The sequence below is a fragment of the Aquirufa antheringensis genome (assembly GCF_004307425.1).
Classification (GTDB): Bacteria; Bacteroidota; Bacteroidia; order Cytophagales; family Spirosomataceae; genus Aquirufa; species Aquirufa antheringensis.
Window position 1 is genome coordinate 230687 of sequence record NZ_SEWZ01000003.1, and the last position, 57671, is coordinate 288357.

Consider the following 57671-nt stretch of genomic DNA (forward strand, 5'->3'; position numbering starts at 1 on the left):
ACGAACTGAACGGAACTTTAATAACATGGGAATTTCTAACCAAGTAGATTCTCTCGAAATCAACTCTTCGTTTGCGAATTGAATTTGACGATCGTACAAGGCGATGTTTAGGCCTGATTTCACTTCTACGTGCTTACTAAGTGCATAATTAACGATTCCTCCGATCTGAAATCCGAAGCTACGAGGTGAGCTAAGCGATAGCGGTTCCCCCGTTACGTCATTGACAAGAACACTTGGGAAGCCATTCGCATAATAATTACTGGAGGTTAAGCCGAACATGAAACCAAAATGCAGCGGTTTTTCGTCGTAAAACTCATCGTGCAACTGAATGTATTTCTTTCCTTGTCCTAAGGCAGTGAAGCCTAGCAAGAATGCGATAGCAAAACCAATTAAGTGACCTTTTTTCACGCGTTTTTCGCTTTTTTATGTCCTAAATAAATAGAGCAAATACCTCCCGTCATAGGGATCCATTGCGTATTAATAAAACCACATTCCCCATAAATTTTCAAGAAATCTTCTCCATCTGGAAAAGCTTGAACAGATTCAGGAAGGTAGGTGTAAGCTGCGGGGTCTTTGGAAATTAATTTTCCTAGAACGGGCAGGCAAAATTTCGAATAGAAGCTATAAAGCTGCTTCATGGGAAAGCTTTTCGGATTCGAAAACTCTAAAATCAAGCAATGTCCGCCCGGTTTTAACACGCGGTACATTTCTTTCAAGCCTTTGTCTAACGTTTCATAGTTTCTCACACCAAAACTAACGGTGATTGCATCGAAACTATTATCCGAAAAAGGAATTTTTTCTGAATCCCCTTTTTGTAAAGTTATGATATTGTCTAAGCCTAATTTCATTATTTTCTCTACACCGAAGGCTAACATTCCTTCTGATATGTCGATTCCTACAATCTTCTCTGGCTTGATTTTTAAGGCTTCAATGGCAAAATCTCCCGTTCCGGTTGCAATGTCTAAAACGGACTTGATACCCTTATTTTGTAATAATTTGATGGCTTTTTTACGCCAAATAATATCAATCCCCCCACTTAATAAATGATTGAGGAAATCATATTTGTGGGAGATGGAGTTGAACATGTCTGCGACTTGTTCTTTTTTTCCTTTAGACTGATTTTTGTAAGGGACTACCATAATTTGAGCGAATTGGTTACGAACTAAACCAGTTCAGTAAGCCAATGTTTCATAAAATTACCAAAAAAAATCGTTTAAATCGCGCTCATGTGGAAAACACTCACCATGATCCACATAATCGCAAAGCTGATGACTAAGGAAATGTTTACAAGCGAGGCAGCAAGGGGCGTATTTAAGTTTAATTCATCTGAATACGTGATGACAGTCATTCCCACGGGTAAAATGAGGCAGAGCATTAATAGGTTGCGAAAACCGAGGTCAAAGGGCAGCCAATAAAAACAGATACCCCCCACTAAAAATCCCATTGCATAACGTAAACTTAACACTTGAAATACGCGGTAATATGATTTTTTAGATAGGCGCACACTGAAATAAATACCCATTAGAAGCAACACAATAGGCTTATTTCCGGAGGCTATCGTAGAAATGATATCTAGCGCAAAAACGGGAAATTTTATCTGAAGCACGTTTACCACCACACCTAATACCATCGCCTGCAAGGGAGGCAGGGAAATAATCCGTTTGAAAATATGAGCAGCAATGTTGTCTTTCTTTGGCCCTCGACTAAAATAATTGCCCATCCCGTAATTCACGAAGAAGTTCACCACTGAATTGCCTAGGTCAAACATAATAGCATAGGTCAACCCTTGAATTCCAAAAATCCCCTCAATTAAGGGATAAGCAAAGATGCCCAGGTTAAATCCGGCACTCCCCAGGGTCATCACACCCCGGTTTTCAGGCTCGGTGTTTTTAAACAGATGAAAGGCAGAGAAGGATAAAAACATCCCGAAAAACATCGCAATCAAGGGTAGGTAGATGAGGTCCCAGGTTATGTTTACCCGAATCATGGTCGAAAATACCAAGGCAGGGAAAGTCGTATGCATAAGGAATTTCGACAAGGATTTTCCGTCGTGTTCCTGAATAAATCCCGCACTTTTCAGGGCATAGCCGATCGCAATAACACATAAGGCAGAACCAAAAACGATATTAGGATCAGTCATCTAGGCAGGTTTAGGAAGGGTAATGCGGAAGGTAGAACCTTTGTTAATTTCGGTAGCCTTCAAGATCAGTTTACCTTGGTGGTAATTTTCGATGATCCGTTTTGCCAAAGTTAAGCCTAATCCCCAACCGCGCTTTTTAGTAGAAAAGCCTGGGGAGAAGATTTTGGAGGTATTACTCGGTAAAATACCTTTTCCCGTATCTGAGATGTCAATATGGATGACATTATTCTTTCCTTCTTTTAACTCTATCCGTAATTGTCCGTGACCTCCCATCGCATCCACTCCATTCTTACAGATATTCTCAATGACCCATTCAAATAGGTATTTATTGAGATTAGCGGTTTGATTCGCTGCTAAGGAGGAATGTATTTCGATGGTTACTTTGGACGAAATACGAATTTTTAGGTAGCTGATAAAGCTTTGAATGACCGCTTCAATGTCTTCTAGCTTTAGCACTGGAGTGGATCCAATATTCGAAAAACGTGTCGTAATCGTTTCTAAGCGTTGAATATCTTTCGATAATTCGACTACGATATCGGGATTGATATGAGGCTCATTGCGCAATAATTCGACCCAGGCTGTCAACGAAGAAAGCGGGGTGCCTAACTGATGAGCCGTTTCTTTCGCTAAACCCACCCAAACCCGGTTCTGCTCCGCCCTCCGCGAATACGAAAGAAATATGTAGCCGAGGAAACCAATAATCAAAACCACTAATAATTGCGATAAAGGATAATAACGCAATAATTTCAACAATTTAGAATTCCCATAATAGATGTACTCTTTCTGGAAACCCATATCCATTTCGATGGGTTTGTTGTTCTCTGCCACAATTTCTAACAGTTTTTGCTGTAAGATTTCTTGTTTTTGTTCGGTAGGTAAACTTTCTTGAATGGGAATATTAATCGAATTCAAATGGCCAGAACCATCTTTCCAAATCACGGGAATCGTATTATTCTCATTGATTTTCTTAATTCGCTCGAAAAAGAAATTGATATCTGCGTTATTATCACTCGTCAGCGCATAGCGAATCGTTTCCGCATATAATTCAATTTGCTGTTTTTCCCGCTCCTCTAGCTTCGTCACTAATCCATCGGTAAAGTAGAGGGAGAATCCTGCCATCACCACGCTGACCGCGAAAAAGGCGACTTTCAACCAAGTATCTCGGTTGTAAAAGGCTAAGGGCAAGGAAAAATCTTTAAACATCATTCGTTTCTTACCCTCAAAAGGGTACGTTTATCACAAATTACCTACCGTTTATCCAAATTCACAAATAAATTTTCTAAGGTACTTTGTATTGCATAGTACCTTGTCTATATTTGCATCATCAAATTAAACAAACAACCGATGGATATTGAAAATGCCAAGGTGCAAATGAGAAAAGGAATACTGGAATTCTGTATTCTAAAAATTATCTCAAAGGGCGAGGTTTATGCTTCGACCATGTTATCTGAATTAACTTCCGCTAAAATTATGGTAGTGGAGGGAACTTTGTACCCTTTATTAACCCGCCTGAAAAATGCGGGTTTTTTAGACTATCGCTGGGTAGAATCAGTGTCAGGGCCGCCTAGAAAATATTATTTATTAACAGAAAAAGGACAAGAGTTCTTAACAGAAATGTCCTTGACTTGGGATGAATTACAAGCATCCGTTAATCAAATCTCTAACGCTTCTCCGCAGGCTTAACCCATACCCCATATGAAAAAGACTTTATCAATTAATATCGCAGGATTTGTCTTCCACATCGAAGAGGATGCCTATGCTACTTTAGATACCTATTTAAAATCCATTCACGCTTATTTCGCGTCTTTCGAAGGTTCGAAAGAGATTATTGCGGATATCGAATCGAGTATTGCAGAGAAATTTTGGAACATCAGAGAAACGGAAAAAACGGAAGCTATTTCGCAGGAGCACGTGGATGCTTTAATCGCTTCTTTAGGAACCATTGCTGATTTCAAGCAAGTGGAAGAGGAGGAAGATAAGAAGGAGGGATATACCGCTCCTAAAACAGAAGGTGCTCCTAAAATTTTCCGTCGTGACATCACTCGTAAGAAATTAGGTGGGGTAGCGGCTGGTATCGCTCGTTATTTTGAAGTAGATGTGACTTGGGTTCGATTGATCTTATTAGCCTTATTGAGCGCGAGTTTCCCTTTATTCCATGTAGGAAATATTGTTTTCTGGGCCTACATTATTATTTGGGCGGCCATTCCGGGTGAAATGAATCCAGATGATGATAAATCATATCGCAAATTTTACCGCGATCCAGAGAAAAAAGTGATCGGAGGAGTGATGGCTGGTATTGCCGCTTACACGGGTTGGGACGTAGGATTATTGCGTGTATTAGCGGTTTTGTCTGTGGGGCTATTTGGCTCAGGTGTCATTGCTTATATCGTAATCTTAGCGATTACGCCAGAGGCTAAGACGATGAAGGATAAGATGGAAATGACAGGTGAGCCTATCACCTTGGAAAATATTGAGAACAATATTAAGAATAGCATTCAGCCAGATGAGACGGAGGAAAAGACCATTACTAAAGTATTATTGTTCCCTTTCCGCATTTTTGCCACGGTTTTCTCTGCTTTAAAAGGGCCTCTAAACGTCATTCGCTGGTTCGTTCAGATAGTATTAGGGGTCATCTTATTGATCTTGGGTATTGCGTTTATTATCGTCATAGGAGCTTTGTGTACGCTTGGATTTACCGGAATTGATCAAGGGCAGCTTGTTCATATGGGTCCTTTACCACTTTATTTAATCGCGAAAGACTTCCCATTCTGGACGGTGCCGGCTTTGGTTTTGGCCTTCTTACCGATGTTTGTTTCGATTGTCATCGCAGGTATTTCCTTGTTAGCGAATCGTAAATTCTATAATAAGACCTATAAGATTGTTTCCACAACCATGGTCATCGTGGGATGGATCGGATTATTTGCTGCGGTTCCCTTTGTAGGACGTAATTTCCAACGTTCAGCCTCTTACAATCAGATGAAAGAAATTGCGGTTTCCGATTCGACGACTTATGTGTTAGATATCGACAAAAAAGACAACGAGACAATCTGGCAAATGATGCTGGGGGAAAAAGTCGAAGAATTTACCTTTGATTTTGAGGAGGATGAGGATAACCACGATTACAACGAGGAGCGTTTTAATCGTACGAATATTGAAGTTGAAGGCTATGATGGGAAGACCATTCAGGTAATTACCTATGCAAAATCGCAGGGTTTGACGCGGAAAGAGGCGGAGACGAATGCCAAAATGATTCAGTACAATTACCTTCAAAAGGGCAAAGATCTTCGTTTTGATACCCATTTTGGTCTACGAAATTCCAAATTTCGTGCGCAACGTCTAAAGGTGAAGATTATGATTCCCTATGGCAAATCGTTTAGCATGACACGTGATTTCGCTTACTACATGGACAATGTATTAGAATCAGGCTACTTTCACGAAGAGGGTCAGGATTTGTTCATTGGGTCGCTTTGGACCTTCTCTGCAGACAAGGGTTTGATCTGTTTAAATAGAACCCCTCACAACGACGAAGAATCGAATAATGAGGATTTTTCAGACGAAAAGATTGGATTTACGATCACAAAAGACTTAGTTAATTTCAGCTCTATTTCGGGTTTAAACACCGAATCTTCTCAGATCAAAATCACCAGAGGAGATCTTCCTAAAATTACTTACCGAGGTAATCAAGCTTTAGAGAGCTCCGCTCACGTAGAGAACAATGTGTTAGTATTGGATAAAATTCAGCCAGGGATTCAGGTGGAAATTGTCGTACCTGAATTGACTAAAGTGGAATTAGGTGGCAATGCGAGCACTGAAATGGAAGGTTTTACTTCGGCTAAAATGGATGTGATTTTACGAGGCTTTCACTCCCTTTCCTTGAAAGGTGGTGGAGATCAATTGAACGCGAGTGTATTTGATTCTGCGGAATTAAATGCGGGAGATTTTTCGGTAGAGAAAGCCTTTGTTGCCATTGATAAGTATGCTTCAATAGAGGTAAATGTCTCTAAAATGGTACAAGGTAAGAAATATGAGAGTTCGAAATTCTCAAACAAAATGAGCAGTGGAGTGAGTTATAAATGGAATGTGATAAAATAACATGCAACCTTTTTTAAAACGTCAGCATCTAGCAACAAATTAAAAAATCTATGAAAAAAATCTTGTCTTTATTCGCCGCCTTTTTAGTCGTTTTTAGTTCCTTCGCAGATCCTGCGGTAGTTACCAAAAAATTCAAAGTAGCTAATTTCAAATCCATCGAGTTAGGGAGTGCCTTCGAAGTACATGTTCACAAAGGGAATACGTATGCTGTTTCCATTACAGGACGAGAAAAAGATATCGAAGACGTAGAGGTAAATACCTCTGCTGGAAAATTAGAAATAGGGTATGAGGAGGGTTGGAATTGGAGTTGGAATAATAGCCGTGCTAGAGTTATCGTAAACATCACCCTGCCACGCCTAGAAAGCGGTGAATTCACCGGTGCTTGCAAGGTTGACTTGCAAGGCTTTACTAACGAAGAGGAAATGCGCTTGTTGTTTTCTGGAGCTGCTAAAGGATTCGCTGAAGGTCTAAGAACAGATAAATTACGGATTGAATTAAGTGGTGCATCTGATTGTAGAATCACTGGGCAATCCGATTATTTAAAGGTAGATGCTTCGGGTGCAAGCCACTTGAAGGCTTTGGAATTCTTATCACGTCATGCAGATATAGAAGCCTCTGGAGCCAGTAGCGCTTCCGTACAAGTACAGAAGTCTTTGAAAGTAGACGCCTCTGGTGCTTCTCACGTAAAATACAAGGGCCGTCCGATTATTTCGAAAGATTTGTCTGGTGCAGCTTCGCTACACGAAGTTAATTAAAACGTTTTTCACCTGCCTCGATGCGAATCGGGAGGGTGTTTTCAGCGGGAGGAATGGGACAAGCGAAGTCTTCGTTGTATGCACAATAAGGATTGTATGCTAGATTAAAGTCCACCCGCAATCGATTGTTTTTTACATTTGTTAGGGGTAAATCTAAAAAACGCCCGCCTCCATAGGTTTCTGTGGGGGCGGTTTTGTCTTTAAAGGGTAGGAAGAATTCCCCATTATCATGTTGATACAAGGTTAAAGAAATACTGAATCCTCCGATTTCCCCTTTTATCTTTCCGAATAAAATTAATTTCTCCGTCGTCCCATCCGTCATTTTTAATTCTACAGTTTTCGCTTTCTCCGCTTTTTCTAAGACGAAATCGACGATATAATCTTTGTTGAAAGAGTAGTACTTCAGACCCTTGAAGGTCGCTTTATTTTTAATGGGGGATTCCTCGTCGTCCTGTAAGGCAGAGTCTTTATCGCGGCGAATTTTCAGCACATCTGCTCCCGTTTCTTCGACTGGTTTCGCCGTAGGAATGCTAAAATAGGCGAGAATTGCGATGATGGGAATCAGAAAGAGGAACCATTTGTTGAATTTCATGGGAATGGGTGTAATTTTGGGTACGTAAAATTAGCAAATAAATCAGATGTTTACAGGTATTGTGGAGGCGATGGGATCGCTGGTAAAGACAGAAGCAAAAGGGACGAATGTGGAATTTTGGTTCACGTGTCCATTTACGCAAGAGTTAAAGGTGGATCAATCACTCGCACACAACGGGGTTTGTCTGACTGTCGTGGAGATTCAAGGAGAGCAATACCGCGTAACGGCGATAGATGAGACCTTGCAGAAGACGAATTTGGGTGATTTAAAGATAGGCCAAAAAGTAAACTTAGAACGTTGCATGGCCGCGAACGCCCGTTTTGATGGGCATATCGTGCAAGGTCACGTCGATTTAACCGGAATTTGTACGGAAATAACGGATCAGAATGGAAGTTGGGAATACCGCTTTAGCTATCCAAAAAGTAGTGGTCACGTGACGGTGGAAAAAGGATCTATCTGTGTCAATGGTACCAGCTTAACGGTCGTGGATTCGCAGGACGATTCCTTTACCGTCTGCATCATTCCGTATACCTATGAACACACCGTTTTTCATCAACTAAGTGTAGGTGATCGGGTGAATTTAGAATTCGATATTCTAGGAAAGTATATTAAGAAATTAATGCAGCGATAGCTTTGTTCACTTTTTCAAAACCGAAACGTTTCCAAGCGATCTCTTTTTGGTCTTGAATTTCTGCCAAACCTAAATTGCCAATACTACCTAAGTGGGAGTGATTAATTTCGCGCGTGCTGCCATCGAAAGCGCCGTCCTCGATCTTTTTCCCCACTATTTGATAGGCTTCTCTGAAGGGAACCCCTTGCACGACTAATTTATTCACCTCTTCTACCGAGAACAATAAATCGTATTTCGAGTCCACTAACAGGTCTTTCTTCACTTTCAGATGGCTCACCATATAGTGTGTGATCTCTAATCCGTCCAAAATTTCCTCAATCGCCGGCATCAACAATTCCTTTGTTAATTGGAATTCCCGGTGGTATCCTGACGGTAAGTTGCTCGTTAATAACTGTAATTGATTCGGTAATGCCTTCAGTTTGTTGGCTTTTCCACGCAATAATTCCGCGACGTCTGGATTCTTTTTGTGCGGCATGATAGAGCTTCCGGTCGTTAAAGAGCTAGGGAGTTCGATGAAGCCGAAGTTTTGGGAATTGTACAAGCACACATCCATCGCTAATTTGCTCAGCGTCGTAGCGATCTGTGCGATGGCCGTTAAGACAAATAATTCGGTCTTTCCACGTGATAATTGTGCGTTCACGACGTTCACGTGCGGCGATTCGAAGCCTAATAATTCAGTCGTGTACTTTCTGTCCAAAGGAAAGGAAGATCCGTATCCCGCACCAGACCCCAGCGGGTTCTTGTTTGCCAGGCGAAAGGCTGCTTCTAATAACTCAATATCTTCTACCAGGCTTTCTGCATAAGCTCCGAACCAAAGTCCGAAAGACGAAGGCATCGCAATCTGCAAGTGCGTGTAACCAGGTAATAAATCGTTTTTATGGGCTTCGCTTTTGGCAATCAATAAATCAAATAAACGCTCCACTGCATCAGCGATGTGCTGGATTTCAGCGCGCATAAACAATTTCAAATCCACTAGAACTTGGTCATTTCTAGAACGTCCCGCATGTATTTTCTTGCCCTGATCGCCTAATTTCTGCGTTAACAAATACTCGATTTGGGAATGCACATCCTCCATTCCGTCTTCGATAGTGAAATCGCCGGCTTCGATTTGGGCATAAATAGCTTTCAATTCAGCACATAAAGGGGCTAATTCGTCCGCACCTAGCAAACCGACTTTCTCTAACATCGTGATGTGAGCCAGGGAACCCAGCACATCATAGCGCGCTAATTGCAAGTCATACACGGGGTCATTCCCAATCGTGAATTTCTCGATCTTAGCGTCTGTTGTCTGATTTTCTTTTTGCCAAAGTTTTGCCACAATCTTAAATGCTTAGGTTGATTAAGAGATTTTGATAGGTTTGGATGCCCTGTTTCAGTTCATCCAAGAAAATATATTCATCTGCCGTGTGCGATCTGCCGGAGTGTCCGGGACCGATTTTGACAGAGGGTATCGTCAATAAAGCTTGATCAGAAAGGGTAGGAGAGCCGAATAAGTTGATGCCTAAACCTTTTGCCGCTTGCACTAGTGGATGTGATTCCTCCATTCTGCTGGAGTTTAAACGCATCGATCTGGGTGTTAATTCAGCCTGAACGATGGTTTTTAATTCTGCCAGAACTTCTTCTAGAGAATAACATTCATTCACCCGGCAATCGATCACGTAATCGCAAGTATCTGGAACCACGTTATGTTGTTTACCTGCGTTGATGACGGTTACTGTTGTTTTTACCGGTCCTAATAAATCAGAGACCTTCTGGAAAGAATGATTTTGGATGTGTTGGATATCTTCCAAAGCCAAGTAAATGGCATTCACTCCCTCATTTCTCGCCGCGTGGCCCGCAATGCCTTTTACTTTCGCATCTACGACCATCAGGCCTTTTTCCGCAATCGCCATCGCGCAATCCGTGGGTTCGCCCACGATCGCAAAATCGATGCGAGGTAAATCCCCTGATTTCAAAAGGGCTTCAATTCCACCCGTTCCCGATATTTCTTCCTCAGCGGTGGCGGCAACAACTAAGTTAAAGCCCAAATTTTCAGCAGCGTAAAAAGAGACAAAGGTCGCCATCAAACAAACCAAACTAGCGCCTGCATCATTCGAACCTAAACCGATCAATTTCCCCTCTTGTTCTGTCGCTTTGAAGGGATCAAAGGTCCAGGAAGCATTCGCCTTTACGGTGTCGTGGTGGGAATTCAGTAGAATGGTAGGCTTAGACGCATCGAAATGCAAATTAGTTGCCCACACATTATTTCCTAAGCGATTTGGTTGAATGCCCTGCGCCATGAAAAAGTCCACCAAAATCTGCGCCGTCCCTTGCTCCTCCTTACTCATGGATGGGCAAGCTATTAGCTGAGCTAATAGGTCTTTCGCGGCTAGAAATTGACTTTCTTGGTACATGTTAGGCACTAATTTTCGTTCCTATTTCGGTTTTCTGCAAGTTATCCGCGTGGCATAATCTGACCACGGAAACGCCTGCTGAGATGGCCTTTAGGGCATTCTCTAATTTCGGGATCATCCCCGCAGAGACAATTCCTTTCTCTTTTAATTCTATGAAGGAGGCTGGATGGATGGAGCTAATGACTGAATCATCGTCATTGGGGTCCAATAAGACGCCATTCTTTTCAAAGCAATACGTTAAGGTAACGTCGTATGACGAGCTGAGGGCTATGGCCAAAGCCTGTGCCATCGTATCCGCATTCGTATTCAATAGTTGACCTGCAGCATCTGCCGTAATAGGCGCAAATACAGGAGAAAAACCGGCTTGCACTAATCCGGAAAGCGATTCAGCATTCACTTTTACGATATCTCCTACAAAACCATAATCGATGGGTGTCGCGGCTCTTTTCTTCGATAGTACGATCCTACCATCTGGCCCTGTTAATCCCAAAGCATTACAAGATAATCCTTGCAATTCGGCCACAATCGATTTATTAATCCAACCCGCATAGACCATGGTCACAATGCGAAGGCTTTCTTCGTCTGTTACACGTCTACCCTCAATCATTTGACTTTCGATTCCCATCGAAGCTGCCATTTGAGTGGCAATCTTACCACCTCCGTGCACCAGCAATTTAGGGCCAGTCAGAGAAGCAAAGTCCTGCAAAAAGCTAGCGAGGGCGGTTGGATTGTCGATGACATTTCCGCCTATTTTAACTACTTGAAGGGTGGGTTTAGAAGACATTAGAATAAATACGGGCTTTCCGTTCTCATGAGGGTTAAAATCATTTCTTTTAATACGGCCTGCGCCGCCCAAACCCGGTTTCCCGCTTGTTGAATCACAATCGAATTAGGGGAATCAATGACCTCGTCTGCAACCACTAGATTCCGTCTAACGGGAAGGCAGTGCATAAATTTCGCATTGTTTGTTAGGCTCATTTTCGCAGCATCCACCATCCAAGCTGGATCGGAAGAAAGTATTTTTCCGTAGTCTTGGTAGGATGACCAGTTTTTAGCATAAATAAAATCTGCACCCTCATACGCCTCTTTAGGATCGTAGCAAATCTTCGCATTTCCAGCGAATTCAGGGGCTAATTCATAGCCTTTAGGATGTGCAATCGTAAAATCCACGTCTGCTCGATTCATCCATTCGGAGAAAGAATTTGGCACACATTGGGGTAAAGCCTTGACGTGCGGAGCCCAGGTTAACACCACTTTAGGGCGCTCTACGGTCTTGAATTCGTTAATCGTAATTAAGTCAGTCAAGGACTGTAAGGGATGGCGGGTAGCCGATTCCAAACTAAGGAATGGACGTCCGGTATATTTTAAAAATTGGTTTAATACTTGTTCGCTGTAATCGAGCTCCCGGTCCACTAAACCAGGAAAACTTCGAACACCCACGATATCGCAATACGAACCTACCACAGCGGCAGCCTCTGAGATGTGTTCTGCCTTATCGCCATTCATGATGACGCCTTCGTTCATTTCTAATTGCCATGAATCTGCCCCCACATTCATAATCATTACCTCCATTCCGAGGTTTTGGGCTGCTTTTTGGGTGGAAAGGCGCGTCCGAAGACTGGAGTTGAAGAATAATAAACCGAGCGTCCGGTTTTTCCCAATGTGCTTGTCCGCATACGGGGTTTTCTTCATTAACAAAGCCTCATTGACTAAGTTTTGAATATTGTAAGCGTCTTTAACCGAAGTGAAATTTTGCATGCGTTTAGCTGTCTAACATTGGCAATTCAGTAAAATTACTGAAAAAGATCAGTATCGAAGGCGTTCCCAGGTGAAAACTTGCATGGGGTTTTCGAGCGCCAGTGTTTTCTCCCCTGTTTTTTGGAAGCGGTTTTTCTCCAAAACCCGTTGCGATGCCGCGTTGTCCACCGGTGTTTCTGCGCGTATGATCTGTAAGCCAGTGTCTTGAAAAGCCCATTCACTCAAGGCCTTGACCGCTTCGGTGGCAATTCCTTGTCCTCTGTATTTCTGATCTAGCGCATAACCAATCTCTGTGCTTCCCTGATCATCTGGCAACCCCGCAAAACCAATTCCCCCCACAGAGCAGGACGTGGCGCTAAGAATTATTTCCCAATTTGTGTACCAATAGTAGTCCAAAGGAAATTTACTTGTCTGAGGAATCCAATAATCGCGTAAAGCCTGCTGGGTTTCTTGTTCGTAGAACAATTCCATTTCCCAGCGGTTAGGCTGTAGATCTAGTGTTTTTTCCAGATCTTTGCGCCCTAATTGATGCCAAACTTGCAAATGCTGGTTCGTTAGCGGGATTAAAGTAAGCCGAGAAGTCTGGATCGAGAATGTCATATTGGACTACAAATTACCCTTTTTGGTCGCAAAAAAGAAGACCTTTAGATAGAATGTACAAATTTTGCATTCGTTAAATGAAGATGTTTAAACAACAAACAATGAAAAAATTAATTACGCTATTCGCCCTAATGAGTTTATCATTTGCCGGTATTTCCCAGATTCCTGGTGGAATGGGCGGTTTTGGTGCAACGCCTAAGAAAGAAGCAGTGATTCCTGGAACGGCTCAAGCCGCGCCTAAAGGAAGTGCAAAAATTATCGGATTCTTATTAGATTCAACCGATTCCAAGCCAGTGGAATTCGCCACTTTGGCCCTCATCAATACAAAAACAAATAAACCAGTAGATGGTACCGTGGCAGACGGCGTCGGTAAATTTACGTTGAACAAAGTCGCGGTGGGATCTTATAAAATCGTAGCTTCCTTCATCGGTTATGAAAGTAAAACGGTTTTAGTAACCGTTTCGGATAAGAATGATGACCACGATTTAGGGGTTATTAAATTACAACCAAGTTCTAAAATGCTTTCTGAAGTGACGGTGGAAGGTCAACGGGCACTCATTGAGGAGCGCGTAGATCGTACCGTTTACAATGCAGAAAAAGATGCCTCTAATAGAGGGGGCGATGCAACGGATGTCTTGAAAAAGGTTCCGATGTTATCAGTGGATTTAGATGGAAATCCCTCGTTACGTGGTTCTACGAGTGTGAGGGTCTTGATTAACAACAAGCCATCTACGATTATGGCCTCTAATATTGCGGATGCCTTACGTCAAATTCCAGCAGATATGATCAAAACAGTGGAGGTAATTACTTCTCCATCTGCTAAGTACGATGCGGAAGGATCAGCGGGTATCATTAACATTGTGACGAAGAAAAACACCCTGCAAGGTTTGACCTTGTCTTTTGACTCTTCAGCTGGAGTTCGTGGATCTAATTTATCTTTGAACGGAAATTTTAGAAACAAGAATTGGGGCTTATCTTTAGGTGGTTTTGGTCGTTCAGAATACAATGTGAACGGAAAGTTTGAGAGTACACAAATCACTACCAATAATGGCTTGCAGACCACTAACGTTCAAACCGCAGAATCACGTCGGGAGGGTTTATTTGGTAACTACCAATTAGGTTTTGATTGGGATATAAACAAGTTTAATTCGATTACTTCTAGTGTACGTTTCGGTCTTCGCAACGGTAACAACTGGCAAGATGGGTTGCAACAAATCAGAAATGGAGTGGTTTCCTCTCTACGTAATACGAATTCCTTAGATGAATCAGCTAACGTGGACGTGAATATTGACTACACGCATACGTTCGAAAAAGCACAGCGCGAGTTCTCCATTTTATCGATGTACAGCCGCAATAACCGCGCGAATGACTTCTATAATTTGATTTTAAATCCTAAGTCGACGATGAGCGAAATTATGAGCTCGATTAAGAATGAGAATACGTCGTATAACGAGGAGGCTACGTTCCAAATGGATTACCAAACACCCCTAGGCAAGAATCAATTATTGGAGTTTGGAGGTAAAGGAATTCTTCGTAATGTGACATCGGATTACAAGTCATTTACAGGCACTTCAGGAGGAATTTATACGCAAGTGAACTCGGCTATCTTGCCATCTAACGTGTTTGATTACAATCAGAATATCTATAGCACGTATGGTTCTTACACATTAACCACTAAGAATAAATGGAGTATTAAGACGGGTGCGAGATATGAATACACGGATATTTCGGCTAGTTTCTTAAAGAAAGAAGGTCAAAATACGGTAATCCCAGCGTATGGTGTGTTAGTTCCGAGTTTCAATATGTCTAAAACATTTAAGTCAGGTACTTGGAGATTTAGTTATAATCGCCGTATTCAACGTCCAGGAATTCAAAATTTGAATCCAAACGTGAATGCAACGAACCCTTTAAATATCTCGACGGGTAACCCGAACTTAGCGCCGGAATACACGAATAACTACGAGGTTTCGTACAGTAAATTTGTGAAACAAACCTATATTTCTACTTCCTTCTTTGTTCGCAATACGACGGGTGCGATTAATCAAATTAGAGAGGTGTTTGGCGATACGGTAAAAACAACGTCTAGAAATATCGGTAATGAAGATGCTTATGGAATGAATGTGAACTTGAATGTGAACCTTTCTAACAAGTTGATGATTGGTGGTGGCGGTGATCTTTCTTACTTGGTATTAGCGAACAATGTAGCTGATCCATTATTGAATGCGAAGAATGAAGGCTTGCAAAAGAACTTCCGTGTTTTTGGTAACTATAACATCGGAAATGGCTGGGGAGCGCAAATTTTCTCCTTTTACCGGGTGAATCAAATTCAATTACAGGGATCTCAAGGAGGCTTTGGAATTTATAGTTTAAGCTTTAAGAAAGACTTTAAGAATAAAAAGGGAAGTATTGGATTCGGTGCGGAGAATTTCTTCACTCCAAATGGTTTTGTTATTCGCAGCGAAACGAAAACTCCTACCATTAATCAGGTGAGTGAGAATACCTTACGCAACATGAACTTTAAGATCAACTTCTCTTACCGCATCGGTAAAATGAGCTTTGGTCCTACGAAGAAAAAGAAATCAGTGAATAACGACGATACGAAAGGCGAAGGCGATGCGGCTCCAGCTGCTCCACAACAACCAATGGGTATGCCAGGCATGCGTATGGGTGGTGGCGGCGGAGGCTTCGGTGGCCCACGTTAATCTGAAAATTGAAAAGAGAAAGGGAATCAGAAATGGTTCCCTTTTTTTATTTATTGCGTTCTATCGTGTAGCTGATTAGGTCGCCTAACGAGTTGCGGTATTCTGAGGCGGGAAAAGTCGCTAGGATCGCACGAGCTTCCTCTGCGATTTCATTCATTTTTTGGTTTGCGTAAGCCAAGCCTCCGGTCGATTTAACGAAATCAATCACCTCGCGCACTTTATTAGCATCCTCTGACTCTTTTTTGATCATCTGAATGATACGCTTTTTAGTCGAAGTGTCTGTGTTTTGCAGGGCAAAAATCAGCGGCAAGGTCATCTTTTTCTCTTTGATGTCGATTCCCAAAGGTTTCCCAATTTCGGCATCCCCGTAATCAAACAAGTCATCTTTGATTTGGAAAGCGATACCTACTTTCTCGCCAAACAAACGCGCCTTCTCCACCATCTCCGCATCAGCGCCGGCAGATTGAAATCCGACTGCACAGCAAGCAGCGATTAGCGTCGCCGTTTTCTTCGTAATAATATCAAAATAGACATCCTCTGTGATGTCTAGTTTTCGTGCTTTTTCGATTTGCAATAATTCACCTTCTGACATTTCGCGAACGGCCGTAGACACCGATTTTAAAAGATCGAAATCCTCGTTTTCCACGGAAAGCAAAAGTCCTTTAGAAAGTAAGTAATCACCCACTAAAACGGCAATCTTATTCTTCCAAATCGCATTAATGGAAAAGAAACCGCGTCTATAATTCGAATCATCAACGACGTCGTCGTGGACTAGAGTGGCGGTGTGCAATAGCTCAATGAGAGCTGCTCCCCTAAATGTTTTCTCCGTGATCTCTCCCATACATCCTGCCGTCAAGAAGACGAACATGGGTCGCATCTGTTTTCCCTTTCTTTGGACAATATAATGCATGATGGTGTCGAGCAACATCACTTTTGTCTTCATAAAAGTTTTGAACTTCCCTTCGAATGCCTTCATCGAATCATCGATGGGGGCTTGAATAGAAGAGATAGAGTAGGGCATGGGGATTGTTTGAATCAGTAAATTGCGTAAATTTAATCAGAATTGTGGATAAAAAGGTATTATGAGTCAGATTTTAGTCTTGGCGGGCGGTTCCGTCAAAGGGGCGTTTCAAGCGGGTGTTATCAAGGCGCTTTTTGAGAAAGGTTACCAGCCAGATGCGATTTATGGGGTATCTGCTGGAAGCTTAAATGCAGCCTATTTAGTGAACCAGTTTGGCCAACAAGCGAATAGCGGAACTCCTATTTCCTATCCACAGGCAGCGCAGGATTTATGGGATTTCTGGGAACTGCGAATTACTTGCCCAGACTGCCTATCTAAACCATTCAACATTTTTCAATTAGGGTGGACAGCTCTGACGAAGAAGTTCAAAGGTTTAGTGGATACGAGTCCTTTGCGCAATCTGTTGAGTGAAGTGTTGGAGGATCGGAATTTACAGGCAAGTCCCGTCGGTTTAAAAGTAGGTGCAGTGAATATTATGGAGGGATCGATGCATTACGTGGATCCTAGTTTTGAAAATTTCCAGGACTACCTGATGGCGTCCTCTGCTGTGCCCATTTTGATGCCCGTGGTGCAGATTCAATCGGAGAAACGTAAATCCTACTTAGATGGCGGTTTACGTGATGTAGCGCCTTTACAGAAGGCTATTAATGATGGGGCCAAAGAAATTGTGGTCATTGCCTGTCACACCGAGATGATTGAGGGAGGGGACTTTGATTCCGGAGATTTATTAGCCTTAGTCGATCGGGTGATGGATATCGCGGTAAATGAGATTTTGAATGCGGACCTTCGAATGCAGCGTTCGGAAGTGAAATTAACGATTATTCGACCGAAGCAACCTCTCAGCATCGATATCCAACGTTTTACGAAAATGGACATTCGCAGAATGCTTGAAACGGGTTATGCCTTGGGTTTAGAACTATAAAAAAAGCCTCGAATTTCGAGGCTTTCTATTTATACTGACATGATGTCTTTCTCCTTTTCGTTAAAGACCTGGTCGATCTTCGCGATGTAGGCATCCGTTTTCTTTTGGATCTTATCTTCTGCCTCTTTGATCGCATCTTCTGATACGCCATCACCCTTTAATTTCTTGATGCTATTGTTTCCGTCTTGACGGGCATTGCGAATGTTGATCTTAGCGACCTCAATTTCTTGCTTGCAACGCTTCACTAAATCACGGCGACGCTCTTCAGTCAACGGAGGAATCGATAAACGAATGATTTCCCCATCATTCATTGGATTTAAACCTAAGCTGGAGTTACGGATAGACTTCTCTATCTCCGCGAAAATACCTTTCTCAAAAGGCTTGATCGCAATCGTACGCGCATCTGGAGTGGTCACTGAAGCAGCACCTGAAATAGCTGTTTGCATACCATAATAATCGATGGTCAAACCATCTAACATGGATGGGCTCGCTTTACCAGCTCTAATCTTCGATAACTCAATGTTTAAGTGCTTGATCGCACCGTCCATGGTTTCGACAGTGGCGTCAATATAGAATTCGATTTCTTCCATTTTATCAATTAACTAATTAATGTTCCTACATCCTCACCCGATACTAAGGCGGCTAAGTTACCCTCCTTGTTCATGTCGAACACGATGATGGGTACGTTATTTTCTTGGCATAAAGTGAATGCCGTGGTATCCATAATTTTCAAGCCTTTAGAGATAGCCTCTGAAAAGCTCAAATGCGTATAACGAGTTGCTGTCGCATCTTTCTCTGGATCAGCGGTGTAGACTCCATCCACGCGAGTTCCTTTTAATACCACATCGGCTTCGATTTCGATTGCTCGAAGAGAGGCAGTAGAATCTGTTGTGAAATACGGGTTACCTGTTCCTGCACCAAAAATCACGATACGGCCTTTTTCTAAGTGACGCATCGCACGGCGGCGGATGAAGGGCTCGCAAACGGCTTCTACTTTGATGGCTGTCATCATGCGGGTGTACAATCCTTGTTTTTCCAAAGAAGCCTGAACCGCCATTCCGTTAATTACAGTCGCTAACATGCCCATGTAATCGCCTTGCACGCGGTCAATGCCTGCTTTCGCAGCACTCGCACCGCGGAATATATTGCCACCACCAATCACGATAGCTACTTCAACTCCTAAATCATGCACCTTTTTGATTTCAGCGGCATATTGACCAAGAATGGTTGGGTCAATCACTTCTCCATCTGTCGAAAGAGATTCGCCTGAAAGTTTCAATAAAATGCGTTTGTATTTAGGTTCTTTCATGAGGAGCTCGTTTATGTCGATTTTGTGCGATGCAAATTTAGGAAAAATCTAGGTCTAGGCAAGGCTTTCGTCCTTGGCTTTGGGTAATTTATACCAAGGCAAATAGGGATGCGCATGGTGTTCAAAATGATAGCCAAAAAAGTAGCAGGAAATAAACGCCCAAATATGGTTTTTACTTTGGCTTCTTGATTGCTGTTTGTTGTCCGCTGCGTGTTCACCTCGGTGCGGCAAATAGGTTCCGAAAATAAATAATTGCAGCGTACTCAAGATCGCGGGCACTTCCCAAAACAAGATCAAATTCCACATCGGAAACCAGATCTTCAACACATTATAGGTAATGGCCATCGCCAGCACTTGTTTCCAAGTCACATATTGCCAAATAAATTTGAACCACCAGAACAAAAAGGGACCCTGGTGTACATCTGGATCATTATCCGTATTGACATGAGCGTGGTGCAAATGGTGTTTGGCACGTAAAGTGCTGTAATCGTTAAAAGCGAAAAGGATGGTGCATAAACGTCCGATGGCGTGATTTAGGCGAGGATTTTCTGCATAAACTACTCCATGAATGGCATCATGTGAAGTAATGAATAAGCCCGTGTACATATGCGTTTGAATAAGGATGGCGACGTAAATCCAAGGGTCAGACCAGCTGAAATCTGCGTTGATCCAATAGGCTAAATTCGCGCTCCACAACGTAATCAATACGATCGCCCAAATAATTCCCTGAAATTTATTTAATTTGCTCATCGATTAGGCCGGATTTGACTGGCACCTATATGACCTCAAAACTATGAAAATTGTTCCAGCATTGCTGCTTTTTATTTTGTCTTTTACTTTTTCAGCTAGCGCGCAAACCGTTTCGTCGCCTTCTACTTATTGTAACCCGATGAACTTGGATTATGGTTTTACACCTATCCCTAATTTCTCAGAACAGGGGCGTCACCGAGCTACAGCAGATCCCGTGATTTCGTATTTCAAAGGCAAATACTATTTGTTTTCCACAAATCAATGGGGCTATTGGTGGAGCAAGGATATGTTACAATGGAACTTTGTTTCTCGCCGCTTCTTGCAACCTTACCATAAAGTCTATGATGAATTGTGTGCACCAGCGACGCTTACGCTAGGGGACAGTTTGCTAGTGATCGGTTCCACGTATGCGAAAGATTTTACGCTTTGGTATTCCCAAAAACCGGAAACGGACACTTGGAAAGAAGCTGTTCACGCCTTTACGGCTGGTGCCTGGGATCCCGCTTTCTTTTTAGATGATGACAACAGGCTTTATTTATACCATGGTTCGAGTAATTTTTATCCGATGTATGGACAGGAGTTGGATCGCAAGACCTTGCAGCCGATAGGGGAACGCAAGGACTTGATTAAATTAAATGATGAGGTGCATGGCTGGGAACGTTTTGGGGAATACCAGGACAATACGTTCTTGAAACCCTTTATGGAGGGAGCCTGGATGAATAAATACAAGGGAAAATATTATTTGCAATACGGCGCTCCGGGGACAGAATTTTCTGCCTACGGCGATGGGGTGTATACGGCAGATCATCCGATGGGGCCGTTTACCTACCAAGCACACAACCCGTTTTCGTTCAAACCGGGTGGATTTACACGAGGTGCGGGGCACGGAGCGACATTTGAGGGGCAATACGGCAATTGGTGGCATGTATCTACGATCACGATTGCGGTGAAGAATAGTTTTGAACGTCGTCTGGGACTTTGGCCTACGTATTTTGATGAAGACGGAATTATGTATACGAATACGGCATATGGTGATTATCCCTACTATATGCCCACGAAAAAAGTGGATACTCCGTCGGATTTATTCACGGGTTGGATGCTGTTGAATTACAATAAGCCCGTGCGAGTATCCTCGAGTTTGCCGGGTTATTCCGCGAATTTTGCGGTAGATGAGCAAATGAAAACCTATTGGTCTGCTGCGTCCTCGAAAAAAGGGGAGTGGATTGAGACGGATTTAGGGGAGATTTCTACGTTGAAAGCCTTGCAATTGAATTATGCGGATCAAGATGTTGATTCGAGTTTCTTAGGGAAAATGAATGGTATTTACCATCAATACCAAGTATTAGGTAGCAAGGATGGCCAGAAATGGGAGTTGATTATCGATAAATCTACGAATAAAACAGACATTCCGCACGATTATGTCGAATTAAAGAAGCCTGTGGAAGTGAGGTATTTAAAGTTAGTAAATCACCACATGGCGGCGGGTAAATTCGCGATTTCGGGGATTCGGGCCTTTGGTTTTGGACATGGCCAAAAGCCGGGTGTCATTAAGGATCTATTGGTCTTGCGGGGCGAACATGATTCGCGCAGCGCCTGGTTAAAATGGGGTCACAAGCCGAATGCGACGGGTTATGTCATCTACTCTGGAATTGCACCGGACAAAATGTACACGTCAGTGCAGGTTTTTGGGGCAAATGAATATTATTTCAAATCCATGGACCGCGGCAAGACCTATTATTTCCAAATTGAAGCTTTCAACGAGAATGGCATAGGGGAGCGCGGGCCCATTATTGAATCAAAAATAATCGAGTCAAAATCAGGCCTTTGATCGGTTGATTTCGTATACCCCGATTAATAGCACAATCATCGCGATGAATTGTGATAGATATACCTGCTCGCCATCGAAAACGCCCCAACCCACGGCCACTATTGGAATGATGTAGGTCACAGAACTGGCCACAATCGCGTTCGTCCATTTGATCAATTGATTAAATAACACCATCGCGATGGCTGAGCCGAAAACGCCTAAAGAACAAGCGGCTAAAAACGGCCACCATTCGATGGCCTGAGAGAAGAATCCAGTGGAGGCTAATAGGATCAATGAAAGTGGTCCAATCGCCATAAAGATGCCCGCCGTAGACGTGAAGGGATTTAATCCTGATAATTTGGTCTTCACGATATGTAGGTTAAAACCATACAAGAAGGTAGCTAACACCACCCAAAGTGCGTGGTAATTAAAGTCCACATTAAATCCTTCTCCACCCACTATCAAGCCGAAACAACCGGCGATTCCTAGTATTATTCCTAGCATCTGGCGCCATTGAAAACCCTGCTTGAACAAAAGAATACCTACAATTAACGTAAACAAAGGAGTGAAGGCATTTAGCATCCCTGATAAGGCAGAAGTCAAGTGCTTTCCGGCAATAGAAAATAGGATCGCTGGGATTAAATTTCCCGTTAAACCGGCTAATAAAAAGCTTTTCCAATGCTCTTTTTTTACCTCATGTCTTTGCTTTAAAAACACGGGAATGAAGAATATGAAGGCTGCAAATATGCGCAAAGCACCCACTTGCGGTGAACTGTAATAGACTAAACTTTTCTTCACTAAGATGAAAGAGCTTCCCCAGATTAAGGACAGGGCCGTAAAGGCTAAGATGACGAGTAATACAGGGGATTTTTGCTTGTTTTCCATTAGGCGTGTAAGGGTTCTCCAGCGTAATGCGCTGCGATTTCGTTTAGAATCCCTTTGATTTCTTCGAATTCATAGGTAGTGACTAAACGAGTTCTGAAAGGTTTGAAATGGTCCATGCCACGGAAATAATTCGCGTAATGGCGGCGCATTTCGACGATTCCCCCGTGATTTCCTTTCCAGCGGATCGAAAATTCGAGGTGATCGAGGCAAACTTGTAGACGTTGTTGTAGGGAAGGAGGGGCCAAATGTTCCCCCGTGGCTAAATAATGTTTAATCTCATTAAAAATCCAGGGGTAGCCAATGGACGCCCGTCCAATCATAATGCCATCTACTTCATAACGATCACGGTATTCTTTGGCTTTTTCTGGCGAATCAATATCGCCATTTCCGAAAATAGGAATTTTGATCCGTGGGTTATTCTTCACTTTTGAGATCAATTCCCAGTCCGCAGCGCCTTTGTACATCTGTACGCGCGTTCTGCCGTGAATGGTCAAGGCTTGAATCCCGATGTCCTGAAGTCTTTCGGCCACATCCTCAATATTTTTTGTAGAATCGTCCCAGCCTAATCGTGTTTTAACGGTCACTGGTAAGTGGGTGGCATCGACAACGGCTTTAGTCATCGCCACCATTTTAGGGATATCTTGTAATAAAGCGGCTCCAGCACCTCTGCAGGCCACTTGTTTTACGGGGCAGCCATAATTAATGTCAATTAAATCCGGTCCTGCCTTCGTGGCGATTTCTGCGCAAGAGGCCATCGTTTCGATGGAACTACCAAAAAGTTGAATCCCAATCGGGCGCTCATATTCAAAAATATCGAGTTTTTGAACACTTTTTGCAGCGTCCCGAATCAGTCCTTCGGAGGAAATAAATTCCGTATACATCAAATCAGCGCCATTCGCTTTACAAACCGCACGGAACGGTGGATCTGACACGTCCTCCATGGGCGCTAATAGCAATGGAAATGAGCCAAGCTCGATGTTACCTATCTTTACCATTCTGATTAAAAATTCCGTAAATTTACGAGCATTATGGTAGATAACAATTTTCAAGGCCCCGAACGTTACATCGGTTTGCTGTCTAAAATCTTAATATTATTCGGATTTTTCCTTTTGGGTGGTTTTATCGGTCAATTTATCGGTTTATTTTCTGTTGTGATCATTACAGGAATGCCCATCAATAATGAACTTGTGCTTCAAAAATCCGTGATTGATTTTTTAGTACATCCTCAAAACTATGAAAATGGCTTGCGTGCATTGATGTCGTTTCAATGGTTTTCAGCACTTTTTACCTTTGTGGCAAGTTCTTGGGCCTATTTGCGTTGGTCAGAAAAACGCGATTTAAATTCTCTTTCATTAGGGCCAACACCAGATTATCGCCTGTTTTTGTGGACGATTATTACTCTATTAGTGGGAATGCCCGTGATGGAATTTCTTATCAAATGGAATGAATCTATTGTTTTTCCGGCCGGTTTCGAAGAAACTGAAAAATGGATGCGTGCCTCTGAAACACAAATGGCAGAATTGACGAAATTTTTACTTGATTTCCGGAGTCCTACTGACTTTGCTATGGGTCTAGCGGTCATTGCTGGTTTAGCGGCGCTGGGTGAAGAATTGTTCTTTAGAGGCGTTTTGCAGTCGCTTTTTGAACGTTATACGGGAAATCATCACGTGGCGATTTGGGTGTCCGCTGGCATTTTTAGCTTTATTCACTTTCAGTTTTTTGGCTTCTTTCCGCGCTTATTTTTAGGGGCCTTTTTTGGGTATTTGTATGTGTGGAATCGCAATATCTGGATTCCCATTGTGGCCCATTTGTTCAATAATGGCTGGACACTGACCATGCAGTATATGTATCAGCAGAAACAAATTGCGGTAGATCCGGAGAAATTAGGAGAATTGACGCCTTGGTGGTCAGTGGTGATCTCTTTCGGCTTAGTGGTGTTTTACATACGACGCTTGCATAGCATGCGTTTAGAAAAATAAGATTTATGGGTTTACGTGAGATGTCTAATTTGCAACAACGGGTGATCGCAGCTATCATAGCGGTGCCTTTTTTGCTTTTTTGTGTATTGTTTAGCGACTATACTTTTTTAGGTTTATTCCTGTTAATCGGAGTGGCTGCGCAGCTAGAATTTTATAAATTAGTAGGTAGTATTAGCGATAATTTACCACTTACTTTTTACGGAACTTTTTGCGGTGTAGTGCTCCATCTGTTGACCTTTTTTATTGAGAAAGGAGAGATCGCTTACTCGAATTATTACATTTTATCGCCTCTGTTAGCCTTGATTTTCTTCATTAAACTATACAATGCGAAAGACGAAAAGCCCTTTAAAAACATTGCTTATACCTTTTTAGGGATTATTTATGTGGCCTTGCCATTCGCCTTGTTAACCGTTTTGGCTTTTATTAAAAACGAAACCTATGACCCTCAAATCATCTTAGGCTGTCTCTTCCTTTTATGGGCTAGTGATTCTGGGGCCTATTTTGCGGGCACGAAATTTGGCAAGACGAAACTATTCGAACGTGTTTCCCCTAAAAAATCCTGGGAGGGAAGTATAGGTGGATTAATTGCCGCTATGATTGTCGCTTATGTGTTGTCGATGTATTACACGAATTATGCGTCTTGGCAATGGTTTGGTATCGGAATCATCATTGTAGTAGCTGGTACCTACGGAGATTTAGTGGAATCTTTGTTTAAGCGAAGTATCAAGATCAAAGACTCTGCAGATACCATTCCGGGTCATGGTGGCTTCTTAGATCGTTTTGATGGCTTGTTACTTTCGATTCCGTTCATCATTACGTTCTTGAAATTATTTCCAAACGGAAAGCTTTAACAGGCTTTAACAGTTCCGAATTCAATTTTTGCTTAATTTCGGCCTTATGAAAAAACGATTGGCTGTTCGTGTAATAGGTGCGCTGGCTTTCTGCTTGGTATCGCTTACTGCTTTTTCCCAAGGGCAGGACAAAACAGTCTTATTTCAAGGTCGTGTGGTTGCTTCGAGTAATGCGGAGTTCCTACCTTTGGCCTATATCTTCAATCCCCAAGCCGGTCGTGGTGCCTTAAGTGATAATTTTGGTCAAGTGGATATGTACGTTTTTCCCGGGGATAGTCTGGTGATTTCCTACATTGGTTACAAGAAAAAATACTATATCGTGCCGCGTGATACAGATTTAGTGCACCAAGTGATCATTCCGATGGAAGAGATGACGACGATGTTGCGGGAGGTCAAAGTTTTCCCTCATTCAAGCGAGGAAGAGTTTAAGCAAGCTTTTTTAGCCATGGAATTACGTGATGCAAAAGAGCGAGAGACGGTTAGAAGAAATTTAGAACAGTCTAAATTGAACGTATTCGCCTTGCAAGCCGGTATGGGAGCCTCTTCGAATTTTAGAAATTTCTCAGATCTGATGATTTCTTCTCAGGCTAACAAGAATTTCTTTAATGATCCGATGTTAGCATTCACGAATCCTTTCGCTTGGATCAATTTCATTAAATCGGTGAAGAATGGAGATTTAAAGAAGAAGGATTACAAGAAAGCCTATGAATTTTTGCCAAAGGAGAATTTGAATCGACAAATGTTCCTACGCAACCTGAAATCCAATTAGGGCCAGCATTCTACCTGTCACGCCCTTTTCCATTCGGTGTGAAAAGAAGTCTGCATTATTCTCCACCGTGCAGGAAGGATCTATCTCTATTTGTTGAATACCTAATGCGCGTAATTGGGCTTCATTCGCAGCTTTTAAATCGACGTGCCATTTGGCCCCTTTTCGCGTTTTGAATTCTTCCGAAAATTGCGCTGCCACTTCGTCTCCAACTTCGAAATGAGCGAAACTGATGCAAGGTCCAATGTAGACTAATAGGTCCGCAGGATTAGACCCTCGGTTCTCAATCATGCGTTTGGCAGTTTTCTCAACAATCCTAGCGACTGTTCCTTTCCATCCCGCATGTATGGCCGCACAAACGCGCGTAACGGGGTCTGCTACTAAAATAGGGGTGCAATCAGCGATTCCCACGCCCGCAAAAACTCCCGGTTGAACTGAAATCATCGCATCGAATCCGGATTGATATCCAGTTCTACCTGTTACCCAAATTTTATCGCCGTGCACCTGGTAGGAACGAGCTAAATCGGCTGGCGCAATGCCTACGTCAGCGCAAAGAAGAGAAAGATTCTGTTCAATGACTTCGGGCGCATCATCGGTGTGGACGCCTACGTTTAAAGAGGAATAAGGACCTTCACTCAAGCCGCCGTGGCGAGTGCTAACACCCGCCACGAGGCCTGGTATGGATTGAAAAATAGTAGGTCTAACGAAACGACTAGGCGTCATAACTTAAACCATATTGTTTTAATACATCGTCTGGAACTCCGTTCCATTGATTCGGTGTATTTCCTTTGTATTCGAGGTCTTCGATACCGATTTTAGAGGTATAGAATCCGGTTGCTGTTAAATTGCGCATCAATGTAAAAAATGATTCTCCTTGGGATAAATGTTTAGGCGTTTTGCCCGGGTACGCGATATCATCTACGATGTTAATCCGCTGTTTGGGCGTAATATCGATGAAGTTTTTAGAAAAACGCTTATTCGATTCTACATCTAACCAACGTAATCCACCGCGCATAGGCGTCTTAAATTCCGTTTTGTCTTTGACGATGAACTCAATAAAGGCTGTTACACCTGATTGAGATGCACTGCCAGATTTCTTGTCTGCCGGAATGATGATATCAGATAGCACCGTAATCGTCGCTAACTCGTGTGCGTTCAAGAATACTTCCGCTTTTAGCGCAGCTTCTTGTTCCGCTTCATCTTGCGTACGACCGTTCGGTCTTTTGACCGGAACTTTGCCGAGATTTAAATTCTCAATCGCTTTTTCATCCGGATTGAAAACGGCTAAGCCCAGTGAACTTAAGCCCATATTTTTTAAATAGTCTCTTCTTTTCATCTTACAGGTTGCCTTTTTTGCGTTGATCGATAATGTATTCAGATGTACGTAAGGATAATGCCAAAATCGTCCAAGTCGCGTTTTTATCTCCTTGAGATACGAATGGAGCGGCATCTGCTACGAACAAGTTCTTCACGTCGTGCGCTTGGCAGTTCGAATTGAGCACCGACGTATTCTTATCGTTACCCATACGAGCCGTTCCTACTTCGTGAATAATGCGACCTGGGTCAGCTAAACCGTAGTTGTTTTCTGCGCCTGGTTTCTTGCCCAAAGCCTCGCCACCCATCGAGTGAATAATCTCTTCGAAGGTGTCTTGCATGTGTTTGGCCTGCTTCACTTCGTAATCGCTCCATTTGTAATTAAAACGAAGCACTGAGATACCGAATTTGTCTACGACGTTCGGATCAATTTCACAATAGTTGTCCTCGCGAGGCACAGGTTCTCCACGTCCTGCAAAACCGACGTAAGCACCATAGAATCGGCGGTAATCCTCTTTCAAGGTCGCACCATACCCTCCAGCCGCTTTCTTAATTCCATCGCGGTTGAAATTCTCCCTCCCGTTTAAGCCTTCGATTCCCCAGCCGAAACCGTAGTTAGGCATTCCCATACCACCACCGTATTCGATGTGGTAGCCACGTGGGAAGTCTAATTTTTTGTTATCTAACCACCAAGGCGTATACACGTGCATCCCGCCCACACCATCTTCGTTATAGCGTTTCCGGTCAAATAAAGACGGGATAATCGCGGAACGAGAGGCTCCAGTGGAGTCATTGATGTATTTCCCTACGACGCCGCTGGAATTAGCAATACCATTAGGGAAGCGTGCGCTTTTCGAATTCAATAATAAACGAGCTGTTTCACCAGCAGAGGCAGCTAAAACAACGATTTTTCCTTTGACAGAATACTCCATCATCGTGCCTGTATGCACATAAGAAACGCCCGTTGCTAAGCCTGTCACAGGATCTGTCATGACTTCTCGCGCCATGGCGAAAGGAAGTAAAGTCGTGTTACCTGTTTGGACAGCTGGTTTTACTAATACGGATGAGGACGAGAAATCGGCGTAGGCAGAGCAACCGCGGTTACATTGTCCGCAATAAAAGCAAGAACCACGCTCGTTGTTAATCGGTTTCGTTAACATCGACATGCGCGACGGATAGGTCGGGATGCCTAAGGCTTTGTTCGCCTTTTTGATCATTAATTCGTGTAGACGAGGCTTAGGAGGAGGCAAGAAATAGCCATCTGGATCATTTCTTAGGCCTTCATTTGTGCCAAAAACCCCAATCATTTGATCTACCTTATCGTAATAAGGCTTCATATCATCATATCCGATAGGCCAGTCATCGCCTAGGCCATCGATACTTTTTCTTTTAAAATCATCTGGACCAAATCGCAAGGAAATACGTCCCCAGTGGTTCGTACGACCACCCACCATCCGAGAGCGGAACCAATCAAACTTTGTCCCCTCTTTTCGCGTGTAGGGTTCTCCTTCGATATCCCAGCCACCATAGGCCGCATCAAAATCGCCAAAATTACGTAGCGAAGAACTCGCTCCGCGGCGAAGCGATTCGTAGGGCCATTTCATTTGGGTCATGTCTTTTGGATCCGCCGGGTCAAAAGGCTGTCCAGCCTCCAGAATGCACACTTTTGCTCCGGCTTTTGCCAGCGTGTGCGCGGCCATACCGCCACCCGCACCGGAACCTACGATCACTACATCGAAAACCTCTTGCTGAGATTTAATGTAAATAGAGGAGTTAATCATTTTGTTAATCTGGTTTAGAGAAATCAAAAATAGAAAAATTGGTTTATTTTTGTCATTAATAGAAAAGAAATATTTGGCACGGAAAGCAGACAACGGAGAGGAGCCATTGAAAAAAGGGGAAACCCCACTTTCAAGGCAGTTTAATCAAATCAAGGCGAAATACCCAGGGGCCATTTTATTGTTCCGGGTGGGGGACTTTTACGAGACCTTTGGCCAAGATGCGGTGAAAGCCTCGAAAATTTTAGGGATTGTTTTGACGCGCCGAAATAATGGCAACGCCGATGCTGAATTAGCGGGTTTTCCACACCATTCTTTGGACACCTATTTGCCTAAATTAGTCCGTGCAGGCGAACGCGTAGCCATTTGTGATCAATTAGAAGATCCGGCGACCGTTAAGGGAATTGTGAAACGGGGTGTTACGGAATTAGTGACCCCGGGTGTTTCATTTAACGATCAAGTACTTGATAATAAGCGCAATAACTATGTGGCGGCTATTTCTGTAGAAGAAAAATCTTCGACCTACGGAATTGCCTTACTGGATATCTCGACGGGGGAGTTTATGTGCTCACAGGGGCCTTTGGCCTATATCCAGAAGTTAGTCCAAAGTTTTCTGCCGGCCGAGATCTTGTATCCGAAGAAACACCGTAATGCCTTCATCGATGCCTTTGGAGAGCAATTTCACAGCTTTACGATGGAGGAGTGGATTTTTACCCACGAATTCACGTACCCGCTTTTAACACAACATTTTAAGACCAAAAACCTGAAGGGCTTTGGGATTGAAAATAGTCCGCTAGGTATCATTTCTGCTGGAGTTATCTTACATTATTTAGCCGAAACAGAGCACCGCGCGATCGGTCATATTTCTTCGATTCAACGCATTGAGGAGGATAAATACGTTTGGTTAGATCGTTTTACCATCCGAAACCTAGAATTAATTCATCCGACTCAAGAGGGCGGAGTTCCCTTAATTGCACTCATCGACCAAACCTTGACGGCGATGGGTGGTCGTTTACTGCGTAAATGGCTGGTCTTGCCTTTGAAAGATTTAAAAACGATCGAACAACGTCAAGAAGGCGTGGCGGGTTTACTCGCCTCTTCGAGTTTATTGGATCAAGTTTCGGATTTATTGAAACCTATCGGGGATCTGGAGCGGATGATTTCCAAAGTCGCCGCAGGTCGCATCAATCCCCGCGAATTAAATGCCTTGAAAAAGGCCTTGCAACAGATTCCCGAGATTAAAACCTTGCTATCGGCTTCTACATCACCGAGCCTTTCAGGTCTTGCGAACAGCCTCGAAACTTGCGCGGAATTAGTAGATAAAATTGACACGATTTTGCGCGAAGATCCGCCCGTTTTAATGCACCAAGGAGGCATGATCAAAAGCGGTTATTTAGCGGAATTAGATGAATTGCACGGACTATCTAGCTCCGGCAAGAACTTCTTAGCCGATATCCAAAAGCGCGAAATTGAACGCACCGGAATTACTTCTTTGAAGGTTTCTTATAACAAGGTTTTTGGCTATTATTTAGAAGTCACCAATGCGCACAAAGACCGCGTTCCTCCGGAGTGGATTCGCAAGCAGACTTTAGTCAATGCAGAGCGTTATATCACGGAAGAATTAAAGATTTACGAGGAGAAAATTCTGAGCGCGGAGGATAAAATATCCGTTATAGAATTCCGTCTATTCCAAGAATTAGTTCAAGATGCTTTGGGTTATATCACTCAGATTCAACAGAATGCGTTGGGTATAGCCACCCTCGATGTCTTAGCCTCCTTTGCTACGGTAGCGAAGAAGAATAACTATGTTCGTCCATTGTTAAACGAAACGGAGATTCTCGATATCAAAGGTGGTCGTCACCCAGTGATTGAAAAACAGTTGCCAGCCGGCGAAAATTATGTCCCCAATGACATCTATTTAGACGATAAAACGCAGCAGATTATGATGATTACGGGTCCCAATATGGCTGGTAAATCGGCTCTATTGCGTCAAACAGCCTTGATCGTCTTGCTTGCTCAGATGGGATCCTATGTTCCGGCTGAATCCGCGACGTTGGGTTTAGTAGACAAGGTATTCACGCGCGTGGGTGCTTCAGATAACTTGTCCAAAGGAGAATCCACTTTCATGGTCGAGATGACGGAAACGGCAGCCATTTTGAATAATTTATCGTCTCGCTCCCTCGTTTTGTTGGACGAAATTGGTCGCGGAACCTCGACGTATGATGGCGTTTCGATGGCATGGGCGATCGCAGAACACTTGCACAATCATCCTGCGTATAAGGCCAAAACCTTATTTGCCACCCACTACCACGAATTGAACGAATTAACGCAAGACTTCCCGCGCATTCAAAACTTCCACGTTTCGGTGAAAGAAGTGGGGAACAAAATCATCTTCTTGCGCAAATTATTGCCAGGCGGAAGTGCGCATAGTTTTGGTATCCACGTGGCTCAATTAGCCGGGATGCCTACATCTCTCGTTTTACGTGCACACGAAATTCTTCAAAACCTGGAGAAAGACCACGTGTTAGAAGACAACATCGATAAGCTGAAAGAGATGCCGAAGGCAAATTACCAAATGAGTCTGTTTGGCGCAGAAATTCCGGAAGGCCTCCAAAAAATCGAGGATCAATTAAAGGAATTAGATGTGAATTCGTTGTCGCCTATTGAGGCGTTGTTGAAGTTGAATGAATTAAAGCGATTGCTTTAAAGATTATAGATAAGAGAGTATAGATAATAGAGTAGAGAGTGTAGATTAGTATTTAATTATCTCTACTCTTTACTCTATAATCTCTAATCTTAGTTCCGAACATCTAACCCCCAATTCAACTTACTCCTCAACGTCTGCAAGAAATCATCTCCCGGAATTTTGATCAATTTCGCAGAGAAAGGAGCCTTTTTGACTTCGATTTTGAAGTGGCTGTCGATGACTTTTGAACGCGAATCCAGCGAGATAAGGAAGTTTTTGCTTCGAGAGCTTACCTCAAAAGTTAATACAGCTGAACTAGAAACAAGGAGCGGGCGCACATTTAAATTGTGCGGGCTCATAGGTGCAATGATGAATATATCGGAACTTGGGATCACTAAGGGACCGCCCACCGCTAACGAGTAACCGGTGGATCCAGTGGCTGTGGATACAATTAATCCGTCTGCCCAATAGGAATTCAAGTAATTGCCGTCTACGAAGGCTTTAATAGTAATCATGGAAGACGTATCTGTCTTCATGATGCCCACTTCGTTGAGTCCAAAGCCTTTTCCATCAAAAAAATCAACCTCGGATTCTACGGAAACCAAACTTCTGTTTTCGATTCGGTAATTTCCTTGTAAAACGGTGTCTAATGCGGCGCTGATTTCTGGGGGTGACAGGGTGGCTAAAAAGCCCAATCGGCCCGTGTTGATCCCTAAAATGGGGATTTCCTTTGCGCCTATTTGAGTCAACGTTTCTAAGAGTGTTCCATCTCCGCCAATACTCCAAGCCATGTCCGCGGATTCTAAACCTTTCTCAGTGGAATAGCTGGGTACTTCTGCCACGGAGAAGCCGTGTTCGAGGAGGTGATTTTTGAAGAAATCGGAGAGGAGGGGCTGGCAGTTTTTAGCACAAATATCCGCCCACATTTTCTCCATTAAGGGCTTGGTTTCAGCCGAAAAGGTTTTTCCGTGAATGGCTAATTGTACACTCATTATAGATCAATAAAACGCATTAAATGATCAAAACGATCCTGGTCAACTTCAAGTTGCTCGCCAAAAACAAAGGCTTTTTCTATGAAAATGCCATGCCTTTCCAGATTAGAAATAATCTTGCCAAAAGTCTCTGTTTGAACTTGTAATACTACATTAGGCTCTTGGAAAAAACTGCGGACGACAAATCCTTTTTCCTCCTCAATGATGCGAATGATCGTACTGAGGCTGTCTCGAGAAGCTTGGAAAGGGATTCGGATAATGCCTCCGTTTTTGTTTTCTAACCCTGAATTTAGTAGGAGATTTCCGGCCGTATTTTTGGTCAAATAACCTCTAAATAAACCCCCCGAATTAGTAATGGCGATGAGATCAAAACTTGGTTCATCAAACCAAGGCAAACTAGCTAACACATCCTCTTCCTCTTCCATGTGAAAGGGGTGGAAATGAGCTTTCAGATCTGATAGGCTTTGGTGAGGAGATAAGGCCTGTGCAAGTATTTCATCGGAAACGAGTCCTATGAATTGTTTGTTTTCTACCACCGCTAACGCATTTACTTCTTGGTTGCGTAACGTTTTCAGTGCTTTCGCAACTGAATCTGTTAAACGCAACACCGGTAAATCATAATTCAGGTTTGATAGCATTAACATATTATACTGGGTTCTGGTTTAACCAATCGGTTAAAATTTCGTTGAATTCAGTGGGTCTTTCCATCATGGGTGCGTGGCAGCATTTGTCAATGAATCGAAGGGTAGAACCTTGAATTAATTGATTGAATTCATGTCCCACTTCTGGCGGAGTAATGGTGTCATTTAACCCCCAAATTAGGAGGGTAGGAGCTTTGATACGGACAATATCTTTAGCCATATTATTACGTTGCGCAGATTTTGCTATCGCGATAATGCGCATCACTTTAGGAATGCTATTCGTGATTTCAAACACCTCATCCACTAATTCTTTACTAGCCGTTTTAGGGTCATAAAAGGTATATTCTACGCGCTCTTTTATATATTCATAATTCCCGCGCTTCGGATAAGAGCCGCCCATCGAGTTTTCAAATAGGCCAGAGGAACCAGTTAAAATTAAGCGTTGGATCTTTTCAGGATGGCGTAAGGTGTAAATTAATGCCACGTGCCCGCCTAATGAGTTTCCAATCGCGCTGAACTTATCCAGCCCTTTAAATGCAACAAAGCCCTCGATAAATTCCGTCAATCCCTCACATCCAGCTTCTTTAATGGGCATTTCGTGGATGGGCATCAGTGGAATAATGACTCTGTAATTTGATTTGAAGTGATTAATCACTCCAGCCCAATTGCTTAATGCGCCAAACAATCCGTGAAGTAATAAAAGGGTCTCACCCTGTCCTTCGTCGATGTAACGGTACTCTCCTTCTGCCTTAATTAGGTACTCCATTCAGGAATTTTGTATTTATAAACTGCAATTTAATAAAAAGAATGTTAAACAATTTTAATTTTGCAGTGTTTTAAAAAATATAATTTATCTATGAAACCTATCTTGATTATTGGTGGTGGAATTGCCGGTTTGCAAGCCGCTACTATTTTACACCAAAACGGCAGAGACTTCATTTTGTTCGAAAAGCAGGCCAAGGTAGGTGGACGCGTTTCTTCCATAGAAAAAGATGGATTTATTTTAGACCGAGGGTTTCAGGTTTTGCAAACCTCTTATCCGGAAGTACAACGTTCCTTAGACTTGACGGCACTTCACCTGCATTTTTTTGAATCGGGCGCCTGGGTTAAAGATCAACTGTTTTTTAATCCCCTTCGCCGACCATTTGATTTGTTTTCATCCGATATGCTGACATTCAAAGATGTGTTTTCGTTGGCTAGAATTTGGTTTAGATTGCAAGGTGACGTGCCCGCTTTAGATGGAAATAAGCAGACAACGCAAGAACTTATTGCATCCTATTCTTTTTCTAATCGGTTCAAGAACGAATTCTTAATCCCGTTTTTTCAAGGCGTATTTTTGCAAGAGAGTTTGACTCAACCTGCCTCTTTGTTTTTCTATTATTTACATCAATTTCTCTATGGAAATGCAGCGATTCCTGCCAAAGGAATGCAGGCTATTCCAGATCAGATGGCTGCCAGTTTACCAGCTGATAAACTTCAGTTAAATCAAGAAATTGTCGCTTTAAATGCCACAAGTATTACATTGAAATCAGGTGAAAATATAGCAGGTGACGCCGTTATTTTAGCGGTGGATTTGCCAGTGGCTGCGAAGATTTTGGGTTTACAGGCGCCGGAAACCTTAGCCTCTCGAACGTTTTATTTTTCAGCGAAAAAGGCCTCGAATGAACCTGCCTTATTGCGCTTAGTAGGGGAGCAACACTTGCTCCATTTTACGTGTTTGACGGATGTAAATCCTGGTCTAGCCCCTAGTGGCAAGGCTTTGTATTCTGCGACAAGTCTTAGCAATAGTTCCGAAAAAGAGGTGAAAGAGGCGTTGCAAAAGCAATTGCCGGGGCGAAAATTGACCCTTGTTGATAGCTTTGATATTTCTCATTCCCTGCAAAAAGTGGATGACTATGAATGGATTAAAAAGGCGGCTAATGGCATCGTATTAGCTGGAGATTATTTGGAATTTCCGTCCTTGCAGGGTGCGCTGCATTCTGGGAGGAAAGCGGCTGAAGAAATTTTGGGAAGATCCTGATTTTCGTCAGTCAAATGATGGGTGAATTTTGTACCTTTGTGAGGTTAATCAAACCCTACATGAAAAAAATTATCTTACTTTTCGCTGTATTGTTCGTAGCAGCCTGTTCAAGCTCGAACAAAGACTATCAAAAAGCGGCTTCCAATCCTGAATTTTTAATTCGCGCGGAAGTGATGTTGACGGAAAGTGTCATTCACGATATTTTCGCTCCCCCCGTATCATCCCGTATTTACATGTATGCGAGCATCGCAGGATACGAGGCGGCCATACATGGGGAGAAAGGATATAAGTCGTTGGTAGGCCAACTCAATGGTTTCGAACAGGTGACGCAGCCTGAAAAGGGGAAAGAATATTGTTACCCGCTTGCCTCTACTCGCGCATTTTTGTCTGTGGGCAAGAAATTGACCTTCGCACAAGAATTGTATGAGGAGTTTGATAAAAAAATGGAAGAAGATTACCGGGCAACGGGGATTCCTGATGACGTTTATGAGCGTTCGATTGCACTTGGTGACTCGATTGCAGAGTCTGTGATGAAGTATGCGGCGAAAGATAATTACAAGCAAACGCGAGGATTCCGTTTTACAGTGACAAATGACCCGGGTACCTGGACTCCGACTCCTCCAGCTTACATGGATGCGGTTGAGCCTTTTTGGACAAAGATTCGTCCCGTTGGTTTAGACTCATCTGCGCAATTTCAGGCCCCAGTTCCGTCTACATTTGATTTGACTCCAGGTTCTGCCTATTACAAAGAAGTAATGGAGGTATACACTACCGTGAATAATTTAACGAATGAGCAGCGGGATATAGCTAATTTTTGGGATTGTAATCCTTTCAAAATGAATATCACAGGTCATGCCATGTTTGCTACGAAGAAGATGTCTCCGGGTGGTCACTGGTTAGGTATTGTGGGTCAAGTTTCTCGTCAAACAAAAAAATCCCACGTACAAGTGGCAGAGGCGTTTGCAATGACTTCAATGGCTATTTTTGATGGTTTTATTTCCTGCTGGGATGAGAAATACCGTTCGGTGAGAATTCGTCCTGAGACGGTGATTAATAATAGCATTGATAAAAAATGGATACCGATTTTACAGACACCTCCGTTCCCTGAATATACATCAGGACATAGTACTATTTCAAGTGCGGCTGCTACGGTATTGACCGAATTATATGGTGACAAAATTGCCTTTAATGACTCTACGGAGATTCCTTATGGCTTGCCACCTCGTAAGTTCACTTCTTTTAAGCAGGCGGCAGATGAGGCATCCATAAGTCGTTTATACGGCGGGATTCACTTCCGTCCGGCCTTAGATTTAGGCGTGGTTCAAGGAGCCAAAGTGGCGCAGCATTTGATGACCAAAGTGAAGACAAAGTAATGAAAAACGACATCACTTCGAAAGCCGATATTAAAACATTTGTGGATGCATTTTATGCCAAAATGCCCTCAGATGATTTAGTGGGAAAGGTTTTTATGGAAGTGATGCACGTAGATTTTTCGACGCATCTCCCTAAAATGTATGATTTTTGGGAGATGTTGTTGTTTCAAGGGACATCCTATAAAGGGGCTCCGATGAGACCCCATTTGCAGATTAATCAGATTCATCCCATTACGCCAGCTCACTTCGAGCGTTGGTTAGCGATGTTCAGAGAAACGCTTCGCGATTTGTTTGAAGGGCCTAAGACGGAAGAGGCGATTACTAAGGCTGAAAACATCGCGGCCACCTGGGCTTATAAATTGGATTATTTAACGAAACACCCTGCTTAAGATGATCGTATCAACCCCGGGTCGTATTTGTCTTTTTGGCGAACACCAAGATTATTTAGGATTACCGGTAATTGCGGCGGCGATTTCGAAGCGAATTCAGATTGAAGGTGATTTCAGGGTAGATAATGTGGTACATTTTTCCTTACCAGATGTAGGAGCGGAAGAATCATTCGAGCTAAGCTTTCCCTTAGTCTACACGAAAGAACGTGATTATTTCAAAAGTGTGTTAAACGTATTGCACCGGAAGGGACATCGCTTAGCCAAAGGTTTGGACTTGATGGTGACCGGTACTATTCCTATCAATTCCGGGACGTCCAGTTCGTCCGCTTTGCTGGTATCGTGGGTGAACTTCTTGAACGAAATATACGGTTTAGGCTATTCCCAAAAGCAAGTAGGTGAGATTACCTACGAAGCAGAAGTACTTGAGTTTTCTGAGCCAGGCGGGATGATGGACCAGTATTCGACAGCAGTGGGGAATGTGATTTATTTAGCCTCTGTGCCGGAGATTCACATTGAAACATACGCTAGAGAGCTAGGAACTTTTGTTTTAGGAGATTCAGAAGAGCCTAAAGATACCTTGGGTATTTTGAGTCACGTGAAGTTTGGGATGTTAGGTGGAATGCAGAAAATCCAGGCGAAATTCCCGGATTTTGATTTAGCGACAGAGAATGATCCTGCGAAATACCGCGACTTGTTAACAGAGGATGAATGGGTGCTTTTACAGTCGAATATTAGTGATCGAGATTTGTTGTTAGAAGCGAAAGCGATGTTTGAAGGAAAAATAGCTTGGTCTGATGAAAAATTAGGTTCTTTATTAAATGAACATCAAGTAAATTTGCGGGAACACAAGCGGATTTCTACGCCCAAGATTGACCGAATGATCCAGGCAGCTTTGGAGGCGGGAGCTTTGGGAGGAAAAATAAACGGATCAGGCGGCGGTGGATGTATGTTTGCTTACGCGCCCAAGAATCCTGAAAAAGTGGTCGAGGCGATAGAAGCAGTGGGAGGAAAGGCTTACATTATAACGGTAGATAAAGGAACAACGAAAATAAGATGAAAAAGAGATTATTGATTTTGGCGGGCGGTATGGCTTCTCGCATGAAGAAAGCCATGGCAGAAGTGAACAGTGATTTAGATCCTAAATTAGTGGCACAGGCGAATGCAGTGACCAAAGGGATGATCCAAGTGGGAAAGAATGGCAAGACCTTGATTGATTACCAATTGTACAACGCACATTTAGCGGGTATCGAAGAAGTAATGTTATTATTACATCCGACTGATAGCGTTTCGCAAGAATATTGTGAGTCCTTAATGGCTAAAGATGCCACTTGGGGGATGAAAATCGTCTTCGCTCGCCAGCAAATTGCGGCGGATCGCGAGAAACCAGCGGGTACTGCAGATGCGGTGTACCAAGCTTTATCACAACACGCAGATTGGCAAACAGGTCGCGTAATCGTGTGTAACTCGGATAACTTGTATTCGGTGAATGCGTTGAAGACACTTTGGGCATCTGAGGTTCCTCAAGCCTTGATTTCGTATCACCGCGATAGTTTATTGTATCCAGAGGAGCGTATTTCTGCTTTTGCCTTGATTCGCACGGATGCAGAAGGGTATTTATTAGAAATTATCGAAAAGCCGACGAAAGAGCAAGCGGAAGAATTAATGGCGAAGCAAGGTCGATTAGGCGTGAGCATGAATGTGTTTGTGTTTGAGGCGAGCACTTTCTTACCTTATTTGGCTAAAACTCCATTCCATCCAGTGCGTAATGAAAAAGAATTGCCTACGTCTGTTGTGATGTTTGGAGAAGGGGAAGGTAAAGGATTCTTCGCGATTCCATTAGCAGAGAATGTGCCGGATTTAACTTCTAAAGAAGATATCTTAGTGATGCAGAAATATTTAGAGGAAACGTATGGTGATTTCTAAAGCTTAATGCTAAATTGTGAGTGATAACCTATTCACTCTATGACTTTATTGATTGTAATTGCTAGCCTTGGCCTTTTAGTACTGTTAATCACGTACTGGAAGGTCAATTCGTTTATATCCTTTTTGCTCGTCAGTATTTTCGCGGGCGTTTGTTTTGGCTTACCGCTGCCTGATATAGCCAAGTCCATCCAAAAAGGGCTTGGAGATACGCTTGGGTCTTTAGTTGTTATTCTTGTGCTAGGAGCCATGCTGGGTAAATTAGTAGCTGCTTCTGGGGCTGCAAAACAGATTTCGGGGACTTTAATTGACTTGTTTGGGTTAAAAAACATTACCTGGGGCTTGATGCTGACGGGTTTTGTGATCGGAATTCCCTTGTTTTATAATGTGGGATTTGTCTTAATGATTCCCTTGATTTTCTCTTTAGTACAACAATACAAGATTCCACCGCTGATGGCGGGCGTGCCTATGATGGCCTCCTTGTCTGTGGCGCATGGATTTTTACCACCCCATCCATCTCCAGCGGCCTTAGTGGCGCAGTTTCACGCGAATATGGGAGAAACCTTAATCCTGGGAATTATGGTAGCGATTCCGGCGATTATTTTGGCGGGTCCTATTTTTGCCAAAACCTTAGCTCATCTCCCCGTCAAACCCTTAAAATCTTTCGCAGCAGCCGAAGTAGAGGAAACGAATCTGCCGAGTAAAACGGCCAGCTTCATTGCTGCTCTTTTTCCTGTTTTTCTATTAGTAGGAACGACGATCGCCGAAGTACAAATGCCTGATTCTGCTGTGGTGAAATTTATAGCCGATCCAGCGATGGTGATGCTGGTGGCTATTTTAGTGGCTACTTATGTGTTAGGAATTCGCAGAGGGAAGAAAATAGAAGAAGTGATGAACGTGTATGGCGAGGCTGTGAAAGAGGTGGCGATGATTTTATTGATTATTGCAGGTGCTGGAACCTTGAAAGAGATTTTGTTAATATCGGGGGTAAGCCAGGAAATTGCTTCGTATTTAGGTGGTTTGCCTATTCATCCTTTGGTTTTAGGCTGGATGATGGCAGCCATCATTCGCGTTTGCCTGGGGTCTGCCACGATTGCAGGCTTGACGGCAGCAGGGATGATCTATCCTTTAGTGGCTGCGGGTGGTGTAAATGCGAATTTAATGGTGCTAAGTATCGGTGCAGGTAGTCTGATGTTTTCCCATGTGAATGATACGGGTTTTTGGCTATTTAAAGAATATTTCAATTTAACTGTGAAAGAGACATTGCGTTCGTGGTCTTTAATGGAGACCATCGTGTCGATTACGGGTTTAGCTGGTGTGATGCTTTTGAATCAATTCTTGTAAATGTGCTATTTTATCAAAAAAATACAAAATTACTTATTGTGTGCGTTTTTGTATTTTTCCAAATATTATATGCTCAATAAGCTGTTTTGCAATACAATTAACTGATTATTCTCAGTTAATCTCGTATTTATTCGTCAATCTTTTACTTTTTTATTGTTTGTTTATTAACATTTTGTTAATTTACCAGCGATAGATTTATCAACAAATTTTTTCAACCCTAACTAAATGTTCATGAAAAAAAACTTACTCATGACTTTGCTGTTTACCTTACTATCGGTTGCGAGCTTGTTTGCTCAAGATAGAAAAGTAACAGGAAAGGTGACCTCAGCCGAGGACGGTTCTGGTCTTCCAGGTGTTACTGTTCAAATTAAAGGAACAGGCAAAGGAACACAGTCAGACGCAAACGGAAACTATGCTGTCTCAGTTCCAAGTTCAGCCACATTAGTATTCTCTTTTGTAGGCCTGAATCCACAGTCTGTTTCTGTGGGAAATCAATCCGTGATTGATGTTAAATTGTCTACAGACTCTCGCCAGCTTTCTGAGGTGGTTGTTACGGGTACAGGTACGGCAATCGACAAACGCTCTACTGCGATTGATGTTCAAGCGATCACAGCGAAAAATTTACCTTCTGTGCCGTCTGCTTCAGTAGACCAAGCGTTAATTGGTAAAATTGCGGGTGCTCAAATTTCTGCTGCGAATGGTATGCCAGGTCAACCGGTAAATATCGTTTTACGTGGTATTAATACGATTAACCGGGGTACTTCTCCGATGATCTTATTAGATGGAGTTGAATTAGGTTCTACTGATCTTAATTCAATCGATTTAAATATCATTGAGCGTGTGGAGGTAATTCAAGGTGCAGCTGCTGCAACAATCTATGGTGCGCAAGGAGCAAATGGAGTTATTCAATTATTCTCTAAGAAAGGTAAAGCAGGTAAAATCTCGATTGATATCAACTCTTCGGTGATTAATTCTACTCCTTTAAATGTGGGTAACTTGAGAAAAGCAGATAAGCATGGTTTCAAAACGAACGCAAATAATGAGGTAATTGGTGGTTCAGGAAATCCTTTGGCTTTAGATCCAATCTATGGAGCATATGGTGAAAACGTCATCTTAGCAAGTACGGATCCTACGACTAATATTAATAAGGCGTATGACAAGAACTTAAAATACTACGATCACTTTAAGATGTTCTTTACTCCTACAACGAACTACAACAATTCTGTGGCTATCTCAGGAGGATCGGATAAAAGTGATTTTAGCTTAGCTTTATCTAATTCAGATAACGCAGGTCCGTTTAAAAATGTGGGTGGTTTAAATCGTACGAACTTAACAGCGAACTTAGGTTTTGAATTAGCGAAAGGTTTGAAATTACGTTCGATTACGCAATTAGTTCACACGAAGAACACGATTAATGATGGAACGGGTCGTTCAATCATTTTCTCTGTATTTAACTCACGTCCATTTGTGGATTATGACTTTAAAGACGCTGACGGTAATTACCCAGGGTATTTTGGTGATGCGGTAGGTGTAAACGGTTATAACCCGAATGCAGTGAACTACTATACTACGACAGATACAAAGCGAATTGATATTAACCAAAGTTTGAACTTAAACTATGAGGTGAATAAATTCCTTTCATTAGATGCGAAGTATGGTGTTAACTACCAAACAGACAAGACAAAATATACTTATTTAAACCAAACTGGAAATAAGAATATTATGGACCAACAGTATTGGTACTATAACTACAATGGTAATGATGCAACGGGTGAGATCAATAATTACGAATACACTAGTGCATTCCAAAACTTATTGGCATCTGCCTTTATTACGACGGATTTACAAAAAGACTTTGGTGTAAATATTCCATTAAGAACTTCTACGCAATTATCGTTTGATTACCGTAACAGAGAGACTACATCATACATTTCTTACGGTATCGGTTTACCTAACTATACTCCTTACAACACTTCACAAGCGGCCTCTACGTATGTAGCTCGTGATTACCGTGAGCCGTTCATTACGTATGGTTATTTAGTGAATCAGCGTTTTGACTATGGTACTTATGGGGGTATCTCAGGTGGTTTCCGTACGGATTACTCTTCTGCCTTCGGTGCAGCTTCTACGCCACAAACGTTCCCTCGTGGAGATGCTTACTTACGTGTATCTGAATTAGGAATTTTCAAAAATTCAGCGATCAGCACAACGTTAGAAGATTTTAAATTACGTGCAGCGTATGGTGAGGCAGGTATTCAACCGCGTCCATTTGATCGTTATATCACCCTAAATACAGGTGTTATTGGTGCAGGTAACGCATTCTTCTTCCCGTTAACGCAATCAAATCCAAACTTGAACGTGGAGATTTCTAAGGAATTAGAGATTGGTACGGATATCGGATTAAACTTAGGAAAGAATTCAGCTTGGTTGAATAACTTAAACTTATCTGCTACGTACTGGAAGCGTTCTACTGATAATGCGATCTTTAACGTAGATGCTATTCCTTCATCAGGTGTAGGTACGGTAAAGGATAATGCCTTCTCTCTTGCTTCTAATGGTATCCAAGCAAGCTTAAATGCGCAGATCTATAAAGATGCGGATTGGACATGGAACTTTACGGTAAACTTTGGAAAGCAATCTTCAGAAATTACAGCGGTTCGTGGTGGTGCTGAAGTAGTATTAACTTCTGCTGCTGGTTCTACGGGTTATATTTTGAAGGCTGGTGAGAAAATCGGACAATTGTACGGTTACTATGGTATCCATAGCTTAGATGCTAAATTACCAGATGGTACAGTCGCTATTCCAGAAGCTAACCGTGGTTTATATACGGTTGCAAGTAATGGTTGGGTAGTGAACAAGGCGACTAAAGCTCCTTTCTTCTCAGCTAAGCGTTATGCTTTAGGGGATCCTAATCCAGATTTCAATGCTTCTTTCATCACGGATTTAGCTTATAAAGGAATTATCACCTTTAATATGCAAGTGGATTTAGTTCAAGGAGCAGGTATTTACAACCAAACTAAAGGTTGGATGTACCGTGATGGTATTCACTCGGATTACGCACAGCCTATCACGATCGATGGTCAAACAGGTGCTTGGTCTGCATTCTACCGCGGTGTGTATGCTGCTAGCTCATTTAATGGAACGAAAAATTACTTCTACGAAGATGGTTCTTTTGCTCGTTTGAGAAACGTATCTATCGGTGTTGATTTAGTGAGAGCGTTAGGAATTAAAGGATTCAGAAAGTTACAATTAGTGGCGTCTGGACGTAACCTTTACACGTTAACGAACTATTCAGGTATGGATCCAGAAATCGCTTCAGGTGGTAATAACTCTGCTTGGGATCGTGGTATCGATCACAACACCATGCCTAACTTACGCTCTTACCAGGTACAGTTAAACATTGGTTTCTAATACAGAATTGAGAAAAAGGTATCATTTAAATTTGAAAAAAATGAAAAATATAAAAATAACCGCGCTTTCCTTTCTGCTTTTAGCTGGATCGGTTATGTCGTGTAAGGATCAATTGGATATCCAAAATCCTAATCAGCCTACGCCTGCGACGGCTGCTTCTGAGGCTGGAATTATCGCGCTTGCGCAAGGATCAGTGTATAAAAATGGTTTCACATCGTCTGGTTATAAGTACTATGATGGTGTTGTAGGCGCGTTTTATAATGGCGTATTAGGTATTCATGATTTAATGGGTGATGTAGTAGGCGCTGAGGCTGCTAATGCTTACATGAATAATCTTTCTGCACCAGACATGGTGACTTTAGATAATGGCACGCAAGTGGCTAATCCGAATAGTCCATCTACGCAGAAGGCCTTAATTCGTGCGGTGAATACTAATTCACAACAAGGAGGTAATCCTACTTTCTTAGAGTGGGCTTTAATGTATCAATTAAACAATGCGTGTAATACGATCTTAGATGCGGTAGATAAAACTACTTTTTCAGGAGACGCAGCGGCTAAGAAAAATGCGATCAAAGCGTGGGCTTATACTTGGAAAGGTTTAGCTTATTCTCGCATTGGTTCGATTTATTATGCAGGTTTAATTGTCAATACTCCTTCAGCTACTAATAATGCGTATGTAACAAAAGAGGCAATGATTGCGGAGGCAACAGCTAATTTTGATAAAGCGGCGACTGCTGTCAATGCATCTGGTTCTTCAGCTGATTTTGCAGAGATCATCACGAACTTGATTCCTGATTTCTTCCAAACAGAGAAAGGCGCTGTACCTACAGCTGCACAATGGATTAAGAACTTGAATACGATGAAAGCGCGTAATATTCTAGTAAATAATTCGACGGCTACGATGACCGCTGCTCAGTGGGATGCCATCTTGTCTTTAGCGAATGCTGGGGTAGGAGCATCTGATCCAGTTTTCGCTGGTAACACGAACGCGAATGGGGATGTGTTCTCTTCCTCTAACTACAATGTAGCGGCGCGTGCGGTAGGTTCTAACGCTTCTGGTAACACATACAAAATCTCTGAACGTTTGATTCAAGAATTTAATGCAGGTGACCAGCGTTTAGCGCAGAACTTTAAGTTATTCCCTGTTTGGGTAGGTAACTCTGACCGTGGTAACGCGTTCAATACGCGTTATGCCATTAAAGATGGTGGTAATGGTTTAGCAGGTGTTTACACCTATGTAAACCGTACAGCGGGTAGTGCTGAAATTTTCTTGTTAGGTTCTTATGAAGAAAACGAGTTAATGAAAGCAGAAGCGAAGTTGTGGAAAGGTGATGTAGCAGGTGCAGCGGCAAGTATTGATGCTGTTCGTGCTTACCAAGGTGCAGGTTTAGCACCGATCTCTTCTACGAATGCAGCTGTGGTAAAAGAAGAATTACGTAAAGAGCGTCGTGTGGCGTTAGCTTTCCGTGGTCTATCATTCTACGATGCACGTCGTTGGGGTGTGTTAGAAGGCGGTCGCACAGGTGCGGTGGTTATTTCTAAGGATGGTTCATCTATCTCTACGAATGCAACGATTAAGTATGGTTATTTAGATTATTGGGATGTTCCAGATAATGAGTTAGCTAATAATCCAGCTGGCGCAGGTTCTGCAACTACTAAAAATCCTAAATAAGGATAGATTAATTTATTTTGAAAGAGGCACTATCACAAGATGGTGCCTCTTTTTTTTGCTTAAATTGTTTGCATTTATATTGGAAAACTCCTAATTTGCCAAACTTATTCTATTATTTTTTCATTAATTAAACTCAACAACATGAAAAAACTATTACTCATTGGGGTATTGATGATGACTGTTTTCAGTTCATTAATAGCTCAAACAAGGCAAGTAACCGGTAAGGTTACGGCTTCAGAGGATGGTGCGGCTCTTCCGGGAGTTAGTGTCAGCCTAAAAGGTTCATCTCGTGGTACAACCACGGCAGCAGATGGTACTTACAAAATCACAGTAGGAGACGGAGCTGCCATCGTCTTCAGTTTTGTGGGCTATAAAGCTCAAACGGTTTCAGTAGGAAGCCAAAGTTCAATCAACGTAGTTTTAGCTTCAGATGCGTCTGAGTTAAATGAGGTTGTTGTAACGGCTTTGGGTCTTACACGTACAAAGAACTCTTTACCTTATGCTGCTCAGCAAGTAAAGGGCGAGGAATTAACTCGTGTTCGTTCTGGTAACGCATTCTCACAACTTTCTGGTAAAGTATCAGGTGTGCAAATCACACAAGGTAACGCAATCGGTGGTTCTACTAACGTAGTAATCCGTGGTTCTAAGTCCTTGACTGGTAATAACCAAGCTTTATTCGTTGTAGATGGTGTGCCAGTAGATAACTCTGTGAACAACTCATCTAACCAACGTACAGGTCGTGGTGGTTATGACTATGGTAATGCAGCTGCGGATATTAACCCAGATGATATCGAGTCAATGACTGTATTGAAAGGTGCTGCGGCAACTGCTCTTTATGGTTCACGTGCTTCGAATGGTGTGATCATGATCACTTCTAAGAAAGCGAAGAAAGGTTTAGGTTTAACAATCAACTCAGGTTTATCTGTAGGAACGATTGATCGCTCTACTTTTCCTAAATACCAAAACCAATATGGTGCTGGTTACTCTGATCCATACCAAAAAGATGGTTTCTTCTATTTTGATGCAAATGGTGATGGACAAGATGATTTAGTAGTACCTACATCTGAAGATGCTTCTTACGGTACGAAATTTGACCCTAGCTTACAGGTATACCACTGGGATGCTTTTGATCCTGCTGGTCCTAACTACCAAAAATCAAAGCCATGGGTTGCTGCAGCAAATACGCCAGATAAATTCTATGAGACTGCTATTTCTAATAACACAAACATCTCTTTAGATGGTGCTACAGATAAGGGTACTTTCAAATTAGGATTTACACGTAACGAAGATCGTGGTACTTTACCTAACTCTAAGGTTTCTAAGAATATCATGAACCTTTCAGGAACGTATGCTATCTCTCCTAAGTTAACGGCATCAGCAACGGCTAACTTCTCAGTAGTAGAAGGTTTAGGTCGTTACGGTACAGGTTATGATGGATTGAACGTGAATCAAAACTTCCGTCAGTGGTATCAAACAAACGTAGATATCTTGGAGCAAAAGGAAGCGTATTTCCGTAACAACAAGAACGTTACTTGGAACTGGTCTGATCCTTCTACTGCAGCTGGATTGAAGCCTATCTATACAGATAACTACTACTGGACTCGTTACCAAAACAAGGAGAACGATACTCGTACTCGTATGTTCGGTAACGCGATGTTGAACTACAAAGCAACGGATTACTTAAACGTAATGGGTCGTATCACAATGGATACCTATGATGAGTTCCAAGAGGAGCGTATCGCTGTAGGTTCTACGGATATCGCTGAGTATTCTCGTTATGATCGTCACTTCGAGGAGATCAACTATGATTTAATCACGAATTTTGACAAAAACTTAACGAAAGATTTAAACTTAAAGGCATTAGCTGGTTTGAACTTACGTAAGTCTTTAAACCGTTCTGTTTATGCTATCACAAATGGTGGTTTGATCGTTCCAGGTTTATATTCAATTGCTAACTCAAAAGGAACAGTTTCTGCTCCATCTGAGTCGTATAACCCACGTGAAGTATTTGGTTTATTCGGTGGTGCTACGTTAACATACAAAGACTTCTTAACCTTAGACGGAACTGTTCGTCAAGACAAGTCGTCTACGTTACCAGTGGCTAACAATGCATACTTATACTATGCAGGTTCAGCTTCTTGGTTGTTCTCTCACCACATCGAAGATTTACCTTGGTTAACTTCAGGTAAGTTACGTGCTAACTATGCAACGGTAGGTAATGATGCTCCTTGGGGATCTATCTCTAACGTATACGATCAACCAGCGCCGTTTGGTTCAACGATCTTATTCTCAGTTCCAGGAACTCAAAACAATCCGAACTTGAAGCCAGAGCAAACGATCTCTAAGGAGTTTGGTTTAGAAATGGCTTTCTTGCAAAACCGTTTAGGTTTTGACGCGACGTATTACCACACTAATACATTAGATCAAATTTTACCTGCTTCTGTTACGACATCAACAGGTTATAACTCGACTTATGTAAATGCAGGTAACATCGAAAACAGCGGTATCGAATTCAGTCTTTATGGTTCTCCTATCAAGACAGCAGATTTCGCTTGGAATGTAAACGTGAACTTTACACGTAACCGTAACAAAGTATTAAGCCTATATAATGAAAGCCAAAACTTACAGTTAGCTTCATTCCAAGGTGGTGTTACATTGAACGCAACAGTAGGTGAGCCTTACGGTATCTTGAAAGGTAGAACTTGGAAGTATGTAAATGGCGAGAAATTAGTGAAAGCTAACGGACGTTATGACATGACGACAACAACTACGAATAATATCGGTAACGTAAATCCTAACTGGATTGGTGGTATCAACAACTCATTCCGTTACAAGAACGTTACATTTAGCTTCTTGATCGATGTGAAGTCTGGTGGTTCTGTATTCTCATTAGATCAGTACTATGGTGCTGCTACAGGGGTATTAGAAGAGTCAGCTTTATTGAATGATAAAGGAAACCCATCTCGTAGCGAAATTTCTGCTGGTGGTGGTGTGATTATGCCAGGTGTGAAAGCAGATGGTACACCTAATGATGTTCGCGTTGAAAACTGGTATGGAACATATGGTTATGCTTATAACCCACAACATGCTTTCGTTTACGATGCTAGTTATGTAAAGTTACGTGAAGCAAACCTTACTTATTCTTTACCTCGTGCGCTTGTAGCTAAATTAGGTGGAGTAAAAGGAGTTGATTTATCATTGTACGGACGTAATTTGTGGATCATTCACAAAAACCTTCCTCACTCTGATCCTGAAGAGAATCTTTCTGCTGGTAACGTGCAGGGATATCAATCAGGTGCGTATCCTACGACACGTTCGATTGGATTTAACGTGAAATTATTGTTTTAATCATCCTTAATTTGATACAGATGAAAAGAATATTTTTAGTATTTGTACCGCTTTTGTTTCTTGCATCAGCTTGTACAGAGGATCTTGCATCCTTAAACGTAGAGACTAAGAAGCCAGCAGCTATTCCTGCACCTACTTTGTTCTCGAATGCAGTTAAGTCTCTTGCAGGGAACTTAGCTACTGCGAGTGTGAACACAAACGTGTTCCGTTTTACGACTAGCCAATGGGCTATGGCCGTATACCAAGATGAAGCTCAATATGATTTCCAAACACGTGCTATTCCTAACCAATGGTGGAATGGTATGTACCGTGATGTATTAGCTGATTTACGTGAATCATCTCGTTTAATCAATGCAGATGCGTCTTTACTTCCTAAGGAGAAAGCGAATAAATTAGCGATCTTGGATATCATGGAAGTATATACTTTCGGTATTTTAGTGAACTCTTTTGGAAATATTCCTTACTCAGAGGCACTAGATGCAACTAAGTTGTTCCCTAAGTACGATGATGCGAAAACAGTTTCTGCTGATTTAATCACTCGTTTGAATGCTGATATCACTAAGTTAGATGCATCTGCAGCTGGATTTACTTCTGGAGAAGATGTGGTTTACAAAGGTTCAGTAACGAAGTGGGTGAAATTTGCTAACACATTGCGTATGAAATTAGCTATGATTGTAGCGGATGAAAACGCAAGTGCTGCAAAAACTGCTGTTGAAGCTTCTGATGCAGGTGCTATCTCAGCATCTACAGATAACGGTTTATTCACGTATTTAACTGCTTCTCCTAACCAAAATCCATTACACGTGGATATCGTATTAGGTGGTCGTCAAGATTATATCGCAGCGAAAGACTTAATGGATAAATTAACTGGTTGGAATGATCCACGTAAAACAGCTTACTTCTCTACAAACAACGCAGGTAACTATGCGGGTGGTATCGTAGGAAAAGTAAACACATACGTAGATTTCTCTCGTGCAGGTGCTAAAGTAATTGCAGCAGATGCTCCTTACGTATTAGCGGATTACGTTGAAACTGAATTCTTACGCGCTGAAGCAAAAGAAAGAGGATTCAATGTAGCTGGTACAGCTGAGCAACACTATAATAACGCGATCACTGCTTCTATCCTATATTGGGGTGGTTCTGCAGCAGATGCAGCGGCTTATTTAGCTCAGCCTGATGTAGCTTACACGACAGCTGCAGGAAACTGGAAGCAAAAAATTGGTACACAAAAGTGGATCGCTCTTTACAATCGTTCTTTCGAGACTTGGACTGAGTTACGTCGTTTAGACTATCCAGTGATTACTGCACCAGTCAATGCAAAATCTGGATTCCCTACACGTTTAACGTATCCTAACACAGAGCAAACTTTGAATGGAACTGCTTACACAGCGGCTGCAGCAGCAATCGGTGGAGACGTAGTAACGACGAAGTTATTCTGGGATAAGAACTAATTCTAGTTTTTAGAAAGGAAAAAAAGGGCGACCCGCAGGGTCGCCCTTTTTTTGTTTTATTTTTTTATGAAGTAGATAAAAACAATTTATTGTTAAATTTTGTTTATTAATCTGTTAAGCAATAATTTGCCTTACTATTATTATCTCATCATTTGTTTAAACTAAAGACATTATGAAAAAAACAGTACTATTAAGTATGTTCATGTGGCTAACAGCAATGATTCCATTGTTTGCCCAGGACAGATCAATTACAGGTAAGGTGACCGGAGATGATGGTTCGGCTTTACCGGGAGTTAACATTGCCATTAAAGGCACGAGTAAAGGGACTAACACGGATGTGGATGGTGCTTTTAAATTAAGTGTTTCAGCTAATGCTGTGTTAATTGTGAGTTCAGTAGGTTATTCACCTCAAGAGGTCAAAGTAGGTAACAGAACCGTGATTAATGTTTCTCTTGCTTCGGCTACTTCTACCTTGGATGAAGTCGTGATCACGACGTTCGGTACAGCCAAGAAAGCTTCCTTTACGGGTTCCTCTGCGAAGGTTAGTGCAGAGAAACTAGGAGTTAGACCGATTACAAATATCGGTCAAGCGCTAGAAGGTATCGCTCCGGGTATTACAACTACGTCCACTTCTGGTCAGCCGGGTTCTGCTCCAGCGGTACGTATTCGTGGATTTGGTTCGATTTCCTCTTCGAATGATCCATTGTATGTAGTGGATGGTGTACCTTACTCAGCGAGTATTGCTAATTTAAATAATGACGATATTGAGTCGATTACCGTATTGAAAGATGCAGCTTCTACTGCACTTTATGGTGCGCGTGCAGCGAATGGTGTTGTGATGGTAACGACTAAAAAAGGTACGAAAGGAAAAAATTCGATTAATGTAAAATACACGAAAGGTTTTAATACACGTGCTTTGCCAGAATACGATCGCGTAGGTGCTGCGGATTACTATCCATTAATGTGGGAGTCGAATCGTAATAACTTAGCTTACCGTGCAACGAACCCTGTAGCCATTGCGACAGCGAATGCGACGGCTTCTGCCGGTTTAGGTGCTATTGTAGGTACAGGTTATAATGTGTACAATGTTCCGTTTGCTCAATTAGTAGGTACAGACGGTAAATTAAATGCGTCTGCTCAAATGATTTATAACCCAGATGATTTAAACTGGGAAAAAGCAGTGATGCGTCAGGGTATCCGTGATGAGGTAAGTGCAAACTTCTCTGGGTCGAATGGTAAGTCAGACTATTTCTTGTCTGTGTCTTATTTAAATGACAAGGGATATCAGATTAAATCTGATTACGATCGTTTTACGGCTCGTTTAAATGTGAACAGCCAAATGAACAATTGGTTCAAAGTGGGTGCTAACATGAATACAACGGTGACGACTTCAAACCAATCTACGGCTGATGGTGGAACTTCTTTTGTGAATCCATTCTTCTTTACTCGTGGTATGGCTCCTATTTATCCCGTGTATGCGTATGATCCGGCAAGCCCAGGTTCATTCTTGACATTGGAAAATGGAAGACGCCGTTATGACTATGGTAACTTAAGTGCTTTAGGCTTATCAAACCGTCCTCAATATGGTGGTCGTCACGTCATTGCTGAAACGGAATTGAACGAAAACTTCTTCCGCAGAAATTTATTAGGTGGTCGTGCGTATGGGGAGATTTCTTTCTTGAAAGACTTCAAATTCACGAACAGCGTGGGTGTGGATATCACAAACGCAAATACCGTTGTTTTTGGTAATCCAGAAATTGGTGACGGTGCTCCAGCAGGTCGTGCTTCAAACACCTTTGAGAATATTACGAATTACAACTTATCACAGTTGTTAACGTATAACCACTCGTTTGGAAAGCATAATGTAGATGCCCTAGTAGGACATGAGAATTATAATTTAGTTTCTAATAGCTTAGATGGTTCTCGTTCGCAGCAAATTTTAGATGGTAACTATGAGTTAATTAACTTCACTACGACGACGAATTTAACATCTCAGTATGATATCCGTCGCGTAGAAGGTTTCTTCTCTCGTTTGAACTACGATTATGATTCGAAGTATTTCGTGTCGGTATCAGCTCGTAGGGATGGTTCTTCTAAGTTCTATCAAGAGAAGCGTTGGGGTACTTTCTACTCTGCTTCTGCTGCTTGGCGTTTAGATCAAGAGGACTTTATTAAGGAATTGACGTTTATCGATAACTTAAAATTGAGAACTTCTTGGGGTCAAACAGGTAACGATGGTGGTATTAGCAACTATGCTTGGCAGCCATTGTACGCTTTGGGTTGGAATAATGCAACAGAGCCAGGTATTTTACAATCCTCTTTAGGAAGCAAATCTTTAGAGTGGGAGACAAATACGGCATATGATGTGGCTTTAGAATTCGGTTTGTTCAAGAACAGAATCTCTGGTACCATTGAATATTTCGATCGTCAGTCGACTAACTTGATTTTTGCTGTGCCTCTTCCTTTATCAGTAGGTATTGGAACGGAAACGCGTAATATCGGTTCGATGTACAACCGTGGTATCGAGTTACAGTTAGCTGGGGATTTAGTTCGTACTAAGGATTTTGTTTGGAACGTAGATTTGAATGCCACTAAACTAGAGAACAAAATCACGAAGATGCCTGCAGAAAGCAAGGAGATCATCGATGGTACGAAGAAGTTAAAAGAGGGTAGTTCTTTATATGACTACTGGTTACGGGAGTACAAAGGCGTTAACCCGGAGACGGGTGTGGCGGAATACCGTGCCATCTCATATGTAGCTTCTAACTCGAGAATTACGGCGAATGGTGATACCTTGACGAATAACATCGCTAACGCTCGTTATGCTTACAACGGTACGTCTATTCCAGATTTGACAGGATCGGTGAATACTTCTCTACGCTACAAAGGATTCACTCTTTCTGCTTTGATGGTGTATCAATTAGGAGGAAAGGTGTATGACGCAGCTTATGCTGGTTTAATGGGAGCAGGATACCACAATGCGAAGCACGTAGATATCTTGAAGCGTTGGGTTAATCCTGGTGATGTGACGAACGTTCCACGTATGGATGCAGGAAGAACGGCTGATTTTGATGCAGCGTCTGACCGTTGGTTAATTGATGCAAGCTTTATGAACATTCGTACGGTTACTTTATCTTACCGTTTACCTAAGTCAATCATGAATCGCTTGAAAATTGATAATGCTCAGGTGTACGTAAGTGGGGAGAACTTCTTAATGTTATCACGCAGAAGCGGAATGAACGTTCAGCAGAACTTTGGAGGAACAACAAGTAATGTTTACAGCCCAGCGAAGTCATTAGTTTTAGGTCTATCATTCTCTTTATAATATAGAATCATGAAAAAGAAATATTTAGGTTATTTTTCGCTTGTATTCGCACTGTTACTTTCATCTTGCGAGGAAGCTTATTTAGATACTACCCCTACGGCTAGTATTGATGCTGGGTCAGCATATGCCACTACAAAGAATGCAGCGGCGGCTGTTAACGGTATTTACCGTTCGTTTATTGTTCGTTATTTAAGCTCTCAAGGTCACTCGGGTCACCCTGCTATGATGATTATTCTTGATCACATGGGAGAAGATATGGTCTTAGGAACTACGGCTGCTTCTTGGCACGTGGGAGAGACGCGTTGGACGGCTCACCGTTCTGATGTAAACACGATGGTGCAATTTCCTTATGAGATGTATTACCGCATCATAGGTAATGCGAACATTGGTATTGCTAATTTAGACAAGGCGGTAGGTCCTGCGGCTGATCGTAATTCATTGAAAGGGGAAGCTTTAGCATTGCGTGCTTTTGGTTATTTCAACTTAGTGCAATTATACGGTAAGCGCTATGACGCAACAGCTAAGCCTAATGCACAGTTAGGTGTTCCTTTAGTTTTAGAGCCTACCACAGAAGGAAAGCCACGTAACACGGTAGAAGAGGTATACGCTCAGATCAACAAAGATTTAGCGGATGCAGCAGCCTTGTTAACAACTTCCCGTTTGAACAAATCACACATTAATTTAAGTGTGGTGAAGGGTTTACAAGCACGTGTTGCCTTAGTACAACAAGATTGGACAAATGCGGCTAAGTTTGCAGCGGAAGCGCGTGCAGGATATGCACCTATGACGGCAACACAATACCAAGATGGTTTTCAAGATTTGACAAACTCAGAGTGGATGTGGGGTTTTGATCACTTAGAAGATCAAACAGAATATTTTGGAGCTTATCACTCGTACATTTCTTGTAACTATAACTCTACGGTTATTAGAACGTATCCTAAGGTAATTAATAGCTTATTGTACAAGCAAATTCCAGCTACAGACGTAAGAGCTAAAATGTGGGTTGAGACACCTACGGCAGCTAACTCAATCGTGCCTCCAGGTGGTGTTCGTCCTAAATTCTTAAATCAGAAATTCAGATTGCCAGGTACGCCATCTACTTCAGCGCAAGGAGATGTTCCCTACATGCGTGCAGCGGAAATGTATTTGATTGAGGCTGAGGCAAAAGCACGTCTAAATGATGCTGCAGGTGCTTCGCAAGTATTGTTTGACTTAGTAAAAACACGTGACGCTAGTTATGTGAAGTCAACTAAAACAGGTGTTGCTTTAATTGATGAAATCTTGTTACAACGCCGTATTGAATTATGGGGTGAAGGACATCGTTTCTTAGACTTGAAGCGTACAAACGCAGCATTGAATAGAAATGGTACAAATGCTATTGCATCTGTCGCTTTATTGTTTGATGTGCCAGCAGGAGATGTGCGTTGGGAATTCTTAATTCCTCGTCGTGAGATTAATGCAAATCCAGCGATCGTACAAAATCCATTATAATTTATTTTGTAATTTAAAGGTGGCTAATTTATTAGCCACCTTTTTTTGTTTAAATCTATCCTATGAAAAAATCATTCTTAATTGTAGCGCTTAGCGTCTTATCCTTTTCTACCTCGTATGCGCAGGACGATGCCTATCAATTACCTCCTAAAGCCATTGCAGACTTATTGCTTGCGAAGCCTACGCCACTTGTGCGTATTGATTCGAAGGCTGAATACCTGTTGTTATTAGGTCGTAATTCCTATCCTACCGTGGAGGAGCTGGGGCAGCCAGAGATGAAAATTGCGGGTCTTCGCTTGAATCCCTTGAATTTTTCTCCGTCTCGCCAAAGTCCCATCAGCAGCATTACCTTGCAAACAATCCGTACTGGTGCCAAAGTAGAAATCGCCGGTTTACCTAAAAACCTAGCTGCCGGATCTATTGCTTGGAATCCATCGGAAACCAAAATCGCTTTTGCACAAACCGAGGTAAACGGTGTGGATTTATATGTGATTGATATCGCCTCGAAAAAAGCTACACGTGTAAATTCATCTCCATTAAATCAGGTATTAGGAAATGCCTTCACTTGGGTGGACGACCAAACTATTCTATACAAGGTGACGACGCATGAGGCGGCCGGAGCTCCTAAACGTCCGATTACGCCTAAAGGACCAACCATTCAACAGAATGTAGGAAAAGCGGCACCAAGACCGACGTTCCAGGATTTGATTAAATCTCCTTACGATGAGAGTTTATTTTCCTATTATGCAGAAGCCCAATTAGTGGTGTATAAAAATGGTGTGAACAAGAAAATAGGGGAGCCTGCTTTGTATAATTCTTTTCAATTATCTCCGGACAGAAAGTATATTTTGACGCGTTCTGTTGCGAAGCCTTTTTCGTATGCCGTACCGGCTTATGGTTTCCCTACGACGGTGAAAGTCTTAGATTTGGACGGAAAAACGATCAAAGAAATTGCAAAATTACCGTCTTCAGAGAGTGCTCCAGCTGGAAATGATAACGTGCAAAATGTGCCGCGTGGATTTGATTGGCGTGATGATGAGCCAGCTTCCTTAGTGTATGCGATGCCATTAGATAGTGGTTATATTAAAAAGCAGGTAGAATTTCACGATGCCGTTTATTCTTTATCTGCTCCCTTTACACAGGAGGCCAAAGAATTATTTAAGACGAAGACCCGGTATGCTGGGGTGATTTGGGGAAATACGAAAGTGGCTTTAGTGACGGAAGTATTACGTGGAAAGCAGACATCCAAAGTAAGTCGTTATTCTTCTGCGGATGGATCAATGGAAGTTTTGTACGAGCGTAATCTAACGGATGCCTACAAAAACCCAGGCAGTCCGGTGTTAATGAAAAATGCGTATGGTCGCGAGGTGATTCAAATGACGGATAACGGGACTAAGATTTTGATGAACAACCCGGTGGGTTCTTCGGATCAAGGGGATCTTCCCTTTATCTCGAAGTTTGATTTAGCGACGAAGAAGAATGAGATTATTTGGCGCGCAAAACCGGGCTACTTTGAACAAGTAGAGGAAGTGATTGATGCAGACAAACTGATCGTTTTAAGCAGAAAGGAATCCCAAACGGAGGTGCCGAACTACTTTATCAAGCACTTGTTAAATCCATCGCAGGATAAGGCTTTGACCCAATTTGAAAATCCTTATCCGAATTTAGTGGGTATCACTAAGGAGAAAATCAAATACAAGCGTGCGGATGGCGTGGACTTAACAGGCGATTTATATCTGCCTAAAGGCTATAACAAAGAAAAAGATGGTCCTTTGCCGGTATTGATTTGGGCTTATCCACGTGAATTTAATTCAGCGGCAGATGCAGCGCAGGTTCGTGGTAGCAAAGACCGTTTCACTGTCTTGAGCTGGGCTTCACCTATCTATTATGCGACTCAGGGTTATGCGATTTTAGACAATGCGGAGATGCCGATTGTGTCTACGGATGCTTCTAAAAAGCCGAATGACAACTTCGTTGATCAATTACGTTTAAATGCTTCGGCGGCGATAGACCATTTAGTTCAATTAGGCGTGGGCGATCGCAAGCGTATGGCAGTAGGTGGTCACAGTTACGGTGCCTTTATGACAGCGAATTTATTAGCACATACCGATTTATTTAAAGCAGGTATCGCACGTAGTGGGGCATACAATCGTACCTTGACTCCTTTTGGGTTCCAAAACGAAGACCGTACTTACTGGCAAGCTCCGCAATTGTACTATGAAATGAGTCCATTCAGCTACGCAGATAAAATCAAAGAACCGATTTTATTAGTGCACGGCGAGCAAGATGATAACACGGGTACATTCCCAATTAACTCGGAGCGTTTATACGCTGCTTTGAAAGGAAACGGAGGAACGACTCGTTTTGTCTACTTACCTTACGAAGCACATAGCTATCGTGGGAAAGAAAACGTTTTACACTTGCTATGGGAGCAATTCCAATGGTTAGAAAAATACGTCAAGTAAGGCGAAAAAAAGGAAGCAAAAGAGGGCGCCCCGCAGGGGCGCCCTCTTTTTTTAAACACACGCAGCATTTTTGTGCTTTATTCTTTGTGCTTTAAAAA

The 57671-nt window shown here is 42.3% G+C and carries 46 protein-coding genes (1 of these 46 cut by a window edge); 24 read left to right on the plus strand and 22 right to left on the minus strand.

The features are described from left to right. The 4 genes from porT to EWU21_RS06825 form a co-directional block, all read right to left on the minus strand. Nucleotides 1-408, minus strand: the 5' portion of a protein-coding gene (gene porT / locus EWU21_RS06810) for a type IX secretion/gliding motility protein PorT/SprT (RefSeq protein ID WP_130896067.1). 279 nt of this gene lie to the left of the window's left edge; 408 of the gene's 687 nt are visible here — the first part of the coding sequence; its start codon is at nucleotides 406-408; its stop codon lies beyond the left edge, outside the window. Then, entirely contained in the window at nucleotides 405-1142 is a 738-nt protein-coding gene (ubiE, locus tag EWU21_RS06815) for a bifunctional demethylmenaquinone methyltransferase/2-methoxy-6-polyprenyl-1,4-benzoquinol methylase UbiE (RefSeq protein ID WP_130896068.1), read from the minus strand. The genes porT and ubiE overlap by 4 nt, the downstream gene beginning before the upstream one ends. Before the next feature lie 71 nt (nucleotides 1143-1213). Then, nucleotides 1214-2140 (minus strand): AEC family transporter, encoded by a 927-nt coding sequence (locus EWU21_RS06820; protein WP_130896069.1) that lies wholly within the window; start codon nucleotides 2138-2140, stop codon nucleotides 1214-1216. Beyond that, nucleotides 2141-3343, minus strand: coding sequence for a sensor histidine kinase (locus EWU21_RS06825; protein WP_130896499.1), 1203 nt, complete (start codon nucleotides 3341-3343; stop codon nucleotides 2141-2143). A 141-nt stretch (nucleotides 3344-3484) separates the two neighbouring features. Here EWU21_RS06825 and EWU21_RS06830 point away from each other — a divergent pair, with 141 nt between their 5' ends. From EWU21_RS06830 to EWU21_RS06840, 3 genes are read left to right on the plus strand one after another with little or no spacing between them, the layout of a single operon-like run. After that, a complete protein-coding gene (locus EWU21_RS06830) occupies nucleotides 3485-3823 on the plus strand; it encodes a PadR family transcriptional regulator (RefSeq protein WP_130896070.1) in 339 nt (112 codons plus the stop codon). Between the two features lie 12 nt (nucleotides 3824-3835). Continuing rightward, nucleotides 3836-6232, plus strand: coding sequence for a PspC domain-containing protein (locus EWU21_RS06835; protein ID WP_130896071.1), 2397 nt, complete (start codon nucleotides 3836-3838; stop codon nucleotides 6230-6232). A 50-nt stretch (nucleotides 6233-6282) separates the two neighbouring features. Beyond that, nucleotides 6283-6987, plus strand: coding sequence for a head GIN domain-containing protein (locus EWU21_RS06840; protein ID WP_130896072.1), 705 nt, complete (start codon nucleotides 6283-6285; stop codon nucleotides 6985-6987). On the opposite strand, the gene EWU21_RS06845 is transcribed toward EWU21_RS06840, so the two are convergent. Beyond that, nucleotides 6980-7579: a DUF1684 domain-containing protein gene (locus tag EWU21_RS06845; protein ID WP_130896073.1), complete on the minus strand. Its 600-nt coding sequence runs from the start codon at nucleotides 7577-7579 to the stop codon at nucleotides 6980-6982. The two genes, EWU21_RS06840 and EWU21_RS06845, sit on opposite strands and share 8 nt — an antisense overlap. 46 nt (nucleotides 7580-7625) lie before the next feature. Here EWU21_RS06845 and EWU21_RS06850 point away from each other — a divergent pair, with 46 nt between their 5' ends. After that, a complete protein-coding gene (locus tag EWU21_RS06850) occupies nucleotides 7626-8210 on the plus strand; it encodes a riboflavin synthase (RefSeq protein WP_130896074.1) in 585 nt (194 codons plus the stop codon). Here EWU21_RS06850 and argH read toward each other — a convergent pair. Genes argH through EWU21_RS06875 form a run of 5 tightly spaced genes read right to left on the minus strand, consistent with a single transcriptional unit; the run spans nucleotide 8188 to nucleotide 12961 of the window. Next, nucleotides 8188-9528 (minus strand): argininosuccinate lyase, encoded by a 1341-nt coding sequence (argH, locus tag EWU21_RS06855; RefSeq protein WP_130896075.1) that lies wholly within the window; start codon nucleotides 9526-9528, stop codon nucleotides 8188-8190. The genes EWU21_RS06850 and argH overlap by 23 nt on opposite strands. Before the next feature lie 4 nt (nucleotides 9529-9532). Then, the gene (locus EWU21_RS06860) at nucleotides 9533-10603 is read right to left on the minus strand and encodes a M20 family metallo-hydrolase (protein ID WP_130896076.1); all 1071 of its coding nucleotides are present in this window, start codon (nucleotides 10601-10603) and stop codon (nucleotides 9533-9535) included. A gap of 1 nt (nucleotide 10604) precedes the next feature. Continuing rightward, the gene (gene argB / locus EWU21_RS06865; RefSeq protein ID WP_130896077.1) at nucleotides 10605-11387 is read right to left on the minus strand and encodes an acetylglutamate kinase; all 783 of its coding nucleotides are present in this window, start codon (nucleotides 11385-11387) and stop codon (nucleotides 10605-10607) included. Further along, nucleotides 11387-12361, minus strand: coding sequence for an N-acetylornithine carbamoyltransferase (locus EWU21_RS06870; protein ID WP_130896078.1), 975 nt, complete (start codon nucleotides 12359-12361; stop codon nucleotides 11387-11389). Before EWU21_RS06870 ends, argB begins: the two co-directional genes overlap by 1 nt. Nucleotides 12362-12409: 48 nt before the next feature. Further along, a complete protein-coding gene (locus EWU21_RS06875; RefSeq protein WP_130896079.1) occupies nucleotides 12410-12961 on the minus strand; it encodes a GNAT family N-acetyltransferase in 552 nt (183 codons plus the stop codon). 101 nt (nucleotides 12962-13062) lie between these two features. Here EWU21_RS06875 and EWU21_RS06880 point away from each other — a divergent pair, with 101 nt between their 5' ends. Further along, entirely contained in the window at nucleotides 13063-15663 is a 2601-nt protein-coding gene (locus EWU21_RS06880; protein ID WP_130896080.1) for a TonB-dependent receptor domain-containing protein, read from the plus strand. Between the two features lie 46 nt (nucleotides 15664-15709). Here EWU21_RS06880 and EWU21_RS06885 read toward each other — a convergent pair whose 3' ends face one another. Next, nucleotides 15710-16684 (minus strand): polyprenyl synthetase family protein, encoded by a 975-nt coding sequence (locus EWU21_RS06885; RefSeq protein ID WP_130896081.1) that lies wholly within the window; start codon nucleotides 16682-16684, stop codon nucleotides 15710-15712. A 61-nt stretch (nucleotides 16685-16745) separates the two neighbouring features. Here EWU21_RS06885 and EWU21_RS06890 point away from each other — a divergent pair, with 61 nt between their 5' ends. Continuing rightward, nucleotides 16746-17606 carry a patatin-like phospholipase family protein gene (locus EWU21_RS06890; protein ID WP_130896082.1) on the plus strand — a complete coding sequence of 287 codons (861 nt, stop codon included), beginning with the start codon at nucleotides 16746-16748 and terminating at the stop codon, nucleotides 17604-17606. A gap of 29 nt (nucleotides 17607-17635) precedes the next feature. Here the strand turns inward: EWU21_RS06890 and frr are convergent, their stop codons facing one another. From frr to EWU21_RS06905, 3 genes are read right to left on the minus strand one after another with little or no spacing between them, the layout of a single operon-like run. Next, nucleotides 17636-18196 (minus strand): ribosome recycling factor, encoded by a 561-nt coding sequence (frr, locus tag EWU21_RS06895; protein ID WP_130896083.1) that lies wholly within the window; start codon nucleotides 18194-18196, stop codon nucleotides 17636-17638. Between the two features lie 8 nt (nucleotides 18197-18204). Beyond that, nucleotides 18205-18915 carry a UMP kinase gene (pyrH, locus tag EWU21_RS06900; protein WP_130896084.1) on the minus strand — a complete coding sequence of 237 codons (711 nt, stop codon included), beginning with the start codon at nucleotides 18913-18915 and terminating at the stop codon, nucleotides 18205-18207. Between the two features lie 54 nt (nucleotides 18916-18969). Continuing rightward, the gene (locus EWU21_RS06905; RefSeq protein WP_130896085.1) at nucleotides 18970-19665 is read right to left on the minus strand and encodes a fatty acid desaturase; all 696 of its coding nucleotides are present in this window, start codon (nucleotides 19663-19665) and stop codon (nucleotides 18970-18972) included. Nucleotides 19666-19708: 43 nt separating this feature from the next. Between EWU21_RS06905 and EWU21_RS06910 the strand changes: the two genes are divergently transcribed. Beyond that, nucleotides 19709-21493 (plus strand): family 43 glycosylhydrolase, encoded by a 1785-nt coding sequence (locus EWU21_RS06910; RefSeq protein ID WP_130896086.1) that lies wholly within the window; start codon nucleotides 19709-19711, stop codon nucleotides 21491-21493. Here EWU21_RS06910 and EWU21_RS06915 read toward each other — a convergent pair. Then, complete coding sequence (locus tag EWU21_RS06915; RefSeq protein ID WP_130896087.1) at nucleotides 21482-22357, minus strand: DMT family transporter; 876 nt, start codon at nucleotides 22355-22357, stop codon at nucleotides 21482-21484. The two genes, EWU21_RS06910 and EWU21_RS06915, sit on opposite strands and share 12 nt — an antisense overlap. After that, a complete protein-coding gene (dusB, locus tag EWU21_RS06920; RefSeq protein ID WP_130896088.1) occupies nucleotides 22357-23352 on the minus strand; it encodes a tRNA dihydrouridine synthase DusB in 996 nt (331 codons plus the stop codon). The genes EWU21_RS06915 and dusB overlap by 1 nt, the downstream gene beginning before the upstream one ends. Before the next feature lie 33 nt (nucleotides 23353-23385). Here dusB and EWU21_RS06925 point away from each other — a divergent pair, with 33 nt between their 5' ends. From EWU21_RS06925 to EWU21_RS06935, 3 genes are read left to right on the plus strand one after another with little or no spacing between them, the layout of a single operon-like run. Continuing rightward, nucleotides 23386-24336 carry a CPBP family intramembrane glutamic endopeptidase gene (locus EWU21_RS06925; protein ID WP_130896089.1) on the plus strand — a complete coding sequence of 317 codons (951 nt, stop codon included), beginning with the start codon at nucleotides 23386-23388 and terminating at the stop codon, nucleotides 24334-24336. A 5-nt stretch (nucleotides 24337-24341) separates the two neighbouring features. Then, nucleotides 24342-25187: a phosphatidate cytidylyltransferase gene (locus EWU21_RS06930; RefSeq protein WP_236633198.1), complete on the plus strand. Its 846-nt coding sequence runs from the start codon at nucleotides 24342-24344 to the stop codon at nucleotides 25185-25187. Between the two features lie 46 nt (nucleotides 25188-25233). After that, nucleotides 25234-25956, plus strand: coding sequence for a peptidase associated/transthyretin-like domain-containing protein (locus tag EWU21_RS06935; RefSeq protein WP_130896090.1), 723 nt, complete (start codon nucleotides 25234-25236; stop codon nucleotides 25954-25956). Here the strand turns inward: EWU21_RS06935 and pgeF are convergent. The 3 genes from pgeF to EWU21_RS06950 are packed head-to-tail and all read right to left on the minus strand — an operon-like array spanning nucleotide 25933 to nucleotide 29048. Continuing rightward, on the minus strand, nucleotides 25933-26676 hold the full coding sequence (gene pgeF, locus EWU21_RS06940; protein WP_130896091.1) for a peptidoglycan editing factor PgeF: 744 nt from the start codon (nucleotides 26674-26676) through the stop codon (nucleotides 25933-25935). The two genes, EWU21_RS06935 and pgeF, sit on opposite strands and share 24 nt — an antisense overlap. Beyond that, nucleotides 26666-27289, minus strand: a complete 624-nt coding sequence (locus tag EWU21_RS06945; RefSeq protein ID WP_130896092.1) for a gluconate 2-dehydrogenase subunit 3 family protein — start codon at nucleotides 27287-27289, stop codon at nucleotides 26666-26668. Before EWU21_RS06945 ends, pgeF begins: the two co-directional genes overlap by 11 nt. 1 nt (nucleotide 27290) lies before the next feature. Continuing rightward, nucleotides 27291-29048, minus strand: coding sequence for a GMC oxidoreductase (locus EWU21_RS06950; protein ID WP_130896093.1), 1758 nt, complete (start codon nucleotides 29046-29048; stop codon nucleotides 27291-27293). Nucleotides 29049-29106: 58 nt separating this feature from the next. Between EWU21_RS06950 and mutS the strand changes: the two genes are divergently transcribed. Further along, nucleotides 29107-31752, plus strand: coding sequence for a DNA mismatch repair protein MutS (mutS, locus tag EWU21_RS06955; RefSeq protein WP_236633203.1), 2646 nt, complete (start codon nucleotides 29107-29109; stop codon nucleotides 31750-31752). 89 nt (nucleotides 31753-31841) lie between these two features. Here mutS and EWU21_RS06960 read toward each other — a convergent pair whose 3' ends face one another. From EWU21_RS06960 to EWU21_RS06970, 3 genes are read right to left on the minus strand one after another with little or no spacing between them, the layout of a single operon-like run. Further along, nucleotides 31842-32723: an NAD kinase gene (locus tag EWU21_RS06960; RefSeq protein WP_130896094.1), complete on the minus strand. Its 882-nt coding sequence runs from the start codon at nucleotides 32721-32723 to the stop codon at nucleotides 31842-31844. After that, a complete protein-coding gene (locus EWU21_RS06965; RefSeq protein WP_161566487.1) occupies nucleotides 32723-33361 on the minus strand; it encodes a CBS domain-containing protein in 639 nt (212 codons plus the stop codon). Before EWU21_RS06965 ends, EWU21_RS06960 begins: the two co-directional genes overlap by 1 nt. Before the next feature lie 7 nt (nucleotides 33362-33368). Continuing rightward, entirely contained in the window at nucleotides 33369-34130 is a 762-nt protein-coding gene (locus EWU21_RS06970) for an alpha/beta fold hydrolase (protein ID WP_130896096.1), read from the minus strand. A gap of 90 nt (nucleotides 34131-34220) precedes the next feature. Here EWU21_RS06970 and EWU21_RS06975 point away from each other — a divergent pair, with 90 nt between their 5' ends. The 13 genes from EWU21_RS06975 (at nucleotide 34221) to EWU21_RS07035 (ending at nucleotide 57573) form a co-directional block, all read left to right on the plus strand. Next, nucleotides 34221-35384 (plus strand): NAD(P)/FAD-dependent oxidoreductase, encoded by a 1164-nt coding sequence (locus tag EWU21_RS06975; protein ID WP_130896097.1) that lies wholly within the window; start codon nucleotides 34221-34223, stop codon nucleotides 35382-35384. A 59-nt stretch (nucleotides 35385-35443) separates the two neighbouring features. Next, the gene (locus EWU21_RS06980; RefSeq protein WP_130896098.1) at nucleotides 35444-36757 is read left to right on the plus strand and encodes a vanadium-dependent haloperoxidase; all 1314 of its coding nucleotides are present in this window, start codon (nucleotides 35444-35446) and stop codon (nucleotides 36755-36757) included. Further along, nucleotides 36757-37146, plus strand: coding sequence for a group III truncated hemoglobin (locus tag EWU21_RS06985; protein ID WP_130896099.1), 390 nt, complete (start codon nucleotides 36757-36759; stop codon nucleotides 37144-37146). The genes EWU21_RS06980 and EWU21_RS06985 overlap by 1 nt, the downstream gene beginning before the upstream one ends. Nucleotide 37147: 1 nt before the next feature. Next, nucleotides 37148-38203, plus strand: coding sequence for a GHMP family kinase ATP-binding protein (locus EWU21_RS06990; RefSeq protein ID WP_130896100.1), 1056 nt, complete (start codon nucleotides 37148-37150; stop codon nucleotides 38201-38203). Then, complete coding sequence (locus EWU21_RS06995; RefSeq protein WP_130896101.1) at nucleotides 38200-39069, plus strand: sugar phosphate nucleotidyltransferase; 870 nt, start codon at nucleotides 38200-38202, stop codon at nucleotides 39067-39069. The genes EWU21_RS06990 and EWU21_RS06995 overlap by 4 nt, the downstream gene beginning before the upstream one ends. A gap of 39 nt (nucleotides 39070-39108) precedes the next feature. After that, nucleotides 39109-40410 carry a gluconate:H+ symporter gene (locus EWU21_RS07000; RefSeq protein ID WP_130896102.1) on the plus strand — a complete coding sequence of 434 codons (1302 nt, stop codon included), beginning with the start codon at nucleotides 39109-39111 and terminating at the stop codon, nucleotides 40408-40410. Nucleotides 40411-40641: 231 nt separating this feature from the next. Then, nucleotides 40642-43821 (plus strand): SusC/RagA family TonB-linked outer membrane protein, encoded by a 3180-nt coding sequence (locus tag EWU21_RS07005; protein ID WP_130896103.1) that lies wholly within the window; start codon nucleotides 40642-40644, stop codon nucleotides 43819-43821. 40 nt (nucleotides 43822-43861) lie between these two features. Next, nucleotides 43862-45493 carry a RagB/SusD family nutrient uptake outer membrane protein gene (locus tag EWU21_RS07010; RefSeq protein ID WP_130896104.1) on the plus strand — a complete coding sequence of 544 codons (1632 nt, stop codon included), beginning with the start codon at nucleotides 43862-43864 and terminating at the stop codon, nucleotides 45491-45493. 141 nt (nucleotides 45494-45634) lie between these two features. Beyond that, complete coding sequence (locus EWU21_RS07015; RefSeq protein ID WP_130896105.1) at nucleotides 45635-48841, plus strand: SusC/RagA family TonB-linked outer membrane protein; 3207 nt, start codon at nucleotides 45635-45637, stop codon at nucleotides 48839-48841. A gap of 20 nt (nucleotides 48842-48861) precedes the next feature. Next, nucleotides 48862-50292, plus strand: a complete 1431-nt coding sequence (locus tag EWU21_RS07020; RefSeq protein WP_130896106.1) for a SusD/RagB family nutrient-binding outer membrane lipoprotein — start codon at nucleotides 48862-48864, stop codon at nucleotides 50290-50292. A 172-nt stretch (nucleotides 50293-50464) separates the two neighbouring features. Next, nucleotides 50465-53617 carry a SusC/RagA family TonB-linked outer membrane protein gene (locus tag EWU21_RS07025; protein WP_130896107.1) on the plus strand — a complete coding sequence of 1051 codons (3153 nt, stop codon included), beginning with the start codon at nucleotides 50465-50467 and terminating at the stop codon, nucleotides 53615-53617. 9 nt (nucleotides 53618-53626) lie between these two features. Beyond that, entirely contained in the window at nucleotides 53627-55108 is a 1482-nt protein-coding gene (locus EWU21_RS07030) for a RagB/SusD family nutrient uptake outer membrane protein (RefSeq protein ID WP_130896108.1), read from the plus strand. A 62-nt stretch (nucleotides 55109-55170) separates the two neighbouring features. Beyond that, nucleotides 55171-57573, plus strand: coding sequence for an alpha/beta hydrolase family protein (locus EWU21_RS07035; RefSeq protein WP_130896109.1), 2403 nt, complete (start codon nucleotides 55171-55173; stop codon nucleotides 57571-57573). Nucleotides 57574-57671 lie beyond the last annotated feature (98 nt).

Coding starts and splice junctions, on each gene's coding strand:
- EWU21_RS06820 (WP_130896069.1), bottom strand. CDS start 2,140: ATGACTGATCCTAATATCGTTTTTGGTTCTGCCTTATGTGTTATTGCG.
- EWU21_RS06825 (WP_130896499.1), bottom strand. CDS start 3,343: ATGTTTAAAGATTTTTCCTTGCCCTTAGCCTTTTACAACCGAGATACT.
- EWU21_RS06830 (WP_130896070.1), top strand. CDS start 3,485: ATGGATATTGAAAATGCCAAGGTGCAAATGAGAAAAGGAATACTGGAA.
- EWU21_RS06835 (WP_130896071.1), top strand. CDS start 3,836: ATGAAAAAGACTTTATCAATTAATATCGCAGGATTTGTCTTCCACATC.
- EWU21_RS06840 (WP_130896072.1), top strand. CDS start 6,283: ATGAAAAAAATCTTGTCTTTATTCGCCGCCTTTTTAGTCGTTTTTAGT.
- EWU21_RS06845 (WP_130896073.1), bottom strand. CDS start 7,579: ATGAAATTCAACAAATGGTTCCTCTTTCTGATTCCCATCATCGCAATT.
- EWU21_RS06850 (WP_130896074.1), top strand. CDS start 7,626: ATGTTTACAGGTATTGTGGAGGCGATGGGATCGCTGGTAAAGACAGAA.
- EWU21_RS06860 (WP_130896076.1), bottom strand. CDS start 10,603: ATGTACCAAGAAAGTCAATTTCTAGCCGCGAAAGACCTATTAGCTCAG.
- argB (WP_130896077.1), bottom strand. CDS start 11,387: ATGTCTTCTAAACCCACCCTTCAAGTAGTTAAAATAGGCGGAAATGTC.
- EWU21_RS06870 (WP_130896078.1), bottom strand. CDS start 12,361: ATGCAAAATTTCACTTCGGTTAAAGACGCTTACAATATTCAAAACTTA.
- EWU21_RS06875 (WP_130896079.1), bottom strand. CDS start 12,961: ATGACATTCTCGATCCAGACTTCTCGGCTTACTTTAATCCCGCTAACG.
- EWU21_RS06880 (WP_130896080.1), top strand. CDS start 13,063: ATGAAAAAATTAATTACGCTATTCGCCCTAATGAGTTTATCATTTGCC.
- EWU21_RS06885 (WP_130896081.1), bottom strand. CDS start 16,684: ATGCCCTACTCTATCTCTTCTATTCAAGCCCCCATCGATGATTCGATG.
- EWU21_RS06890 (WP_130896082.1), top strand. CDS start 16,746: ATGAGTCAGATTTTAGTCTTGGCGGGCGGTTCCGTCAAAGGGGCGTTT.
- frr (WP_130896083.1), bottom strand. CDS start 18,196: ATGGAAGAAATCGAATTCTATATTGACGCCACTGTCGAAACCATGGAC.
- pyrH (WP_130896084.1), bottom strand. CDS start 18,915: ATGAAAGAACCTAAATACAAACGCATTTTATTGAAACTTTCAGGCGAA.
- EWU21_RS06905 (WP_130896085.1), bottom strand. CDS start 19,665: ATGAGCAAATTAAATAAATTTCAGGGAATTATTTGGGCGATCGTATTG.
- EWU21_RS06910 (WP_130896086.1), top strand. CDS start 19,709: ATGAAAATTGTTCCAGCATTGCTGCTTTTTATTTTGTCTTTTACTTTT.
- EWU21_RS06915 (WP_130896087.1), bottom strand. CDS start 22,357: ATGGAAAACAAGCAAAAATCCCCTGTATTACTCGTCATCTTAGCCTTT.
- dusB (WP_130896088.1), bottom strand. CDS start 23,352: ATGGTAAAGATAGGTAACATCGAGCTTGGCTCATTTCCATTGCTATTA.
- EWU21_RS06925 (WP_130896089.1), top strand. CDS start 23,386: ATGGTAGATAACAATTTTCAAGGCCCCGAACGTTACATCGGTTTGCTG.
- EWU21_RS06930 (WP_236633198.1), top strand. CDS start 24,342: ATGGGTTTACGTGAGATGTCTAATTTGCAACAACGGGTGATCGCAGCT.
- EWU21_RS06935 (WP_130896090.1), top strand. CDS start 25,234: ATGAAAAAACGATTGGCTGTTCGTGTAATAGGTGCGCTGGCTTTCTGC.
- pgeF (WP_130896091.1), bottom strand. CDS start 26,676: ATGACGCCTAGTCGTTTCGTTAGACCTACTATTTTTCAATCCATACCA.
- EWU21_RS06945 (WP_130896092.1), bottom strand. CDS start 27,289: ATGAAAAGAAGAGACTATTTAAAAAATATGGGCTTAAGTTCACTGGGC.
- EWU21_RS06950 (WP_130896093.1), bottom strand. CDS start 29,048: ATGATTAACTCCTCTATTTACATTAAATCTCAGCAAGAGGTTTTCGAT.
- EWU21_RS06960 (WP_130896094.1), bottom strand. CDS start 32,723: ATGAGTGTACAATTAGCCATTCACGGAAAAACCTTTTCGGCTGAAACC.
- EWU21_RS06965 (WP_161566487.1), bottom strand. CDS start 33,361: ATGCTATCAAACCTGAATTATGATTTACCGGTGTTGCGTTTAACAGAT.
- EWU21_RS06970 (WP_130896096.1), bottom strand. CDS start 34,130: ATGGAGTACCTAATTAAGGCAGAAGGAGAGTACCGTTACATCGACGAA.
- EWU21_RS06975 (WP_130896097.1), top strand. CDS start 34,221: ATGAAACCTATCTTGATTATTGGTGGTGGAATTGCCGGTTTGCAAGCC.
- EWU21_RS06980 (WP_130896098.1), top strand. CDS start 35,444: ATGAAAAAAATTATCTTACTTTTCGCTGTATTGTTCGTAGCAGCCTGT.
- EWU21_RS06985 (WP_130896099.1), top strand. CDS start 36,757: ATGAAAAACGACATCACTTCGAAAGCCGATATTAAAACATTTGTGGAT.
- EWU21_RS06990 (WP_130896100.1), top strand. CDS start 37,148: ATGATCGTATCAACCCCGGGTCGTATTTGTCTTTTTGGCGAACACCAA.
- EWU21_RS06995 (WP_130896101.1), top strand. CDS start 38,200: ATGAAAAAGAGATTATTGATTTTGGCGGGCGGTATGGCTTCTCGCATG.
- EWU21_RS07000 (WP_130896102.1), top strand. CDS start 39,109: ATGACTTTATTGATTGTAATTGCTAGCCTTGGCCTTTTAGTACTGTTA.
- EWU21_RS07005 (WP_130896103.1), top strand. CDS start 40,642: ATGAAAAAAAACTTACTCATGACTTTGCTGTTTACCTTACTATCGGTT.
- EWU21_RS07010 (WP_130896104.1), top strand. CDS start 43,862: ATGAAAAATATAAAAATAACCGCGCTTTCCTTTCTGCTTTTAGCTGGA.
- EWU21_RS07015 (WP_130896105.1), top strand. CDS start 45,635: ATGAAAAAACTATTACTCATTGGGGTATTGATGATGACTGTTTTCAGT.
- EWU21_RS07020 (WP_130896106.1), top strand. CDS start 48,862: ATGAAAAGAATATTTTTAGTATTTGTACCGCTTTTGTTTCTTGCATCA.
- EWU21_RS07025 (WP_130896107.1), top strand. CDS start 50,465: ATGAAAAAAACAGTACTATTAAGTATGTTCATGTGGCTAACAGCAATG.
- EWU21_RS07030 (WP_130896108.1), top strand. CDS start 53,627: ATGAAAAAGAAATATTTAGGTTATTTTTCGCTTGTATTCGCACTGTTA.
- EWU21_RS07035 (WP_130896109.1), top strand. CDS start 55,171: ATGAAAAAATCATTCTTAATTGTAGCGCTTAGCGTCTTATCCTTTTCT.